This is a genomic window from Clostridium sp. DFI.5.61 (genome assembly GCF_024462915.1).
Classification (GTDB): Bacteria; Bacillota; Clostridia; order Oscillospirales; family Oscillospiraceae; genus Lawsonibacter; species Lawsonibacter asaccharolyticus.
In genome coordinates this window covers 53870-111540 of the sequence record NZ_JANGBZ010000003.1, presented here as the reverse complement: position 1 = coordinate 111540, position 57671 = coordinate 53870, and the positions used below count along the sequence as shown (strand labels likewise).

60 protein-coding genes, 1 tRNA gene and 2 pseudogenes (2 of these 63 running past the window's edge) are annotated in these 57671 nt (G+C 48.8%); 47 read left to right on the top strand and 16 right to left on the bottom strand.

The genetic code is table 11. From position 1 onward, the window contains the following. From NE584_RS03110 to NE584_RS02930, 37 genes are all read left to right on the top strand, one after another. Positions 1–335, top strand: the 3' portion of a protein-coding gene (locus NE584_RS03110; RefSeq protein WP_226907838.1) for a hypothetical protein. The gene continues 121 nt to the left of window position 1, outside the view; the window shows 335 of its 456 coding nt (coding positions 122–456); its start codon lies beyond the left edge, outside the window; its stop codon occupies positions 333–335. A gap of 252 nt (positions 336–587) precedes the next feature. Continuing rightward, on the top strand, positions 588–1019 hold the full coding sequence (locus NE584_RS03105) for a single-stranded DNA-binding protein (RefSeq protein WP_256181738.1): 432 nt from the start codon (positions 588–590) through the stop codon (positions 1017–1019). Between the two features lie 97 nt (positions 1020–1116). Beyond that, the gene (locus tag NE584_RS03100) at positions 1117–1935 is read left to right on the top strand and encodes a hypothetical protein (protein ID WP_253098683.1); all 819 of its coding nucleotides are present in this window, start codon (positions 1117–1119) and stop codon (positions 1933–1935) included. A 22-nt stretch (positions 1936–1957) separates the two neighbouring features. After that, the gene (locus tag NE584_RS03095) at positions 1958–3766 is read left to right on the top strand and encodes an AAA family ATPase (protein ID WP_186878262.1); all 1809 of its coding nucleotides are present in this window, start codon (positions 1958–1960) and stop codon (positions 3764–3766) included. Positions 3767–3784: 18 nt separating this feature from the next. Then, positions 3785–4120: a hypothetical protein gene (locus tag NE584_RS03090; protein WP_256181733.1), complete on the top strand. Its 336-nt coding sequence runs from the start codon at positions 3785–3787 to the stop codon at positions 4118–4120. 15 nt (positions 4121–4135) lie between these two features. Continuing rightward, the gene (locus NE584_RS03085) at positions 4136–6310 is read left to right on the top strand and encodes a nitric oxide reductase activation protein NorD (protein ID WP_256181731.1); all 2175 of its coding nucleotides are present in this window, start codon (positions 4136–4138) and stop codon (positions 6308–6310) included. 20 nt (positions 6311–6330) lie between these two features. Next, positions 6331–6636, top strand: coding sequence for a hypothetical protein (locus tag NE584_RS03080; protein WP_119347349.1), 306 nt, complete (start codon positions 6331–6333; stop codon positions 6634–6636). Beyond that, positions 6633–6998, top strand: coding sequence for a hypothetical protein (locus NE584_RS03075; protein ID WP_256181730.1), 366 nt, complete (start codon positions 6633–6635; stop codon positions 6996–6998). The genes NE584_RS03080 and NE584_RS03075 overlap by 4 nt, the downstream gene beginning before the upstream one ends. Continuing rightward, the gene (locus tag NE584_RS03070) at positions 6991–7389 is read left to right on the top strand and encodes a hypothetical protein (RefSeq protein WP_186878258.1); all 399 of its coding nucleotides are present in this window, start codon (positions 6991–6993) and stop codon (positions 7387–7389) included. Before NE584_RS03075 ends, NE584_RS03070 begins: the two co-directional genes overlap by 8 nt. Before the next feature lie 10 nt (positions 7390–7399). Continuing rightward, positions 7400–7876: a hypothetical protein gene (locus NE584_RS03065; RefSeq protein ID WP_238073891.1), complete on the top strand. Its 477-nt coding sequence runs from the start codon at positions 7400–7402 to the stop codon at positions 7874–7876. Between the two features lie 18 nt (positions 7877–7894). Next, the gene (locus NE584_RS03060) at positions 7895–8500 is read left to right on the top strand and encodes a hypothetical protein (RefSeq protein WP_238073890.1); all 606 of its coding nucleotides are present in this window, start codon (positions 7895–7897) and stop codon (positions 8498–8500) included. Between the two features lie 2 nt (positions 8501–8502). Further along, positions 8503–9150, top strand: a complete 648-nt coding sequence (locus tag NE584_RS03055) for a hypothetical protein (RefSeq protein ID WP_118625536.1) — start codon at positions 8503–8505, stop codon at positions 9148–9150. Positions 9151–9165: 15 nt separating this feature from the next. After that, positions 9166–9726 (top strand): DUF4241 domain-containing protein, encoded by a 561-nt coding sequence (locus tag NE584_RS03050; RefSeq protein WP_238073888.1) that lies wholly within the window; start codon positions 9166–9168, stop codon positions 9724–9726. Positions 9727–9871: 145 nt separating this feature from the next. Beyond that, the gene (locus NE584_RS03045; protein ID WP_256181729.1) at positions 9872–10267 is read left to right on the top strand and encodes a hypothetical protein; all 396 of its coding nucleotides are present in this window, start codon (positions 9872–9874) and stop codon (positions 10265–10267) included. Positions 10268–10310: 43 nt separating this feature from the next. Beyond that, entirely contained in the window at positions 10311–10541 is a 231-nt protein-coding gene (locus NE584_RS03040) for a hypothetical protein (RefSeq protein WP_256181728.1), read from the top strand. A 13-nt stretch (positions 10542–10554) separates the two neighbouring features. After that, positions 10555–11037 carry a hypothetical protein gene (locus NE584_RS03035; RefSeq protein ID WP_256181727.1) on the top strand — a complete coding sequence of 161 codons (483 nt, stop codon included), beginning with the start codon at positions 10555–10557 and terminating at the stop codon, positions 11035–11037. Between the two features lie 3 nt (positions 11038–11040). Further along, complete coding sequence (locus NE584_RS03030) at positions 11041–12057, top strand: hypothetical protein (protein WP_238073884.1); 1017 nt, start codon at positions 11041–11043, stop codon at positions 12055–12057. Between the two features lie 84 nt (positions 12058–12141). Beyond that, positions 12142–12774: a hypothetical protein gene (locus NE584_RS03025; protein WP_238073883.1), complete on the top strand. Its 633-nt coding sequence runs from the start codon at positions 12142–12144 to the stop codon at positions 12772–12774. 22 nt (positions 12775–12796) lie between these two features. Next, complete coding sequence (locus NE584_RS03020; protein ID WP_256181725.1) at positions 12797–13288, top strand: type II toxin-antitoxin system PemK/MazF family toxin; 492 nt, start codon at positions 12797–12799, stop codon at positions 13286–13288. A gap of 205 nt (positions 13289–13493) precedes the next feature. Then, positions 13494–13757: a hypothetical protein gene (locus NE584_RS03015; protein ID WP_256181724.1), complete on the top strand. Its 264-nt coding sequence runs from the start codon at positions 13494–13496 to the stop codon at positions 13755–13757. Positions 13758–13773: 16 nt separating this feature from the next. Continuing rightward, positions 13774–14325 (top strand): hypothetical protein, encoded by a 552-nt coding sequence (locus tag NE584_RS03010; RefSeq protein WP_256181723.1) that lies wholly within the window; start codon positions 13774–13776, stop codon positions 14323–14325. 3 nt (positions 14326–14328) lie between these two features. Then, positions 14329–14643, top strand: a complete 315-nt coding sequence (locus NE584_RS03005; RefSeq protein ID WP_118625560.1) for a hypothetical protein — start codon at positions 14329–14331, stop codon at positions 14641–14643. Between the two features lie 234 nt (positions 14644–14877). Next, entirely contained in the window at positions 14878–15186 is a 309-nt protein-coding gene (locus NE584_RS03000) for a hypothetical protein (RefSeq protein WP_256181722.1), read from the top strand. 246 nt (positions 15187–15432) lie between these two features. Continuing rightward, positions 15433–15657 (top strand): hypothetical protein, encoded by a 225-nt coding sequence (locus tag NE584_RS02995; protein ID WP_215688752.1) that lies wholly within the window; start codon positions 15433–15435, stop codon positions 15655–15657. Positions 15658–15677: 20 nt separating this feature from the next. After that, positions 15678–16091 (top strand): ribonuclease Z, encoded by a 414-nt coding sequence (locus NE584_RS02990; protein WP_256181721.1) that lies wholly within the window; start codon positions 15678–15680, stop codon positions 16089–16091. Beyond that, complete coding sequence (locus NE584_RS02985) at positions 16088–17224, top strand: DNA/RNA non-specific endonuclease (protein WP_256181720.1); 1137 nt, start codon at positions 16088–16090, stop codon at positions 17222–17224. Before NE584_RS02990 ends, NE584_RS02985 begins: the two co-directional genes overlap by 4 nt. 362 nt (positions 17225–17586) lie before the next feature. After that, positions 17587–18723: a DUF4317 domain-containing protein gene (locus NE584_RS02980; protein WP_256181719.1), complete on the top strand. Its 1137-nt coding sequence runs from the start codon at positions 17587–17589 to the stop codon at positions 18721–18723. A gap of 27 nt (positions 18724–18750) precedes the next feature. Continuing rightward, positions 18751–19710 carry a 3'-5' exoribonuclease YhaM family protein gene (locus tag NE584_RS02975; RefSeq protein ID WP_256181718.1) on the top strand — a complete coding sequence of 320 codons (960 nt, stop codon included), beginning with the start codon at positions 18751–18753 and terminating at the stop codon, positions 19708–19710. Between the two features lie 5 nt (positions 19711–19715). Then, entirely contained in the window at positions 19716–20684 is a 969-nt protein-coding gene (locus NE584_RS02970) for a hypothetical protein (RefSeq protein ID WP_256181717.1), read from the top strand. 24 nt (positions 20685–20708) lie between these two features. Next, positions 20709–21662 (top strand): competence protein CoiA, encoded by a 954-nt coding sequence (locus tag NE584_RS02965; protein WP_256181716.1) that lies wholly within the window; start codon positions 20709–20711, stop codon positions 21660–21662. A 13-nt stretch (positions 21663–21675) separates the two neighbouring features. Further along, positions 21676–22050, top strand: coding sequence for a hypothetical protein (locus tag NE584_RS02960; protein ID WP_118625572.1), 375 nt, complete (start codon positions 21676–21678; stop codon positions 22048–22050). Positions 22051–22547: 497 nt separating this feature from the next. Further along, entirely contained in the window at positions 22548–23279 is a 732-nt protein-coding gene (locus tag NE584_RS02955) for a hypothetical protein (RefSeq protein ID WP_256181715.1), read from the top strand. Between the two features lie 139 nt (positions 23280–23418). Beyond that, positions 23419–23664 (top strand): helix-turn-helix domain-containing protein, encoded by a 246-nt coding sequence (locus tag NE584_RS02950; RefSeq protein WP_256181714.1) that lies wholly within the window; start codon positions 23419–23421, stop codon positions 23662–23664. Continuing rightward, positions 23661–26204: a DUF4268 domain-containing protein gene (locus tag NE584_RS02945; protein WP_256181713.1), complete on the top strand. Its 2544-nt coding sequence runs from the start codon at positions 23661–23663 to the stop codon at positions 26202–26204. Before NE584_RS02950 ends, NE584_RS02945 begins: the two co-directional genes overlap by 4 nt. A gap of 59 nt (positions 26205–26263) precedes the next feature. Next, a complete protein-coding gene (gene hsdR / locus NE584_RS02940) occupies positions 26264–28639 on the top strand; it encodes an EcoAI/FtnUII family type I restriction enzme subunit R (protein WP_256181712.1) in 2376 nt (791 codons plus the stop codon). A gap of 2 nt (positions 28640–28641) precedes the next feature. After that, positions 28642–30132 carry a class I SAM-dependent DNA methyltransferase gene (locus tag NE584_RS02935; RefSeq protein ID WP_256181711.1) on the top strand — a complete coding sequence of 497 codons (1491 nt, stop codon included), beginning with the start codon at positions 28642–28644 and terminating at the stop codon, positions 30130–30132. Next, positions 30129–31694 (top strand): restriction endonuclease subunit S, encoded by a 1566-nt coding sequence (locus tag NE584_RS02930; RefSeq protein ID WP_256181710.1) that lies wholly within the window; start codon positions 30129–30131, stop codon positions 31692–31694. The genes NE584_RS02935 and NE584_RS02930 overlap by 4 nt, the downstream gene beginning before the upstream one ends. 43 nt (positions 31695–31737) lie before the next feature. Here NE584_RS02930 and NE584_RS02925 read toward each other — a convergent pair whose 3' ends face one another. Genes NE584_RS02925 through NE584_RS02915 form a run of 3 tightly spaced genes read right to left on the bottom strand, consistent with a single transcriptional unit; the run spans position 31738 to position 34588 of the window. Beyond that, positions 31738–32541: a tyrosine-type recombinase/integrase gene (locus NE584_RS02925; RefSeq protein ID WP_138308469.1), complete on the bottom strand. Its 804-nt coding sequence runs from the start codon at positions 32539–32541 to the stop codon at positions 31738–31740. A 43-nt stretch (positions 32542–32584) separates the two neighbouring features. Further along, positions 32585–33136, bottom strand: a complete 552-nt coding sequence (locus tag NE584_RS02920; RefSeq protein ID WP_256181709.1) for a restriction endonuclease subunit S — start codon at positions 33134–33136, stop codon at positions 32585–32587. 24 nt (positions 33137–33160) lie between these two features. Further along, the gene (locus NE584_RS02915) at positions 33161–34588 is read right to left on the bottom strand and encodes a restriction endonuclease subunit S (protein ID WP_256181708.1); all 1428 of its coding nucleotides are present in this window, start codon (positions 34586–34588) and stop codon (positions 33161–33163) included. Positions 34589–34641: 53 nt separating this feature from the next. Here NE584_RS02915 and NE584_RS02910 point away from each other — a divergent pair, with 53 nt between their 5' ends. Next, positions 34642–34881: a hypothetical protein gene (locus tag NE584_RS02910; protein WP_118624278.1), complete on the top strand. Its 240-nt coding sequence runs from the start codon at positions 34642–34644 to the stop codon at positions 34879–34881. A gap of 495 nt (positions 34882–35376) precedes the next feature. On the opposite strand, the gene NE584_RS02905 is transcribed toward NE584_RS02910, so the two are convergent. The 5 genes from NE584_RS02905 to NE584_RS02885 form a co-directional block, all read right to left on the bottom strand. Continuing rightward, positions 35377–36921 (bottom strand): tetratricopeptide repeat protein, encoded by a 1545-nt coding sequence (locus NE584_RS02905; RefSeq protein WP_108979741.1) that lies wholly within the window; start codon positions 36919–36921, stop codon positions 35377–35379. A gap of 113 nt (positions 36922–37034) precedes the next feature. Next, positions 37035–38402, bottom strand: coding sequence for a VWA-like domain-containing protein (locus NE584_RS02900; protein WP_108979740.1), 1368 nt, complete (start codon positions 38400–38402; stop codon positions 37035–37037). Next, on the bottom strand, positions 38399–39487 hold the full coding sequence (locus NE584_RS02895) for an ATP-binding protein (RefSeq protein ID WP_119347312.1): 1089 nt from the start codon (positions 39485–39487) through the stop codon (positions 38399–38401). Before NE584_RS02895 ends, NE584_RS02900 begins: the two co-directional genes overlap by 4 nt. A gap of 51 nt (positions 39488–39538) precedes the next feature. After that, entirely contained in the window at positions 39539–40450 is a 912-nt protein-coding gene (locus NE584_RS02890; RefSeq protein ID WP_256181707.1) for a WYL domain-containing protein, read from the bottom strand. Next, on the bottom strand, positions 40437–41684 hold the full coding sequence (locus NE584_RS02885) for a WYL domain-containing protein (protein ID WP_108979737.1): 1248 nt from the start codon (positions 41682–41684) through the stop codon (positions 40437–40439). Before NE584_RS02885 ends, NE584_RS02890 begins: the two co-directional genes overlap by 14 nt. Positions 41685–42094: 410 nt before the next feature. Between NE584_RS02885 and NE584_RS02880 the strand changes: the two genes are divergently transcribed. From NE584_RS02880 to NE584_RS02850, 7 genes are all read left to right on the top strand, one after another. Continuing rightward, a tRNA-OTHER gene (locus tag NE584_RS02880) sits at positions 42095–42167 on the top strand. A 346-nt stretch (positions 42168–42513) separates the two neighbouring features. After that, positions 42514–43974 carry a DUF2828 family protein gene (locus NE584_RS02875; protein WP_195324785.1) on the top strand — a complete coding sequence of 487 codons (1461 nt, stop codon included), beginning with the start codon at positions 42514–42516 and terminating at the stop codon, positions 43972–43974. A 125-nt stretch (positions 43975–44099) separates the two neighbouring features. Continuing rightward, positions 44100–45302 carry an RtcB family protein gene (locus tag NE584_RS02870; protein WP_119347309.1) on the top strand — a complete coding sequence of 401 codons (1203 nt, stop codon included), beginning with the start codon at positions 44100–44102 and terminating at the stop codon, positions 45300–45302. Between the two features lie 28 nt (positions 45303–45330). Further along, positions 45331–46086, top strand: coding sequence for a nucleotidyltransferase domain-containing protein (locus NE584_RS02865; protein ID WP_119347830.1), 756 nt, complete (start codon positions 45331–45333; stop codon positions 46084–46086). A gap of 4 nt (positions 46087–46090) precedes the next feature. Next, positions 46091–47425 carry a CCA tRNA nucleotidyltransferase gene (locus NE584_RS02860; protein WP_226907817.1) on the top strand — a complete coding sequence of 445 codons (1335 nt, stop codon included), beginning with the start codon at positions 46091–46093 and terminating at the stop codon, positions 47423–47425. Positions 47426–47679: 254 nt separating this feature from the next. Then, entirely contained in the window at positions 47680–49371 is a 1692-nt protein-coding gene (locus tag NE584_RS02855) for an immunoglobulin-like domain-containing protein (RefSeq protein ID WP_108979734.1), read from the top strand. Positions 49372–49385: 14 nt separating this feature from the next. Further along, on the top strand, positions 49386–50774 hold the full coding sequence (locus NE584_RS02850; protein WP_108979733.1) for a serpin family protein: 1389 nt from the start codon (positions 49386–49388) through the stop codon (positions 50772–50774). An 80-nt stretch (positions 50775–50854) separates the two neighbouring features. On the opposite strand, the gene NE584_RS02845 is transcribed toward NE584_RS02850, so the two are convergent. Further along, positions 50855–51268 (bottom strand): hypothetical protein, encoded by a 414-nt coding sequence (locus tag NE584_RS02845; protein WP_148341862.1) that lies wholly within the window; start codon positions 51266–51268, stop codon positions 50855–50857. Positions 51269–51506: 238 nt separating this feature from the next. Between NE584_RS02845 and NE584_RS02840 the strand changes: the two genes are divergently transcribed. Both NE584_RS02840 and NE584_RS02835 read left to right on the top strand, forming a co-directional pair. After that, the gene (locus NE584_RS02840; protein WP_108979731.1) at positions 51507–51758 is read left to right on the top strand and encodes a type II toxin-antitoxin system RelB/DinJ family antitoxin; all 252 of its coding nucleotides are present in this window, start codon (positions 51507–51509) and stop codon (positions 51756–51758) included. Continuing rightward, a complete protein-coding gene (locus tag NE584_RS02835) occupies positions 51755–52132 on the top strand; it encodes a type II toxin-antitoxin system death-on-curing family toxin (RefSeq protein WP_108979730.1) in 378 nt (125 codons plus the stop codon). Before NE584_RS02840 ends, NE584_RS02835 begins: the two co-directional genes overlap by 4 nt. 494 nt (positions 52133–52626) lie before the next feature. On the opposite strand, the gene bsh is transcribed toward NE584_RS02835, so the two are convergent. The 7 genes and pseudogenes from bsh to NE584_RS02800 all read right to left on the bottom strand — a co-directional run. Continuing rightward, positions 52627–53616, bottom strand: a complete 990-nt coding sequence (bsh, locus tag NE584_RS02830) for a choloylglycine hydrolase (RefSeq protein ID WP_009295645.1) — start codon at positions 53614–53616, stop codon at positions 52627–52629. Positions 53617–53732: 116 nt separating this feature from the next. After that, a pseudogene (locus NE584_RS02825) lies at positions 53733–53863 on the bottom strand (CDP-alcohol phosphatidyltransferase family protein); the annotation flags it as partial. Next, on the bottom strand, positions 53853–54917 hold the full coding sequence (locus NE584_RS02820) for an FUSC family protein (RefSeq protein ID WP_005946426.1): 1065 nt from the start codon (positions 54915–54917) through the stop codon (positions 53853–53855). The gene NE584_RS02820 and the pseudogene NE584_RS02825, both read right to left, overlap by 11 nt. Before the next feature lie 33 nt (positions 54918–54950). Next, positions 54951–55400: pseudogene (locus NE584_RS02815) on the bottom strand (sensor histidine kinase); the annotation flags it as partial. A gap of 43 nt (positions 55401–55443) precedes the next feature. Then, the gene (locus NE584_RS02810) at positions 55444–56598 is read right to left on the bottom strand and encodes an AI-2E family transporter (RefSeq protein WP_071430986.1); all 1155 of its coding nucleotides are present in this window, start codon (positions 56596–56598) and stop codon (positions 55444–55446) included. Positions 56599–56600: 2 nt separating this feature from the next. Continuing rightward, positions 56601–57302, bottom strand: coding sequence for a phosphatase PAP2 family protein (locus NE584_RS02805; protein WP_008978052.1), 702 nt, complete (start codon positions 57300–57302; stop codon positions 56601–56603). Then, positions 57292–57671: the 3' portion of a glycosyltransferase gene (locus NE584_RS02800; protein WP_256181706.1), read on the bottom strand. The gene runs 739 nt beyond the window's last position; the window shows 380 of its 1119 coding nt (coding positions 740–1119); its start codon lies off the right edge, out of view; it ends in the stop codon at positions 57292–57294. Before NE584_RS02800 ends, NE584_RS02805 begins: the two co-directional genes overlap by 11 nt.

The following is a 57671-nucleotide window of genomic DNA, read 5'->3' as shown; positions in this document are numbered from 1 at the left end:
CAGCTGGTGTAGCTGTTGCTGGAGGCGTGAAGATCATCGACTACTATCGAACGATCAAGGGAGAGCACTATGAGTGCATTGAAGGGACGCTTGTCCGGGAACAGGCCGGCTATGCAAGGAAGCGGCACATGATCGTGCTGGCTTTGGAAGACGGCTCGTTGGAGCAGAGAATCCTGGAAGGCCGATACAAGCTCAAGATTGGAACCGACTATCGCTTCTATCTCAAGCGGGAACCGATCGCCGAGATCCAGATTGAACTCCCAGAAATCCTCCAGCCGGCCATCATCGTCCTTGGTCATGAAGAGCTGCCTTTTTCGTCAGGAAAGCAGATTTAGGTATTCTGGAAGGGTGCCGAAGCGGATGATATGCTTACTGTGTTCTTTATTAGATTGATCCTCCAACTGGAGCTTTTTAAGATGTGAGCCTGTGACCAACCACGCAGGCATATCAGGCAGAATCGTGGATTGTGACTCTATTGCCATCCGCCTCTGTCTTTTTCTTTGTCCGGCTTCGGCTGGATGACTTTGTACCATGCGTCGTAAGGCGTTTGGAATATTTTAAGCCGTAAGGCAGAAAGGAAAAGGATTATGCACGCAACCATCATTATGGAGGGCCGTCTGGTCACCGATCCGGAGATCAAGAGCGGAAAGAATGGAGACTACTGCACATTCCGATTTGTGGTCAACACAAAATATGGAAATCAGGACAACGCCTCTTTCTTCAACTGCACCGCAAGCGAGTACATCGCCAATCGGATGCAGAAGGCCGGCATCAAGAAGGGCCGTCTGATCGAGATCATCGGTAATCTGAATCTGCGTCCCTACGAGACGGATGAGGGCATCCGTCAGATCTCTGCGGATGTCAGTGTCCTCGAGTGGCACTTTACTGGTTCAAAGCCGAAAGGCGATGAGGCGGACTCTTCGCAGGGTACGGCAAAAACCGCACAGAAGAGCACCGGTAAGGTGCGCCCGGAGCAGACGATTCCAAGTGGCGATGACGATGACGACCTCCCCCTCTGATCTGGACATACATATATGGGCTGTAAGTGTTGTGAATGCCTGCAGCCCATTTTGTTTTGTCCATTCCAAAATCTACATACGAAAGGACTGACTATTTGTGGCTGTCAAAAGCCGAATTGACGCATGGACCCTGCTGAGGGTTCTTGTTGTACCCTGTCTGTTTCTCTGCGCGATCTTCAAGCGCCCCATATTCCAATGGATCGCTTGCGCTGCGCTTTTTGTCTGGGTGTGTTTCGTGATCTCGAAGCTATTTCGCGCGCATAGAAAACACTGCAAAAAGATGCCCGCAGAGCAAAAGGCCTTTCCTGCGAAGCAGGAGACCAAACCGCTTACGGAGACTCTGCAAGAAGCAGATGATGACACCCGACTGAGCTTGCTCAGACAGGTCAATTATCGAATCATGGAGCAACTGAAGCAGAGCTATCCCACAGTATCATGGCTTTGGGATACGCGTCCTTCATCGGAAGATATCAACAGAGGCTGTACGAAACGTATCAAACTCTATCACTGTGACCCCTTCAATTTTGGAGAGGTGACACTGAGCGCATCTGGGAAGCTGGAAATCGCGCTCATTCAGCTCGTGCCTCTTGCTGAAGCAGAGGTGCAGCCGAAGAGTGATGAAGATTTGGAGGAAAAGGACATTCTCTCTCGTAACGATGTGAAGCAATGGTACACGGAAACAGGTATTGCTCTACTCAGCGTATTGATCGATGAGCTGAATGTGCAAGGCCACAAGCAGCTTGCCATTCATGAAAATGGTGATGTCCTCGTTACCGTCGAGGGAAAGGAACAGACGGTAGATACCATCCCTGACTTTCCCCCTCGCCCCGCTTGGGACGATCTTTGTGTACTCGCTCGCGAAGACGATATCTCTGCAGAAGTGCGTGGCCAGGAACTTGCTGTGTCCTGGCCTTAATTGATCATGATGAGGTGTAATTATGGCAAAGACGAAGCTTTTCGAATCTTGGACTTTCCGACTCCAGCTCCCACCGCCTTTTGATGACCCAAAATACTCCGGAGCAAAACCGATGGGCTTTTCGCAGTACAACACTTCCAGTACCGCTCAGAAGGCTACACTCCACGCACCTACTCTTCGCGCCCTGCTGGCCTATGCAAAGCTGGTGAGCGCAACGGAGAATGGGCAGAGTGTGGATGACCTCGGTGCCATCGGTCATCAAGGCAATACCTACCGGATCAGCGAGTACCGATCTGCCAACAAGACCGATTGTGTCGTATTCAATCCAGTTACCGGCAAGTTCAGCGCGGTGCAGATTGAGGACGGCTCGCAGGTTCTGAAGCCCTATTCTTTGGGCGCTGGTAATGGTTCTGGATCTGCCCTGCTATTCTGCCTGATGCCCGTTCTCAATGAAGATGATGAGTTCCGCCAGAAATTTCAGGAGTTCACCTCACATTACGAGAACGGTTGGGCTGATATGGACGCTGCGTTCGAATGTGCGCTTGTCCTCTGCGACAATGTCTATCGTCGAATTGAGAACAGCAAGCAGTTGGGTACGGATGGCGTCAAGATCTCCATTCCCACTACTGGCAATATCTCAGTCATCACACAGATGGCAATGGATAGCGGGAACTACGCGCCGACTGGTGCCTCTTATGGCAACTTCACCATCATGCAGCTGTCAGGTAACGCTACGGCAAAAGCCACCTCGTTTCAGAAGGAAGACTTTGTCGGAAAGTACGCCCTCTCTAATCGGATCCTCACTGATCGGGAGAAGGCAATGGTACCCACGCTGCCCGACTGGTACATCATTCCCAAAGAGGTCGTTCGCGTGTGCGAGCATGCCAAAGCGACGACGGCATCCAACCAGCCAATGCGAAACTTCCTGTTTCGCGGTGAGGCGGGTACCGGCAAGACTATGGGCGCACAGGCTATCGCTGCTGGCTTAAATCTGCCTTATACCCTGATGACCTGTAGTGCCAATACGGAGATTACCGACTTGGTTGGACAGTTTATTCCTGATACCAACGGCTTTCATGGCAGTACTCCTATCGAGGATCTCCCGAAGATCTCCGACATCACCATGCATCCGCCCAGTGTCTATATGATGCTGACCGGCGAATACGATGAGTCCAAGACGGAAGATGATGTGCTGCAGAAACTCATTGAGATCGCCGTTGGCAATCTCATGGAGAAAGAGGATCCTGCTGGCCAGCGCATCCGTTATGTGGATACGCCTCTCGTCGAGGCGATTAGGCATGGGTATGTCTGTGAGCTGCAGGAACCTTCCTGTATCGCGAATCCAGGTGTCTTAGTCGGCTTGAATTCCTTGCTGGACAACTGCCAGGTAATTACTCTGCCGACTGGTGAGCGTGTGCGACGCCATCCGGATACAGTCATTGTCGTTACGACAAACTCTGACTACTCCGGCTGCCGCGACATGAACCAGAGCGTGATCTCCCGAATGGATCTGATCTACGACATGGAAGCGCCTGATTTGAACACGATGGTCAAGCGCGTGATGAATGTCACCGGATTTACCGATGAGCAGGAAGCGACAAAGATGGCCATTGTCGTGCGCGATATTGCAGAGCGTTGCCGTCAAACGATGATCACAGACGGCAGCTGCGGTATGCGTGAATTCAAGAGTTGGGTGCTCTCCACGATGGTGACGAATGATCCTTATGAGTCAGCCTTATCTACGATCATCTCTTCCGCTTCAGCGGATCCGGATAATCGTGCTGAGCTGATCTCCGCTTGCCTTGAACCCCAGTATTCCAAAACGATTTGATGAAAGAGGTGTGATTTGATGAGAATTGATCGAGAGTCCTTTATCCGTTTTGCTGTCGCTGTCGCGCTGGCATGCTACGACCTGCCTACTGACCGAGCAATGACCTCTGAGGAGGCGGCGCAGCTCGTGAAGTGGGTCATTGACATGGCACTCGGGCCTGACGCATCGAATGTCCAGGTGGAGCCTATGGAGAACTATCCTGCTTCCAGCAAGATGCCGCTTATTATCAGCATGGCTGGTGTGCAGCAGCATCTCTTTTGGTTCTACCCGCAGCAGTCCTTTGAGGAAATGTGCGATGCACTCTCCGCGATGCTCGGCGAGATCCCTATCAGCTGCGATAGTATCCCGGCATGATGGGAGGCTGTGCATATGAGAACATCCCACCGCCAGATCCGAAAGAGAATCCTCGACGCCAAGAGCAAGATCACCGACGAGGAGTTCTTCTCCTCCAGGGCCTATAACGGGTATTTGACGGATCTTGCGGAAGCAGCGACAAAACGCTATAAGCGTCCGCTGCGTGTGCGAGTCGTTGCAGATCATGATGATGAGACCGTTGCCTTTACGGATTACCACGGAATCTACATCAATGCCTGTAACCACATCACCTGGAGCTTTCCTTCAAGGCTCCTTCGTTCCATGAGTCTAGAAGGCCTGAATGCGCATGAGTGCGGGCATAACCTGTTCACCGACGAGCGCATTTGGCACAGCTACTTCGCTGGACTCGCTAAAGGCAAATTCTATCCGAAGATGCCTGATGGTCTGGACAGTATGCAAAAGCTCTATGCAAAAGACATCCTTGCGGCGCTTACAGACGATACAGACACAGTCCCCATGCAGGTCATCATGAGCACAGCGCATGCGTTGAGCAACATCTTAGAAGACGGATATGTGGATGCCAGGTACTCGTATGAGTTTCCTGGCTCCCCCGCCAAAGGGATCGCGCTCAATAACCTGCGCTATGCGGATACCATGCCGGAGATCACGGAGATGATCAATCGCAAGTACTATGACCATTCGATCGTAGTCAATCTCCTAATCCAGTATGTCAGGGCGCATGAGGTCAACAACCTATCCGGTTACACCGGCGAGTTCATCGACAAGCTGTATGAGTATATCCCCTGGATCGATGAGTCTGTCTATGATGACGATGCCAGATCCCGCTGTGAGGCTGCCAATAGGATCCTTGTGGATCTTTGGCCCATGATGCAGCGCTGCTTCGACGCTCTGCGCGATAAACAGAAGCAAGCCCAGCAGCAGGCGCAGCAATCCTCCCAGCAAACCGGCGAAGGCGGTTCCGGGAGTGGTTCTGGCCAGCCCGGCAGCGGCGATGATGACAATGATGGCAGCCAGCAGGGACAACAGGCGGTTGAGGAAGACCTCTCCAGCCAACTCCCGAAAGCGGCAGCTAACTTCACCATCAAAACCAAGCCGGTTCCCAGTAATGGCACCTTTACTCCCAATCCCGGTCAGATGAACGCGATCCGGGCACAGGTCGAGCGTGTGATTGCTGAGGAGACAAGCCGTATTGCCGCCCATCTGACGAATGGCATCACAAGTAGTGGAAATGGTGGCGTTGACCAGAACAGCGAGTATGAAGGCAACGATTATGAGCATGCAGCTGATGACATTGAGCGTCTCTTATCCTCCATGGCGGAGGAAAAGGTGACAGAGGAATTGGAAGAAGAACTATCTGAGGAACTACAGCGAGAGGCGAATGCCATCCGATATGGTAACGCGCATCGCAACATCCATGTGACCGTCAATCGTATGGCGCATGTGGATCAGAACCTCATCGACAGCTATAACCGTGTGGCGCCGGAGCTTTTAATGCTCTCCAAGCGATTGCAGCGTAGTGTCAGTTCCGCTCTCCGCGATCGGCGGCAGGGTGGGAAACAGACAGGACTCCTGATTGGGAAACGACTCAATCAGCACGCGCTCTATCGGAACGATGGCCGTATCTTCTATAATTCCCGACTCCCGACGGAGCCGATCAACCTTTCCGTTGGCCTGCTCATCGACGAGAGTGGCTCCATGTGTTCAAATGACCGCATTACCAGAGCCAGAGCAACTGCCATTGTGATCCAGGACTTCTGCGAGTCGCTTGGTATCCCGCTGCTGGTCGTTGGTCATACCGCCTGGAGCTCACATGTTGAACTGTTTTCCTACTCGGATTTCGATACCTACGATAAGAATAACCGCTATCGGCTGATGGACATGAGTGCCAGAGACTGTAACCGCGACGGCGCTGCGTTGCGCTTTGTGGCGGAAAAACTCTCTAAGCAGACATCTGAGGTGAAAATCCTCATGATCATCTGCGATGGACAGCCAAATGATGACGGTTACTCCGGATCTGCAGCAGAAGCTGATCTGCGTGGGATCAAACTGGAGTATGCGCGAAAAGGTGTCAAAATCTACGCGGCAGCCATTGGTGAAGACCGCCCGCGAATTGAGCGGATCTATGGTGATGGCTATTTGGACATCACCAATCTCCAAGAACTGCCGGTGATGCTGACGAACCTGATCGTGCGTAGCCTCCCACACTAAATAGAAAGGGGAAACTACGAATGATATCTTTTGAAGACTATTTGTGTAACCGAAATGATGCGATTGACAACGCTGCGTATCAGTTAATCTGCGCCATGACCGCGCAAGATCACAACGAGCCGAAAGAAGATGATCCTGCCGTTCCGGATTGGAACATGGAAATCATCGGCGAATTGGTCGATGCAGCGGAGGAGATCATCCAAGAGAAGGCTGGACACACCTGTCACCCATTCTACTGCGACAGTATTCCTTGTTATCAGACTGGAGATTGCAAAAATCAGTATTGCGCTTTCCTACAGACTGACTCAAAGGAGGGAGACATGTGAAGAACCCCGTGGATTTCGACTGGTATTGCAAGACCAAGAAAGACGTGATCAATAATGCCGCCTACGAACTCATCGTAGCCCTGACAGCCAAATCGGCGCCGCCGAGGAAGTTCGAGTTATCCATTCCTCAACGGGACGATGAGATGATTGCCAATGTTGTAGAGGGCGCTATCAACGCGGTAGAAGCTCAGATCGGCTATTACTGCCATCCATTCTATCAGGAAGCAGACATGCTCCCGTGCTACCTCGGCAATCGTTGTGATAATCCACACTGTATCTTCAAGGATGCCTCCGGGCGGCCTAAGGTGCAGCCTTCCGAACGGGAAGAAGATCCTGAGGAAGGGGGTGATGACGATGGCTGATGAGAAGCGCTACTTTTCTGTCAAGGACATGTTTGAGCAGGCGGTCACGCGGGCAAAGACGGATCCTCGATATGAAGAGTACAGCAAGATCTGTGAGCTGGACTATGACCTGCTCTGCAGCACATGCAAGTACGACAAGCTCTACAGGTGCGAGTTCGATGTGGTAGGCGAAGTGACCTACGGCAGCAGCGAGGGTATCTACGGAGATATCTTCCTGTATGGCAACTGGTCCAAAGAGCGGGATGACCCGTTCAAAAGCCGCGCCCGCGTCTATGTGCTCAAGACCTTGAAGCAGGACAAGGAGTCGTACTTGGCAGTGGGAATGCTGGTCAACCTCATTTGCTACTACGCAAATGAATTCGTAGCCACACATCTCGACCGATTTGATTGAGGAGGAACAAATGCATAGTAGAATTATTGAACTGGGCAATGCGCCCATTTTACCTGATGACCGTATGGGAGAGTGCAGTGTGCCGGAATGGTTCTACCACTCGATTGCGGACTACACGAATGCGGAAACGGACCGGGATGAAGACCTGAAATGGTTCCTGGAAATCGTTGCCCACATCGTGGATGTCGCTGAGGATGGAGAGAGCTTTACGTTCAAGCCGAATGCCAAGAAGAAGTACTTCCACAGACAGTACTACGCCTTCCTGGATAAAGCGAGAGAGCTGACAGGCATCTCAATCGAAGCCTTCTGTGCTGAGACCCCTTACGACATTGGCATGGCCATGTATAAGCTGAATGAAGCCTACCAGGATAAGTTCAGTTTCTACATCTACTACCAAGATAAATTGAAAACACTGGATGAATGGATTCGCGAGACTGATCTCAGCGAGTCTTTTTATTTTGGTGGGACACTCGACTATCACTTTTAAGAAGAGGAGCAGCGCATTATGGGAACCTATACCGATTTTACAGGTGCCATCCGCATTACCCCTTGTCTGAAAGAACCGTTGGCGGGAAGATTTCGTCAGTTTCTCGGCATCCGGCATATGAAGCGGGATGTCAAAATACTGGAAGCCCTTTTCCCAACATTGGAAGAGCGCAAAGCTGTCACGCTGTTTGGCGATGGAGATTTTGGAGAGGATGGTGCATTCTTCCTGCCCATCCATACGAGGGATCTCACGCGCCGCATCTGTTTGCACGAACGCTATGCGGAAGGGCTCACAGATGAGCGTGACATGAATATGACGCCCGGCCCCTGCCCGAGCCTTTATTGTGATCTGGAGCTTCGGAACGATCCTGACAACGGACACTCCTATCTTGGGTGGAATGAGGCTGAAAAAGCCTACTACATCACGGATTGGATCGGATACATTGCCGAGTGGCTCTCGAAGCTTGGCTATCACCTCGATGGCAAGATGTTCGCTGTGGTCGAGGGCGGCATGTCCTACTACACGATCACGGTGGATGGCGACAAAGTGACTTCTGAGGAATTCATTCCGGACGCAACCTATGTGGATGAATTCTACGCATGTGAAGAAAGTGAGGATACCTGAAAATGGAAGATAATCGCATTCAAAACCAGATCGCGATCTACATGACCAACAAGAAGCTCTGCGAGTTTACGGACAAGCTCAAGCCGGCACCGATCGAGTACTATGCTCATATGCATGCCCAGGGCGAGGAGCAGGCGGATGGTATCCGTGCCTACTCTTGCATTGGTGTTGTGCTGCAGGATTACTCCAACGGTACTGGCGACAAGACCGTTCGTGTCACAGCGAATCTCTCCCCTGGATTTTTCCCCTTCGTTCTCAGCAGAATGCAGAACGATCTGGATCGCTTCGACTTCACGGAAGATAAGATCTTCGGTGAGCCGGACGAGCATGGGCTGAGTACGGTGACAAAGCTCTCGGTCAAGCGTGCGTCGGTTGGAAACGATGGAAAGCCCAGAAATTATCCTTGGTGCGTCATCGTGGAAAATGGACGCGCTGTCAAAGAGAAAACCGCAACAGGCGGCACCCATATCAAGTCGGGCACCTACAAAAAGCAGCGCTCTGTGTATGTCAACATCAACGATCTGGACTTCTTCAATCTTGTCTACCGCACGACACGATTCATTGAGTCGTGGGAGTTGACTTACGGCCCGAAGCTGATTCGCGACGCCAGAAAGCTGCTGAGTGAGCAGCGCGCGGCGGCGCAGCAGTAAGGAGGTGCAGTAGGCATGAAGAGAAATTGCGAGTTTATCGACCTTGGCGAGTTTGAGATGACTTCTCCAGTCATGCGTGTCAGCGATCCCTGTTACGAGCGTGATGTATGGTGCTGTGGCACCGTTGACCATTGCAAGCTCGGAACTTGGGAGGCAGGCGTCCTGAAGACGGATGAAGGCGAATGGGGCACGCGCTGCGCTGTTCTCGCCGTCCGCCATAAGGATACCGGCCCTGATTTCAATGTGATCCGCTCGGGCAACGTGCGCAAAATGACGTGCAAATGTGTTGAGCAGCCATTTGAAGTCGGCGTTGATTCCGGACAGGCGGGGTTCTTTGATGATGCGTTCTATCAGAACGATACCATCTTTGAGGAGCAGCCCGCACCGAATTTCGCTACTGGGGATCTCTGGTATCGTCATGTGTGCGACATCACGCTTGGCAAGATGTTGGCCGGTGTGTTGCCTTATGGTGTGGTTTCGTCGTCCGGTTTCGGCGATGGCGGCTATGCCTGCTACACACATGCTGACAAAAGCGGCGAGATTGACTTCGCGTGCATTGTGTTTATCGAAGAATAACTGTTTTTTGCAAGGGAGTGCTTCGGCACTCCCTTGCGCCATGAAGGAGGTGCATAGTTTATGAATTCAGATTGGAATTTGTCTCTCGTCTTTCAACCAGGTGGATTCCCGCTACTATTGGCTCTTCAAAGAGCTCGAGTGTCGTGTGACAACGCTCCGAAAGCTCCTGGTCATGATATCCGCTTTGCCGGGTTTCATGTGCCGGCAGACGGAAGAGCAGGTCTTTGCGATGATAGTCAATTCTACAGCCTCTTGGTTTTCTGATGATGTGCTTGGAGATCAGCCAAAGGACTCCGCAGGCAACTGCACCTATTACCAGGAGAGTAATCCATACTGGGTCGATTATCAGCTTGCTATGGATCGCTTTACTCCGGATTACGACTACACGAATTTGGCGGCATTCTACGTCGATCTCGTGGAGTATCTCGTGATGGCGGTACGCCTGTACTTCTTCATTCGCGAGCAACAGTTTCGGTCGATCGACCGTGGCAAGTATGACGAGTTGGTCGGGATCCAGGCTGTTCTTCAGAAGCCAGCCTGAGAGGAAGCGTGAATCTGATGATGAATAGGAGGGCAAATGGCACATGACGGCCCAAGAGTATAATCATGTCTTTCTCCCGCGAATCAATAGAGCTGAGGAGTTCGTAGAGCTTTTTGAAAGCAGCATCGAGCACATGAGCGATACGCGGGTTGATAAGGATGAGGTCCGTAAACAATTCCGGATCCGAGGTTGGTCGGAAGAAACGAGGCAGGTGATCCTGACTGCACTTGAATACTACAAGTGCGCAGAAGGGCTTGCGAAGATAAGCGGTTAGGTGGTGAAAGGATATGAAGCCACTCACCCCCGAGCAGCAGGCTTTTGCTGAGGAGCATCATGGACTCCTTCTTGACTTCATGGCAAAGCACAGCCTTGGGGATGACTACTACGACCTCTTGGCTAATCGGTACCTGAAAGTGGTGGTACGATACCTGTCGGAGAAAGCGCTGCGTAAGTACAGCTTCTCCACGGTGGTTTGGTACCATCTGCGTTCAGAGCTATCGAACTATGCACGAGATCAAGTCGGAAAACCGCAGGAGATCCCAATCGAATTCTATTGTAAGATCCCTGCACCTGAAATTGCTCCGATTGATGATGGCCTCTGGCGCGTGGTCGAAGATAACCTCACCTATAAGCAATTTGAGGCGATCCAGTTCCGCAACCAGGGCTACACCAATCGTGAAATTGCAGACCTATGCGGAGTCGGTCGCAAAGCGATTGAAAAGCGCTTTGCCCGGATCCGCAAAATACTATCTGATTATAAGGAGAATTGAATTATGAGTCACTTTTCTGTTTGTGTTATTGTTCCTGACGATGGCGTTGTCAACAACATCCATGCCAATAATCTGGAAGACCACCTGATTCCTGTTCTGGCACCCTTCGATGAACAGACAGAGGAAGAGAAGTATCGCGAATTCGAAGATCGCACGGAAGAGGCAAAAGCCGACTTTGAGAATGACACCATGCGTGTCGTCCGGTTCCCGGATGGCAGCATCCACTCCATTTACGATGATGCCTTCAACAAGTTCTTCTTCGTTGAGGAAGACAAGATCTATGCGTTCGGCCCGAACCGGGACCGAAAGAGCAAACTCCAGACGGAGGAGTCCAAAGCGCTGGAGTTGGTGACAGATTACCCCGTCAAATCGTGGTATCCCTCATTCGAGGCTTATTGTGATGAACATCGCGGCTTTGTGAAGGCTTCAGATGGACGATGGGGCTACACTTGCAACCCCAACGCGAAATGGGACTGGTGGCAGATCGGCGGTAGATTCCCAAATCGATTCTTAGTTCCGGAAGGACTTCAAGACTGCATTCCTTCTGCGAAAGACGATGATGGCGAATCTGCTATCCCTCCTGATGGGTATCAGTATGCCGATGCCGCACGCAAGAAGGATATCTGTTGGGATGTCATGCGCAAGATCGCTGTCGATACGGTCGAGAAACGGTATCAGAAGTGTGTAAAAGCATTCGAGACCAAAGACCTTAGCGATTTCGGCCCTCTGTGCAGGATCCTTGATGAGGGCATTTCAGCCTGGGGCGAAATGCTGTATCTGAAAGGCGAAACTCTGGATGAGTATAAGGCACGGAAAGGCGCTACTGATTTGGATCGATACATGTTCCATACCTATGCATTTGTTGATCGCAATGGAGATTGGACCGGCTCCGGTGATATGGGCTGGTTTGGGATCTCCAGCAACGATAAGGACGAGCGAGCCTGGAACGATGAGATCCAGAAGCTCATGAATGAGGCGAAAGATGATGACTTCCTTGCCATCGTCGATTGCCATATCTGATTTTTGAAGAAGACCCGGAGACGAGAGTTGCAATAGCACCTCGCCTTCGGGCCTTCGCATTATGAATGAAGGAGGCTATTTAGAATGGCACTTACCTATGTGTGCTCGCCCCTCTCTGCCCCTACGCGGGCTGAGATCATGGTGAATGCCCAAAGAGCACGCACGTATATGACAATGTGTGAGCGGGAGTTCGGCTGCCGCGCAGTTGCCCCGCACGCTTATTTACCTTATCTGCTTGACGATTCCAATCCGGAAGAACGAGCACTTGCCCTATCTTTTGGCGCAAGCCTGCTTGCCCTGTGTGATCGCTTGGTCATCTATGGCGACCGCATCAGTAGTGGCATGAAGGAGGAAATCCGAAGATCGCGGGAATTGGGGATACCCATTCTCAATCGGCAAACGCAGTTGTCAGATGGTTCATCCGATCCTGTCATTGTTGGCCGGTACATCAACGGGATATCCCTGAATGGACTCGAGTACCTGAAGAATGACGCGGATGAAGTGATCTACTTTGCAGGTGTTGAAGCGGCAAAGGTGTACCTGCGTGAGCATGGTGTAACCGAAGACGAGATGGAAGATATGGTCTTCCGAAAGAGTGTCGGTACCTGCTTTCGCTGCGGAGATCCACTCTTCTTGAGTGACATTCCAGAATACACTTGTCAGTGCTTCCGCTGTGATGAAGACTTCTACTCCATCGAGCAAGATGTTGATTTATGATCAAAGAAAGGACGATACGTTTATGAGTATCAATCGTGGCGATATTTTCTATGTCAATCCGAGCGAAACGGTCGGATCCGAGCAGCGATCTGGTCGGCCGGCCATCATCGTCTCTAATCCGCTGTGTAATGAGCACAGCCCTGTTGTAGAAGTCGTGTACCTGACCTGCCAGTACAAAAAGCCTATGCCGACGCATGTGCGGATTGAAAGTGCCGGCAAGCGCTCGACCGCACTTTGCGAGCAGATCTCTTCCGTCGATGTCAGCCGTCTTGGTGACTTCAAAGGCCACCTGACAGACCGTGAGATGGCGCAGGTAGATGTAGCCCTCATGGCTTCTCTTGACCTGCACCCGATTCCGCGTCAGGCGAAAGTAAGACCTGTCGTGCCGGATGTGGATGATGCCGCATTGGCTCTCATTGCGCTGCGTTTTTTAGAGGGTTTCCTCCAGAAGCGCTGCGGTGTGACGGTTCAAGACAGGCTTTCGATTGACCTACTTGGTCAGAAGAATGACTGATGGAGGTGTACCGTGAAAGGCTTCTATGAGAAATTGCTGGACGGTAGGATCGTTGATCGACCGCCATGCAGTCGCTGCCTCCATCGCAACAAAATGACCGTGGAGGAACCTTGCTACAGCTGCATTGACCTCATGGATTTGAGCCTCCATCGACCGAACGTGGAAACGGAGTTCGCGAGCTTCACCCCTGCAACGGAGGTGGACCATGAAGAATGACGAATTGACTGTACGCACCCCATTGGGGGAGCTGGTAGTCAAGATCAAAGCGGATCCCGACTACCCTGGCATTTCTGTTGCTTTTTGTGGCAACGGTATGAACGATTGCTTCAATGAAGGATCGATCCGTCTTGCATGGATCGAATACTCTCCGGAGAAGCGTCGCCTTCAGGCCATCGTTTATGGTGACGGGGATGCAGATGACTACACACAGCTCATCGAGTTCAAGAACATTTTAGATCAGGACAAATGAAATATGGAGGTAAATGATGGGTACAGCAAAGCTGATGACGCCATTATTCTATGATGGCAACTATAATGTGGAAAAGAAGCGGATGAGAGCAGTTTTGGAGCGTGAGGTTTCCAACGGCACCGAGTCGTACCGCCTTTGGCGTAGCGATGGCAAGCCAGATCTTGAGTATCCGAGAGCCGCAAACGATTCCTACATTCTTCAGGTGGAGGTCAATGACCATCTGGTTCCCCTCTGCATGACGGACTATGCCCTGGTACATCACTGTGGGTTACTTCCCGCAACGATTGCCTTGTATGGTTCCGAAGAAGGCAGAGAGGAATATTTCAAACACCTGAGGGATTCCGGTGCCGCAGGCACAGGAGCTTTCACGGAAGCGATGGCACGCGAGACGGAAAAGATCATAGAGCTTGGTAATGATTCTGCTCGTCAGGCGGACTACATTAAGAGTGTTTTAGATCAGCATGTCGCCGCATTCCTTGATTCGAAAGAATGCGACGGCAAGAGTTTCCCCGACTTCGTTGGAGCACTCATTCTGATTCTAAAGGTCTGCTCGGAAACGGAGGAATGAGAGATGGAATACCATTGGTATGAGGATTATTGGGCGATGCCACGCAATCTGCCGAGAGGTCATGAATTCTTCATTGGTTATTATCAGACGCAGCGCGCGATCCATCATCATGTGGCATTCATCCACACGGATCAGTCCTGCTTCCTTTCAACACATCTCTTTGATCAGGGATATCGTATTTTTCTGCACTTCAAAAGTGGTACTGTAACAGAAGTTGGGCGCGGTGAAAACCCTGCGTTACCGGTGAGGATTATCCGCGAGAATATGAATTTGGAAGCACCACTCTTAGCTGGATTGCTCGGGAAACTGACCGAATGATTAGCGGAAGTATTTAGCCAACAAGGGTATTTTCCTTGTTTTGAAAGAGAAGCAAATTAACGAAATTGTCTTTATCTATTTCTACAAATTTAACACAAAGCAAAGGAAGTGGAGTACCTGGGGTGCTCCACTTCTTTTGTTGTTCAGAAGGAGCCTTGTCCGTATTATTGGACAAGGCTCCTGTTATGATGCGTACTGTAACAAAGGAACGTACTTTATAGGGGGAGAAAACATATGGATCTATTCGATTTTAACCACGATGGCGAAGTGAGCGACCTCGAGCGCATCATGGGACTTGCTGCAGTTCTCTCTGAAACCAATCCGGATGTAGAGATCTCTGTGACTGTGGACGAAGACGAGAACTATGAAAGCATGACTCACGATGAGCTGGAAGATCGTCTGGATGAACTTCGCACCCAGCGAGACACTTTGGAGTGCGAGGAACCAGATGATCTTGATAGTGAGGCATACGAAGAGTGGGAAGAACAATGCGAACAACTCGACGAGAAAATTGAGGAAATTGAAGACCTATTAGAAGGTTGAGGTGGTCATAGTGGCTGGTAGATATCGAAGGAATGGTGAGGCTGAAACACTTGGCTGTTTGGTTCAGTTACTGCTGCTACTCGTTGCCATGCCTTTTGTTGGTCTCTATCTTCTGATAAACCCCTATTCAATGTCAAAGGGTCTGGGACTTCTTCTGACTGTTTTTGGGGTTGCCATTTGGATCATTGTTTTTACGATGAAATGAAACCTATTCCAACAAATTTGAAAATACCGGAGGAAATAGAAATGAGAGCTTTGCTTAGAGATGCGCAGGATCAGACCCGCATCGCCCTTGAAGTGGAGGAAGTCGTGTACGACCCGAAGGACAACAAGCTTTTCCTTTACACCACCAGCGAGACCTGTTATGCGGTTTCAAAGGTAGTGAGAGCCAATGCAGATTCGATTATTGAAGAGCTTGTCATGAAAGGTTACAGCGACCTCACGCAGTTTGAGTCGGAACAGGACGAATAACTGGAAGGAGGTCTCTTCCCATGATCGTAATAACCTGTTTAGACCAGAAGAATGGCATGATGTTCAACCAGCGCAGGCAGAGCCAAGACAGCGTTCTCCGAGAGCATGTTGCTAAGTTGGTTGCCAATGTCCCTCTCTGGATGAATCACTACTCCGCAAGCCAGTTTGATACCGAGAGCATTCCGAACCTAAACATAGACGACGCCTTCCTTCAGGAAGCTGCTCAAGGTGAATACTGCTTCGTGGAAGATGCTCCGCTTGCATCATTTGAGAAGTGGATCGAGAGAATCGTCATTTTTAGATGGAATCGCACCTATCCCGCTGATCGGTATTTCGATTTGCAGCTGGGATCTGGCCAATGGCATTTGGTTGGCACGTCTGAGTTTGCGGGGCATTCTCACGACCTGATCACAATGGAGGTTTATGAAAGATGAGAAGACGAACGATCTCCGTCTTCCTATCGCTCATGCTCTGCCTATCGTTGTTGTCTGCCTGCGGAACCACGACAGATGTGCCGATAAACGGTTCGAACCGTGATATCGCATTTGAGGAAACGCAGCAAGAAGAGTCGGCCGAGGGCTCGGATTCTACCACAAGTGAGAATGGAGAATCCGCCTCAGATCCGGAGTCAGGAAAGGATGACTCGGTATCTGACAAAGCGCAGCCGTCTCAGCCAGAGCAGAACGCAAATGAAAATAGTCTGAGTGCTGAAGCACCCGCCTTCTCGCTCAGCTCAATCGCTGAATACACGGATAAGCCCTATGTTGCGGTAAATGGAAATGTGCCGTATTTCACCGAGAGTGAGTTGACGGATCAATCCTATGAGTACTACAGCGATCTCGACGCACTTGGACGTTGCGGCACCGCATGCGCAAGTATTGGACAAGATCTGATGCCAACAGAGTCGCGAGGTTCCATCGGCATGGTTAAGCCCTCTGGATGGCATACCGTGCGCTATGATGATCTGGTCGATGGGAAGTATCTCTACAACCGTTGCCACCTCATTGGCTACCAGCTGACTGGCGAAAACGCCAATACAAAGAACCTGATTACCGGCACCAGATACCTGAACATTGAGGGCATGCTGCCATTCGAAAATATGGTTGCGGACTATGTGAAGGAAAACGGCAACCATGTCATGTACCGTGTAACGCCTATTTTTGAGGGAGATAATCTTCTGGCCAACGGCGTTCTGATGGAAGGATATTCTGTGGAAGACAAGGGTGCCGGGGTTTCCTACTGCGTCTTTGCCTACAATGTCCAGCCGGGCATTGAGATTGACTATGCCACAGGCGAGAGCAAGCTGGCAGATGGTGCTCAGCAGGAGGAGCAGAAGACGGCTACGGTAACTCCCGCACCTTCCCCAGAGCCTGAAAAGCAGGAGCCAGTGACCGGAAGTGAGGCGTCGCAGGCAGATTATATCCTTAATACCAACACGAAGAAGTTCCACTATCCCACCTGTTCCAGCGTGAACGATATGAAGGAAAAGAACAAGCAGGAGTTCTTCGGCACCCGCGATGAGACCATTGCACTGGGGTATTCTCCCTGTGGCCGTTGCAAGCCTTGACTGGTCGGCCAAGTAGGAAATCTTATTTCTTGTTAAGTGTGGTGAAACGATTGTGGAACACTTGAGGGACTATTCGATTGATTACATCAGAACACGCTGTTTGGATGTAATCAACAATCAATGCAAAACCGTGAGTCAGCAAGCCAGAGAGAGAATGGCCTGTCAGTGTCCTTGTTCTGAGCAGAAACACTGCTGCGTTTTCTCCGATACTGCGATAATGATTGCTCAAGAAACAGGCTGTGAGGATGATTGGCAGGAATAATTAAACGAGTTCTCGGAATGTGACAGAATCGGCAGACTGTGATATGATGAGGTTGCTGCTTCAAGCAGCTAGACCAATTTGATAAGCGAGGTAACCTAAATTGAATTTGAAAGAAGTAAGCGAACTGCGTCGCCGTTTTCGTATGGATCGGAATGCTATCAGCCGTATCTATGGCTGTTTTGTCAATAGCAGCCGGGAAATCGTTTCATACATCGATGAATCCATGGGGATTCTCCCGCAGGACGAAGCTGAGAAGTACTTGAACCTGCTGAAGAAGGCTCTTTCCGGCAAAATTGGGAAGAACCTGATCGATATTATCTTCTCCACGGAGCAGGTAGCTGACAGTGATGAGCATCGCCTTCTCATGGCACTGCGCGACTCGGAACTGAAAGATGGTGAGATCCGTGAGGAGTTCTATCAGAAAATCATCAACTCTCTTGACCTTGGGGACAGCAACTACCTGATCCTCCTGGCATATGACACATACGATGTCCCCCATAAGAATAAAAACGACGAGATGGATGCAGATGCATCCGATGCCGTATTCTCCTATGTTGTTTGCTGCGCCTGTCCTGTGAAGGAGCGCAAAGCGGAGTTGGGCTTCTTCCCTGGAGACAATGAGTTCCACAGCTGTGCCGGTCAGATCGTTGCCGCACCGGAACTGGGATTCTTGTTCCCCGCCTTTGATGATCGTGCGGCAAATATCTACAATGCCTTGTTCTATTCCAGAAAGGCAGATGAGATCCACCAGGAAGTCATCGACAGCGTATTTCATACCACAGCTCCCATGTCTGCCGCTGAGCAAAAGGAAGCATTCCAGAATGCTCTCAGCGAAGCTTTGGGTGATGCCTGTAATATGGAACTGGTCCAGTCTATCCATGACAGACTCCGCGACCAGATTGAACAGCATAAGGAGAGCCATGATCCCGAACCGCTGGAACTCTCCGTCAGTGATGCGGCAGAAATCCTGCGCGATAACGGTGTGGAAGAGGAACAGATCCTTGCGTTCCGTGATAGTTGCGTCACCCAGTTCGGTGATGGAGCAACACTGAACCCGGCCAATCTGATTGATAGCAGCCGCTTTGAAGTTAAGACCGCCGATGCGACAATTTCGGTCGATCCGGAGCATAGCTACTTGGTTGAGGCAAGGATCATTGATGGCCGGAAGTACTTGCTCATTCCCGCAGACGAGGATATTGAAGTCAATGGGTTTGGGGTTCGTGTCAAAGGCGAGTAAACGAAGACAGACTACGGAGGAATAAAGATGGAGTATAACAAACTGATCGCAGAGATGTCCCTTTCGGATGAGGTGGAGGGCTTCTATGTTTTGAAAGCTGCATATCCCAAGACAACCGCAACCGGCAAGCCGTTTTTGAGCGCCTCTCTGTCGGACCGATCCGGCTCCATCGAAATAAAAGTATGGGACTATTCTGGCCCCATCTCCTCTGCAGATGAAGGCAATGTTGTGAAGATCCGTGGCACTGTCTCCGAGTTCAGAGGCACCCCGCAGATTACTGTCGATCGGATCCGTTTGGCTGACGACAATGATACTTACGACCTGTCCGCCTTGGTCCCGGTGGCTCCCATTGATGTGGACACTACGATGGCAGAAGTGGAGAGACTGATCAGTTCGATTACGGATGCTGATTACAGGAAGATCTGCAGCACGATGATGGCCCGCCATAAGGAGTCTCTGAAGACGATCCCGGCTGCTAAAAGCGTCCACCACGGCTTTGTCTCCGGACTTCTGATGCATACTGCGACCATGATGAAAACGGCTGATTTCCTGTCGGGCGTTCACGGGGATATCATCGATCGCAGCCTGCTACTTGCCGGCACGTTCTTGCATGACTTCGCCAAAGAGAGCGAGTTTACCTTCTCTCAGCTCGGTCTGGTCACGGAATACTCGGTGAAGGGACAACTCCTTGGGCACCTTGTGATGGGCGCACAGGAAGTTTCCAACGTAGCTGCAGAACTTGGTATCCCTGAGGACAAGTCCGTTTTGCTGCAGCACATGATTCTTTCCCATCACGGAGAGCCAGAATTCGGCGCTGCAGTGAAGCCCATCTGTGCGGAGAGCGAGCTGCTCTCCCAGATCGATATGCTTGACAGCCGGATGGAAATCTACCGCGAGACCTTGGCCGGTCTCCAGGTGGGAGAGGTGAGCAGTCGCATCTTCGCGCTGGACAAAAGAGTGTTCAAGCCTCATGAACTGAATGGGTGACGGATATGGCTATTGGAGAGAAATATGCTCCACTTGGAAATTGGCTGAAGGAACACGGAGGAGACTCTGTTAAGCTTACTTTCGATGAGTTGAACCAGATCATCCCAATCCCTAACCACGCATATAAGAACAGACCATCCTGGGCAAATCTCTCAAACCCTGCATCCTTTTGCTCCAGCTGGATCAGTGCGGGATATGTCGTGGATTCCATTAGTTTAGAGGAACAATGGGTCGTATTCAGGAAAGGCGAAGTACAGGGCCACACGCACCATAGTAAGCCGCCCTATCGTGTTGTGGATCAGAAAAAACTTGCTGAAGCCATTCAAGCCGGATACGAGTGCTATGACAGTATGAAGGATGATCCACATCACCGGTATCTCTCTTGGGAGTACTGCCATGAAGCGTTTCGGCTGAATAGGCGCCCGCAGATTGACGCCACGATCGACTATCTCTGCCTGCACTTGGCTTGGTATTTGGCCAGTTGGGGTATGCTTCGAAACTCTTTCCTCATGCAGAGGGATTACAAGATCCATGCGGATGTTGTCCGTTTGATTTATCAGCCGGAGTGGGATGATCTCTGGGACCTTTCTCCCGAGAAACTCTCGCAGGAGTATTATGCTGACCGCATCATGAAACTTAGCGAGAGCATTACAGAAGCTTATGTGGCGTCCGGTGCCGGCATCCCAACGGATACCTTGCTTACCAAGATCTTGCTGGGTACTGTGGGCTGCGTACCCGCCTATGATCGGTATTTCAAAAAGGCTCTTGCTGATACCGGTGCAGCACCCCAAGTATTCAGTGCGAAATCCATCCGAACCCTTGGCAACCTGTATCTTGACCATGAGGATGAGTTTGAAAAGCTCCGGAAACATTGCGGCAGCCGAATTGAGTATCCGGCAGCCAAAATCCTGGACATGTGCTTTTTTGAGTATGGCTTCCAGAGAGACGCGAGCAGCCAAGAAGACAGCGATTAGATTATTCTGTGAGGAGGGATCACTTTGGAATATGCTTTGACAGCGGATCATCACCGCGTTCATGCATTCGATGCGGAGAAGGGGCAAGAGTATTACTGTCCTGTGTGCGGCAACCAGGTGATTCCTCGCCAGGGCGAAGTCAATTCGTGGCACTTCGCTCATGTGACCTCGTGTATGGATGACTGGAAATACGATATGTCTGAATGGCACCGAGGATGGCAATCGCGTTTTCCCGAAAATGATCGTGAGATTGTCGTGGAACACAGGGGCGAATGCCATCGTGCAGACATCTTGATGGGCGGCTATGTCATTGAGTTTCAGCACAGTCCGATTTCTGCCGGTGAATTTGAACTGCGCAATAAGTTCTACACGAGGGCCGGCTATAAGGCGATTTGGGTGTTCGATGAGACCTACGCCTTTGGGAATGAGTATATCTCCAGCAGCCTGGATGATGAGAACAAGTTTGTGTGGAAGTGGCCGAATCGCGCGCTCGCTTCAGTTGTTCCTCAGCGATCCACAGATATAGCAGTCGTTCTGCAGCTCACCGAAGACCATGATGACGACGGTTGCGAATGGCTCGTGAAGGTGGAGTGGGCGATCGTAGACGATGACGGGTATGCCGACTATCGCCGATTCTTCATTGATGATGGTTTTGCGCCAGATCTTTTTACTGAAGACGGCCTACAAAACATTCTGTTGAGCAAGCGGAAGCGGTTTGATGCCTTCCTCCGTGATAACCAACCCTATGCGCCGAAGTGCAGCCGAATCAAGGGTAATCCACGGGACTGGTACATATGCCCGAAAACGCACGATTGGCATAACAACCAATGCCGGGAATGTCAGAACAATTTAATCAACGAGTTCCGGACAGGAACGGATTATAGGCAAGGAGGTTTGTTCTTCTACTGTGCTTATCCTCGCATTATCCATGAAGCGGATAAGTATGGAGAGGTGCATCTCCCATCCATTCGATTTTAAGGAGGACTCCGACATGAAAAAGGAATATGACACCAGCGTGAAAGAGGCCATTGAACGAGTCATGAGCGTATTCTCCGAGTACATCAAAACAACTCCATACTTCGATATTGTATGGTCTGGTAAGGTCGGGTATATCTACATCAGCATCGATAGTTGCCGTGGTACTGTCGGCGACATGGACTGCCTTGTAATTGATAGCCCCGAAGAGCTTCTGGATAAGCTGCTGTATGAAATGGCAGTGGATATCATGGAGGAAGGTGGGCACGACCTAAACCCGGTAGAAGCGTCAGCATTGGAGCGTGCTGAGGTAGCACGGCGCCTTAATGTCTATCTGGAGCAGTTGCCTGAATACCAAGACCGTATCAGTTTTGTATTCGAACGCAAGTGATCTTCAAAGATAATCTCGGTAGAATATAGCGAGGTGCATATGGCAAAGAACATCAAAAAGCGTTCAGCGAGTCATATCTATTTCGGCGTCAATTAGCTAACCGGCGAGTTGAAACATATCTCCGAAGTGCCCAGCGGTCAAAAGTGCAACTGCATCTGTGCAGCTTGTCTGCAACCATTTGAGGCACGAAAAGGAACGCGGCGGCGCCACCACTTTGCTCATGTTTCAAATTACGAGTGTATGTATGCAAGCGAGGTGGCCATCTATAAGGCGTTTGCCGAAGCGTTGAAGCAGAGTGGCTTTTTGACGTTGCCCCCAGTGATGTTGCGGTTCCCAGCATGGCATGATCCAGAACTTTTGCAGGAAGCACGAAGATTGACTCTGTCGCTTTCGAGTGCGAACCCCTGTCTTATCCACCGCTGCTGCGCGTGACCATGCAAGGGACACCGTTAAGAATCCTGTTGGATTTTGACCGCTATTATGATGACGATGATAGGGTGGAACTGGCAGAAGAAGCAAAAGCGGAGGACTACTCGCTTTTGTTAATCTCCATGCCGAAGATTGAACAAGATACGGAGTTTACCCCGGATAGGCTTCAAAGCGCACTTCAAGATAACGACCGTACCGAATGGGTCTTCAGCCGTCTGGAAGAACAGTGGAAGCAAAAGTACTACGCTGTAGCGGTTTCGCCCCCGGAGCATGGAACCGGCAACCTGTGCCCGATTTCATTTGGAAAATATAAGGGCAAGTATTCTGCTCGGTGGATCGATTGTGCCCATTGTCATTTCAATGTAGCGCAGCCACCTTGCTGCCTCTGCGTTGCAGGTGCGGGAATTCAAAAGAAAGAAGACTTCAAGAGAGATTTGCAAGATCGGCTATTCGACATCGATAAGATTAGGAGAACGAATGAAGAAGAGATCCGGCTGCGTGAAGAACGAGAAAGATCTTTCGAGCGAAGATCTGTCTATCCTCGTCCAACACCGTATGCTGCTAGGCCTGTGGTCCCAGCCGGTCCTACGCAAGAGGAGCTGGATGCGGAATATATCCGGATCTGCCAGAGCTATGACCCGACCTCTGACGAATGGACAGTGGATCGCTACAATCGGCGATGGATCATGTGTACGGTTTGCGGCCGAATTAAGCAGGATGCGCAGATGTCCTATTACGGTGGCAAGGGAGGTGCAAACCGGGGAGTCTGTGCCGATTGTTCACGAAATGGTCGTAGCTAATCCACATAGCTGGCTTGATATTATTCGCATGATGGTGTATTATTAACTTGATACTTGATAGTTTTACAGCTGCGTACTTTGGCAGCCATTTAGAGGTTCTGCCACGACAGGACCTCTTTGTTATGTGTGAGGTGTCGAGATGGATTATATGACCATAAGCGAAGCAGCAACTAAATGGAACCTATCTAACAGGCGTATTCAAACGCTTTGCTCTCAAGGGCGGATACCGGGCGCAGAGCGTGCTGGTTATTGTTGGCTCCTTCCGAAAGACGCAGAAAAGCCAGTGGATGCCAGAATAAAGAGCGGAAAGTATATCGGTTATTCCGAGAAATATAAGAAACCCGGAAAGAAGAACGCCGCTGATGGGCTGGAGGGTAAATCATGAACGGCCAAGGAAAACTTCTTACTCATTATTTGAAAAACGCGGACAAGCTGATCATTCCTGTCTATCAGCGAAACTATGATTGGCGCGAGGAACACTGCAGGAAACTGTACCAGGATCTTGTTCGTACCATTCGTGATAGAAAACGTTGGCATTTCTTTGGAGGAATTGTCTCTGTTAGCGATCCTATGGGGAGCAGCTCTGACTACCTTGTGATTGACGGTCAACAGCGAATTACGACCGTTTCACTACTCCTTCTGGCTATGGCCAACCTGATTAAGGAAGGAAAAGTAATCCCCGAAGATGACGATCTATACGCACAGATCACAAAAAAGTACCTGGTGGATGAGATCAATCCTCGCAAGCGCAAAGTCAAGCTCAAGCCTATCAAGGGCGACCAGGACGCATACGATCGCCTCTGGGGTGATCCGGCCGATTTTGATCGTTCATCAAATATCACTCAGAACTATCTCTTTTTCTACAATGAGATTCAGAAACAAGCCATTACTATCGATCAGCTTTATAAGGCGGTAGAGAAACTCCAAATAATTGACATCACACTCACACCACCAGATGATGATCCTCAACTGGTTTTTGAAAGTCTTAACTCAACCGGTCTCGAGTTAAATGAGGGCGATAAGATCCGCAACTTTGTTCTGATGGGACTTGACATCGAAGAACAAGAGCGGTTCTATGACAGCTACTGGAACCCCATTGAGAAAAACGCCGGCTATAATAAACAGAACAATTCGTATGATGTAAGTCCATTTATTCGCGACTACCTGAGCGTCAAACAGAAGAAGATCACCGGGATGAAGGATATCTACACCGAGTTTAAGGCATATGCCGAAAAGATGCCCGGTGAAATGGAATCCATTATGAAAGATCTCCTAGGCTATGCTAAGTGGTATAACAAGCTCCTGTTTGGCCATCCAAGTTTTCCTGCGAAGCTGAAGTCGTCTCTTTTCCGCTTGAATCGTTTTGAAAGCAGCGTCACAAGACCGTTTCTGATGGAAGTAATGAGGCTACAGGAAAGCAGCCTCTTAACCTTGGATGAGGTTGCCGAAATTTGCAGAATCGTAGAATCCTACCTTTTGCGCCGTATCATTTGTGACCTACCCTCCAATACACTTGCAAAGGTATTCCTTACAATGAGTTCCGATATCAAGCGATTTGACGGTACCTACAGCAATTTCATTGAAAAAATGAAATATGTACTGACCTCCAAAAAGGAAAAGGCCGCATTCCCTGATAACGAGACTTTTGCAGATTGCCTGCGGACCAAGAATATCTACGCCATGCTCCCGCGTTACAAAGCGTATCTGTTTGAACGCCTGGAAAATGGTGACAGCAATGAATACAAGGATGTCTATGGGCGTCTTGATAGCGGCGAGTACACAATTGAACATATTATGCCTCAGAAATTGACTCCCGCTTGGACTAGTGAGCTTGGAACAGAAGCAGAGACTGTTCATGGAGAGTGGCTGCACTCCTTGGCGAATCTGACTCTTACCGCCTATAACTCAAAATATAGCAATGCTCCTTTCAGCGAGAAAAAAACGATGGAGGATGGGTATCTACAGAGCGGTATCAGAATGACTCAATGGGTTGCGCAGAAAGAACACTGGGGCCTACCTGAACTTGAAGAGCGCTGCAAATACCTTACACAGCAAGCTATGTCTCTGTGGCCCTATGCTGATAGCAGCTATACTCCGCCACAGAAGCAGTATGAGGAAGTGTCGCTGGATGATGATATCACGCTTACCGGTCATAGCATCGTGAAGTACCGCTTCCGTGGTATTGAGCATGAAACAACTTCGTGGGTAGAAATGTACACCGAGGTTCTAAAAGAACTTCATAATGGTAATAAGGCATATCTCAATTACCTCGCCGACGCTGATGATAGCGTAGATCTGTCGATTCAGGTTACCAGATCGCCAGACGAATTCTCCAGCAGTGTAAAAATTGATGATAATATTTATATCTGGACTGGTACCGCGACTCAGTATAAAGTTAATCTGCTGCGGAAGTTCTTCGAGCAATATAAGCAGGATCCGTCCGATCTCGTATTCTTCCTCGATGATAGCAAAGGCATTGGTTCAGATGAAGAAATCGAACGTTACAAGATCCGGCGGAAATACTGGGAGAGTGTCCTTCCATCACTTCAAGAGGCAACGGGTACTTTCCTGAATATCAGCCCATCTAAGAATAACTCTATCATGGGAGCCACAGCTCGCAGTGGAGTTTACCTTTGCTGTGTGGCGAACTATGACTCTGCTCGTGTCGAAATCTATATTGATCAGGGTGATTATCAAAAGAACCGGGCAATCTATAAACGCCTCGAGCAAAACCGGGATGCAATTGAGGCAGCATACGGAAAAAGCCTGAATTGGGTCTGCCAAGATGATGTTAGAGCGTGCAAAGTTTATGATGAGATCAAAGAGGTCAGCATCAAAAATGAGGAAGACAGGCCAGTAATGAGCGCTTTCCATATTCAGCGAGCAAAAGCCTTGCTCGTTGCGACAAAGCAGTTTCTGGCATAATTCTTATATGCATCAAGTTCTGATAATCAGCAACTATCGGAAGTTTGGAGGATAATCGCATGGCAGCAGTCTTATCGAAAAGGCAGATGACTGAAGAGGATATCAAGCTTCAGTTTATTACGCCTGCCATAACAAAAAAGTGGGCGCTTAGTCTCATTACAATGGAGACAAGAATTACAGATGGACAAATCAACTTGAGAGGAAATATGGTCTCCCGCAAGGAAGCCAAGAAAGCAGACTATATTCTTTATTTGAACGAAAGCACTCCAATTGCAATCGTTGAGGCGAAAGATAACAAGCATGCTGTCGGAGATGGGCTGCAGCAGGCAATGCAATACGCCATAATGATGGACATTCCATTTGCCTACAGTTCTAATGGTGATGGTTTTATTGAGCATGATTTCCTCACCGGAGAAGAGCGCAGCATTTCTATGGAGGATTTTCCAGCTCCTGATGCTCTCTATGCGAGATTCAAGGCTGGAGCCAACCATGGAGAAGGGCTCACGCAGCAAGAGGAATCCGTCATTCGGCAGCCGTTCTATTCAGGGCAGAATACATATCCCCCTCGCTATTATCAGCGTAACGCTGTCAATAGGACTCTTGATGCGATTGCCAGAGGTCAAGATCGCATCTTGCTGGTGATGGCCACAGGTACAGGCAAAACCTATACTGCATTCCAAATTGTATATCGCCTTCTAAAGAGCGGAATGAAGAAAAAAATATTGTATTTGGCTGATCGTAACATCTTGGTCGATCAATCAATCCAACAGGATTTTGCTCCGCTCGAAAAAACGATTCATAAAGTCAATTTTGTGAAGGACGATCCTCTTACGATTACCTCGCACGAGATATTCTTTTCACTCTACCAACAACTTGCGGGAAAAGACGATGACGATACAGAAGATGGGGATGAGACTGTCGAACGTCTTGCTCAGCTATTCAGCAAAGACTTTTTCGATCTCGTAATCGTTGATGAGTGTCATCGCGGCTCAGCCAAGAAGGAAAGCAATTGGCGGAAGATCTTGGAGTATTTCTCCTCGGCAACCCAGATTGGCATGACCGCAACCCCGAAAGAGACTAAGTATGTTTCCAACATAGATTATTTTGGCGAGCCGGTATATGTCTATAGCCTGAAAGATGGCATCGAGGATGGTTTTCTGGCGCCTTTCAAAGTCATCAATATAACGACCGACATTGGCGATGGTTGGCGCCCACGGAAAGGTCAACTTGATGTTTACGGGCATGAGATCCCTGACCGAATTTATAATAACAGGGATTATGACTATAACATCATAATTGAAGACCGCATTGTCCAAGTCGCAAAAGAAATAACAGACTACCTCAAAGCGACTGATCGGATGTCCAAAACCATTGTGTTCTGCGCAACAGAAGATGCTGCACTTCGTATGAGAAATGAGCTCGCAAGGCAGAATCCTGATATGATGCAAAAGTATCCCGACTATGTTGTACGCATTACCGGCAACGATACTTTTGGCAAGGATAAACTCGACTACTTCATTTCGGTCGGGTCGAAAACGCCGGTCATTGCAACGACATCTAAGCTGTTGTCAACTGGAGCCGACTGCAAGATGACAAAGCTCATCGTTTTAGACGAGTGGATCAACTCAATGACTGAGTTTAAGCAGATTATCGGAAGAGGCACAAGAATACGCGAAAAAGATGGAAAGACCCATTTTATAGTTATGGACATTCGCGGTGTTACAGCCCTTTTTGCTGATCCTGATTGGGATGGCCCGATTGAAATTGATGAAGATTATGGGAGAGAAAAGCGTGGTCCCTGTCCTCCTGGACCTAAACCAAATCCCGACCCTGACCCAGTTGATCCACCGTATCCACCAGAAGAAAAGCCCATTGTTGATGAAAATGGGTGTCGTGTCCGCATAATCAATAAAACGGTCTCTGTGTATGATACGAATGGGAAACTCCTGCGGCAGGAGAGCATCGTCGATTACACCAAAACGAATATTATTGGTACATACGCTTCCCTCGACAACTTTATTCGGCAGTGGACATCCGAGGAAAAGAAAAAGAAGATTCAAGAATTGTTGGCCAGCAAGGGGATTGACCTTGAAGCACTGAAAGCGGATCAGCATATGAGCGATGTAGATGACTTCGATTTCATCTGCCATGTTGCCTTTGACAAAAAGCCACTTACCAGAAAAGAGCGAGCCAACAATGTGAAGAAGCGGGATTTCCTCAGCAAGTATAGCGGGGTGGCAAGAGAAGTCTTGGAAGCGCTTCTGGATCAGTATATGAATGTCGGAATCTACGAGTTAGAGCATGAAGCTATTCTGACAACTCCACAATTCGCAAAATTTGGGAAGATCCAGAGGATATTCAAGTTCTTCGGCGGCGAGGATAAGTATAACGAAGCTGTCCATGAACTTGAGAATGAATTATATGAGGCGGGTTAATCATGAGTAGTTTAACAGGTTTTGTAAAGCGCATTCGGGACATCATGTGGAATGATGCGGGAGTGAATGGTGACGCTCAGCGCATTGAGCAGATGGCCTGGATCCTTTTCTTGAAAGTCTACAATACAAAGGAAGAGGAATGGCGATATACAGATCGGCCCTATACATCAATTATTCCAGAAGAATGCCGCTGGAATAACTGGGCCGCTGATGATAAGTCGGGTAAGGCGATGACGGGCGACACGCTTCTTGATTTTGTGAATAATAAACTCTTCCCAACTCTGAAGGGGCTTAATGTGACTGCAGCAACACCCATCAAAAAAGCTATTGTCAAGACAACCTTTGAGGATGCGAACAATTACATGAAGGACGGCGTTTTGCTGCGCCAAGTGATCAATATCATCGATGACCTGGATTTGGATGATTACGAGGAGAGCCATGCGTTTGGGGAAATATATGAGTCCATTTTACGGGAACTCCAGAGCGCCGGATCCTCTGGTGAATTCTATACGCCTCGTGCTGTGACTGATTTTATGGCGAAGACAATTAAACCGAAGCTCGGCGAAAAGGTCGCAGACTTTGCGTGCGGCACAGGGGGCTTTCTGACTAGTTGGTTGAATGAACTGAGTAAGCAGGTCGTAACGGCAGAAGACCAGCAGGAGTATGCAACCTCTATTTTTGGGATTGAGAAGAAGCCTTTCCCGTATACTCTGTGCATCACGAACATGCTGCTACACGGTATTGATGTTCCGATGGTGTATCATGACAACTCACTTCTACGGGATGTGCTTGATTATACCGAGGAAGATCAGTTCGATGTAATTCTTATGAATCCCCCTTACGGCGGACATGAAAAAACAGAGGTCAAGAATCACTTTCCTGCAGATCTTGCAAGTAGTGAAACTGCCGACCTCTTCATGTCCGTGATTATGTATCGGCTCAAACAGAATGGCCGTGCCGCTGTCATTCTCCCCGATGGTTTCCTGTTCGGCACTGATAATGCAAAGATTGCAATTAAGGAAAAACTGCTATCTGAATTTAACCTTCACACTATTATACGCATGCCGCATAGCGTTTTTGCACCGTACACCTCTATCACGACAAATATTCTGTTCTTCGATCGGACGCATCCCACGACGGAAACTTGGTTCTACCGCTTGGATATGCCGGAAGGATATAAGAACTTCTCCAAGACGAAGCCCATGAAGCTGGAGCATTTTGCTCCGGCCGTTGAGTGGTGGGACAATCGTGAGGAGATCACTATTGGCGGCTTTGACAAGGCGAAGAAATACTCTGTTGAAGAGCTGAAGGCGCGGAATTACAATATTGATCTCTGCGGCTATCCTCATGAAGAGGAGGAGATCCTTCCGCCGAAGGAACTGATTCTGCAGTATCAGGAAAAACGGGCCAGCCTGAATGCTGACATTGACCGCATCCTTGCCCAGATCACCGATATCCTTGGCATTGACATTACGGAGGAGGCCGCCGAATGACTGCGCAGCAACTGAAAAACTCCATTCTCCTGATGGCTGTTCAGGGCAAGCTTGTGCCGCAGGACCCAAATGACGAACCCGCTAGCGTTTTGCTGGAACGCATCCATGCAGAGAAAGAGCGGCTCATCAAAGAGAAGAAAATCAAGCGCGAAAAGAACCCCTCCGTCATCTTCAAAGGTGCCGATAATACTACTTATGAGAAAATCGGCGATGAAGTGGTCCCCGTGGATACTCCCTTTGATATTCCTGATAGCTGGGAGTGGGTTCAATTTAAAGATTTAGTCGACTATTCGATGGGAAAAACGCCTCCGCGGAAAGAGACGGAATACTGGAGCAACGGTACGCTCCCTTGGGTTTCTATTGCGGATTTGGTTGCGGATGGGACTGTGACTGCAACTAAAGAATGTGTCAATAGCTTTGCGGCTAAAAACACATTCAAAGGAAAAATCAGCAAGGCTGGTACTTTGTTGATGAGTTTCAAATTGACGGTCGGAAAGGTGTCAATATTGGGAATCGATGCATTTCATAACGAAGCCATCATTTCAATATACCCGTTTGTTGATCCCGATAAGATAACCACGATGTTTCTGTTCGCTACGCTGCCGCTCCTCTCGCAAAGTGGCGACACCAAATCGGCAATCAAGGGTAACACACTCAACTCGGATAGTTTGGATGCCCTACTGATTCCGTTACCGCCAATAATGGAGCAGAAGCGCATTTTTGATAAGCTACATGAATTGACCACACCGTTGCTCGATTATGGTGCGGCGGAGCAGAAGGTAACTGAGCTTAATGTGAATTTCCCAGAAGCCCTCAAGAAGTCGATACTGCAAGAAGCAGTCCAGGGTAAGCTGGTACCGCAGGACCCGAATGACGAGCCTGCAGAGGCTCTGCTGGAGCGTATCCGGGCAGAAAAACAGCGGCTTGTCAAGGAAGGCAAAATCAAAAAAGACAAGCATGAATCCGTCATTTTCAGACGGGATAATTCTCATTATGAGAAGTTGGACGGTGTGGAGCGGTGTATCGATGATGAACTGCCGTTTGAAATACCGGAATCGTGGACATGGGTGCGATGGGGATCAATCGCAGAATCCATCCAATACGGGTACAATGCACCAGCAAAGCAGGAAGGGCGCATCAGAATGGTTCGTATAAGCGATATCCACGAAAATACTGTTGCATGGAGTTCTGTCCCGTTTTGTGATATCGAAGATTCTGATATTCCTACATATCTGCTTCAACCCAATGATATTCTGTTTGCACGAACCGGCGGAACGGTAGGAAAATCGTTTCTTGTTAGCGAAGTGCCGTGTAAAGCCATTTATGCTGGATACTTGATTCGTACTCGTTATAGTTCGCTTCTTTGCCCGCAATACTTGAAGTATTTTATGGAGTCCCCGCTATATTGGCTACAGTTAAAAAGCGGGACAACCGCAACTGCACAGCCGAACTGTAATGGACAGACACTGGCAAAGATACTGCTTCCGCTTCCTCCGGCAAATGAGCAATTGCGGATTGTTGAAAATCTTGCCCGCACATTTGCCATAATAGAGAGAATGTAACAACCAGGCATACGCCATAGCCGTGCGTATGCCTGGTTTCCTTTTACCAATCTATGACCTCATCAACGATAGCCCGTTGCTCGGTCGAAGTTTTGCGGAGATAAATGCGGGTGGTTTCGATGCTTTCGTGGCCCATAAGATCAGCGAGGAATGCGATGTCATTGCAACGCTCCAAGAAGCTCTTTGCAAAGCGGTGACGGAAGGAGTGCGGATATACCACCACCGGATCGATACCATACCGTACTGCCAGCTTTTTTAACTGCCCGGAGATTCCTCTTGTGGTGATCCGATCTCCATATTTGTTCAAAAAAATGAAGCCGCTTTCTTGGTGCTTATCGTTCAGCCAAGAAAGGGCTTCATTCTGCAGAGCTTTGGGTATGTATATTCGCCGGAGTTTTCCACCCTTCGAATACAGATCCAAATGCCCCAGCTTGATGTGTTCCACCTTGATCTGTATGAGCTCGCTGACCCGTGCGCCGGTTGCAGCCAGAAAGCGTATTACAAAATACCAAAACAGCTCGTCATCTCGTTTGAGACAGGTTTTGAAATACTCGTAGTCGGCCTCGCTGATGACATTTTCCAGAAAGGCTTTCTGCTGCACTCGTACAAACGGCATTTTCCAGCTCTCTTTGCCGATACTCTCCAGGTAGCAGTTGATTGCCCTCAGACGCAGATTGACAGTCTTGGGCTTGTAATTTTCAATCAACCACACCTTGTATGCCCGCAGGTTCTTTTTTGTGATACCGTCGTACTGCGAGCTGTATTGCCGAAGGGCAAAAAGGTACGAGGATATCGTGTTTTCTGAGAGGTTTGTGCCTCTCAAGTGTCTTTCGAATTCTTCTATCATAGTGAAAGACCTCCTTTCACCATGATATTATACCGTGTTCCTTTTACAGCCCTTTGACCAGCGGGAGCAACTCTTCAATACGCTGGACAATGCGGTTCTGTTCAGCTAAAGGGGGCACCGGTATATACATTTTGTCCCATAAGCTACGATTCAGAATAGGGGTTGCGGTTCCACCCGCACTTTCTTTCATAGCGGACAGAAACGCAAATGAGGTGAGGACAGCAAATACATACTTGCTGGATGCGAAAATCGGAGTTATGGCGTTGATTTGCTGATTGAAAGTAACCTCGGATATCGATAAGGCTGCTTTTCCAATAGAGCCACCTATGCATACCTGAAGAATACTGTCAGCAGGGCATACTCTTGCAACATTCTTGCCTACTTCGGAAAGTCCTTGGTTTGTATAGTCGATGCTTCCATCAGCTATGTCACCCGGTGTTATGAAAGGTATATAGTCGCCCCGGTACTCTGGGTGGGCAGTCGATGGCGTGTTTCCGGTTTGTGTATATCCAAGAGTATTCAATCTTGTCCATATCCATGTATCGGGTATCTCGAAAGGCAGTTTATCATCAATGCAACGCTCTGTACCGTCCAACTTCTCATAATGAGAATAATGAGTTTATGAACATAGCGAATTGCAGAGACTTTCGAGTTCACGCACTTTCTCGACTATGCGTTTTTGCTCCTCTAATGGCGGGAGCGGCAGAATCAGTTTCTTGAATATTTCGAATGGCGGTATGTTCTTTATGGCGGAACCCTTACTGCTCTCTTTTGCCGTCTGTTTTAGGACATAGTCGAAATACAGGAGAAAGTAATCCAAGTCTATCGGCGCAAAAATTGTCATTCGCATAAGAGCCTGATTTATAATGCCAAGCTCAATCTGCTCTGGTAGGACATAAGTTTCCCCGATGGTTCCTGCACAGCTAACAAGAATATCACCCGGCTCGACTGTGAAACTTCTCATTTTTGATTCGTAATATTGGCGGGTAATATAATATGTTCCGAGAGTGTGGTCCTTCTGAATAGCGTTCTTTTGCTCATACACTTTTACTGTATCAGCACCCTTTGGTACGAACATACTCTTGGTTAAGCTGCTGCCGAAGGGTCCCTTTCTATAGATGCCTATGTCGTCCAACCTTATTAAAGCCCAAGAGGGCGGCACTTCAAATGGTATCTCATCGTCGATGCAAACCTCTTCTGAGCCACGCTTTTCATAATGAGAATTATCCCGTCTGAAAATGACGGATTCGTGTTTGTCCTTTTTAATTTTTCCTTCCTTGATGAGCCGCTGTTTCTCCGCCCGAATACGCTCCAGCAGAGCCTCTGCAGGCTCGTCAGACGAGTCTTGCGGTACCAGCTTGCCCTGGACGGCTTCTTGTAGTATCGACTTTTTGAGGGCTTCTGGGAAGGTTGAATTTAGGGCCTCGCTTTTTTGGTACGCCACGTCGTATGCAGAAACAGCAGAAGCAACCTCATCAATCTTCTCAACGATACGCCGCTGCTCCTCAAGTGGGGGTATTGGTACTAATAGAGAGGTCATTGTTTCTGTGCCGACTCTGGGCATCTTCACTCCATAGGTGATGCTGTTAATGAGATTATCGACATAAGGGGATTTCAGATAATTGACGATGTAGCTCGGATCGATTCCACCGTATACACGGAATGGTACGATTTCCGGCGTACAAATGCCGTCATCTGGGGCGACAAGAATTTTCAATAGATATGGGCGTAGCTTGCTGTAGAGAATGTCACCCTTTGTAAATACGGTCTTATCACCAACTGCTTTGCGTTCACCGACTGTTTTATACTCTAAAAGTCTGCCGCCCTTTTCGATGTCCTCTAAATCCAGTCCCCAAATCGAAGGATCGGCACTTGTTGCATTTACTTTTTGCTTTGTTTCTGCATAGGACGAAATATTGCCTAACCGCACCCACTCCCACGAATCGGGGATGTCGAACGGCACCTCATCTGCCAGCGACCGCACTTCATCACCGATTTTCTCATAAGTAGTATTATAAGAAACTGGACATTGCTTGAAGAAAAGCATATTATTTGATATTATAAAGAAAATAGGAGTCTTGTAATAGAAAGGAGCACAGCATGGCAAAGCAGGAACTCTCTCTTAAACAACAATACCAGCGGCTCACGCAGGCCAAGGCGCAGGCAACCCGGAATGGACAACCTACCCCTAAGCTCGATAAGAAGATTGAAAAGATGAAGGCAATGATGGGCAGCACCGTACAGAAAGTGCCGGCTGCAAAACCATCTGCCAACAAGTTCGTGGACTACAAGGGTGTCAACAAGCTGCCCATGCAGGGTGGTGCCTTCACTCCAAAATAAGATTTGCCATAAATTGTTCATCGCACGGAAAGAACAGGATAATCTTTACAAAAGTCGAGGACTAATGGTGAAGTGATGTTGCAATGCTGCAGCACGGCACAGAGCCACACAGCTTGGGATTGCGGTTATCGATCTGTAGGAGCTGAAGAGTGGTCAGTTGGCGAACAGATTAAAGGTCATCATGATAGCGCAGTAGTAGACGGGTCTCATCTCCCTCGATGACCCAGAACATATCAAATAAAAATGACACGCCCCAAAAGTGAACGCCGATGTTTTGGCGCACTCTTGGGGCGTGTTTTTCATGTTCAGTTCAGTCCGTCAAAAGGTATGCCTTTTGACATTACTTTTTCTGGCGTTTAAGCTGCTTTTTGAAAAGATTCTTCATCACTTCTTTGCCTTTATCCGTACCGATTAGAGGAATAAAACATATTTCATTCAAGGAAACGAGGATTGTCTAGTTGATCGGACGGTCTTGCTGGATACATGCCTTCTTCGTTAGATAATCTCTGAATAGGAAATGGAGTACTCAAATAGCCGCATCTGATCGTCAGCCTTGACTTTTTCAATGAGATCTTTTGTCGGATCATTCAAACATATTATGCCAAATACACGCTGTCCTTTGACTGCAACATCTTCCTCAATCCAATCGATATACTCTCGCGTTTGTGCATAAGCGTCATCATAGCCAGAGTCCTTTTTCAACTCGATAACATACAGGTCTCCAGCGGTATCAATCCCAAGGATATCAAGCCTGCCATTCCTCAAAACAAATTGCCTGCCATAGACACCTCGCTTCTGATATATACGGAGCGGCATCCCAAATACAGGAATGCCAATTTCCATCCGCTGCACCAGTTCATCTTCGAGAAGCTTTTCGCTGGAGAATTGCTGTTTTTTTACGCCGATGTCTACGATCGTTTCCGCCTCAACATCAGTAACGGCAGGCTCTGGGACAGCGATTTTTACTTTGCCAACTGGCTTTTCAGCCCTCTTCTTCAAATCCTTTGAGACAAAACGCTCATGCTCTTGGATGACTCTCTGAGCCTCTCCATTCTTGCCTTGGGCGAGAAGGGTTCGCACGAGATTATTTGCGGCATAGCGCACATCTCGATTCTGCCGCAGGCAGTCTTCAAATACGCTTTGGGCTTCTTTGAATTTCCTCTGTTTATACAGCGAGTACCCTAGATTATTTAGGGTATTTTCGCCGACAGGAAGAGCCTCAAGTGACTTCCGATAGTATTCTTCTTCCTTGAGACAGTCCTTTTTCTTTCCGTAGCACCATGCCATCCAGAAGTAGACGGTGCCCTCAAGGAAAATGCGAGATGTGGGTTTTCCATCTTCAAATTGCTCAAAATATGAGAGTGCATTTCCCAACATCTGCATATTGTAGTAGGTATATCCGAGGAGTTCTTTTGCTAACAGGATCTTCGGATTACACTGTAAGACCTGGGTAAGTGACTCGATGATGCTCTCATTCTTAGAGTCATAATACAGGTGATCCAGAGCAGCACACATTTCAGGGATTCCTGCTTCAACATCGTCTCTATCCAGCATTCTTCCTATGGCGCTCCACATACCGGGAAAGCCCTCTTTCAGTGGAACCACCAGAATGTATGTGAAATCCTCAGCTGTGAATATCCCAGACTCTGTTTTGAGGCTTTTGATTTTTTCATCTAGGTAAGCCGACAAGTACTGAAGAACATTCTCTTTCTTTCCGGATACCAAATCAATAATGGCGTAGTACAGCAAATTGTATGGATCCGATCTATCGAGTCCATATACCATTTTCTTGAATTTTGTATATAGTGGGTCATCGACCAACTGCTTGGTGTCCATCTCGGAATACCTGTAGTAACCCGAAATAAGTGCGTCCAAAAGTAGATCACAGTAAAGGGACTCCAACCCACCTTTGTGTTCAGAGGGAGCTGCGTTCAATATTTGGTCGCAAGAAGAAAAATCTGTTGAATTATCAAGTAGAGTCTTGTCGAATTGCGCGAGAAGATTATCGGCTATTTTTTGAAGGGTGCTATCCGTTGCCATTGCAATACCTCCATGGTGATGATTCTGTGCTCATATTGTACCGTTAATGGCCGGAATTGGCAAGTCAATGCATTTTGACTAATACGTTGTTCCTGTGTATGCACAAATACCTCCTATTTTCGGAAGTACGCCGCCTGCCCCCAGGGGATCCTAACACGGTTATTGGTGAGCAGCCAGAGCACAGGTATGCCGGATGAGGCCTCATATTCCGGGAAATCGCTTTTCCCATCTGTCATGATGACGATTTCTGAAGGAACATTGTCAGACATATGTTCCCGAACATAATCAAAAATGCACTGGAAACTTGTCCCGCCTCCGCTATATGGCTTCAGTTGCAGCAGGTTTTCCGCACTGGTAATGGGAACTACCCGTCGGACTTCCGAATCAAAGAAACCGATGGAGCCGCTAAGCATCCCGCCGAATTGCTCAATAGCTGCGCAGATCTCGGCGGCGGCCATGGCCACTTCCTGATCTTTCAAAGAGGCAGAGATATCAACCATGAACAAAACATTGAGCCTGGGCGTTTCAGACTCGTTGTAATCCGGCAGAAAGAAGTCCAGGTCCTGCAGCCTGCGATCGGGAGGGGTAAAGCTGTAGTCCCTTGTTTCGTCCATGATAAAGTGGTTCAAGAGAGATTGCCAATCGTGAGTCGTGATTTTCGATCGGTGAAGGACGCGCTCACAAAGGGTGCTACTGTCATAGTTTTCTGCATCGCGGTCCTTTGAACCCCGGATTTCCCGAATTGCCTCTTTGAGATTCGCACTCGGGCGTGTTGTATACTCGAAGATGAGATCGTCCAGTTCGTCATCATCATCTGCTTCCGGGCGATATACTTCAGGCATCTCCTGCTTGCGGAACCCTTTGCACACTCGCTCGATGATTCCTCGAATGCGCTCAGATGGAATTAGGTCATCGGGATCAGGGTCATCCGGGCTGAGAATCAGGACCCCATCCTCGGTGCGGGCGTTCGGCCTATCCCACCACTCATCTGAATCCAGCAGGAGATTGCGGCGCTGCGCATCACTCAACGTGGAAGGATCCAAAGGTGTCATCTGAAATGCCTCGTAAGGCGTCAACTCGCAGCCTTCAACTTTGGGATAAAAAGTCTCATGGTGGATCTCGCCGATTCCAGGGAGCTTGTCATCCGTGAAGTCATACCGGATAAGCGAGGAGTTGACAACGATATTGCAGGCAAAGTGAAAACGGTCACCTTTATAAAACTGCGGGCGTGAGAGATGCCCTAACCGGATATGCATGAGCTGGTGGCAGAGCGCAAAATCCAAGCTGTTGTCGTCGAGCTTTTCCAACCAGCTCGCGTCAAAGTAGATGCAACTCCCGTTTGTTGACATCCGGCGCACATCCACATTGGTGACAAACAACATCTCTACCAGCGGCGCCGCCAACTCCGGCTCCCGTGTCAGAAGCCGATACCGGGCCTCCTGGAGTTTTCTTTTGAGCTTATTGATTCGCTTATCAGTCATTTCATGCCTGCCTTAACCGCATCCAGGTATATTGCGTTTTCTGCAAGAATGGGGCGGAGCTTAGGGATGAGCTGATAATCATGGAGGAGGTTGGTGCGGAAAGTCCAAGGAAGATCACAAGCGAATACTATAGAGTTGTTGATGAGCTCCTTTCCCGGATGCTGACGCGCATAGGCGACCATCTCAGCCCTAAGGGCCTCCTGCATTTCCGGAGACTTCTCAACAGCAGTCTTTTTCCCGGCGAAGATGTCTTCGATTGAAGGCAGGTTTGAAAACAGAGTGCACCATTTCGCAAAATTGTAAGTTACGCTTGCCCCGATACAGCCGGATATCAAAGGCTGAATTGCGTCCATGTTTTCTGAGATATTGGTAAGGATGTTGCTGACCATCTCCCAGGAACGAGGTGTTGGAAAAGCCAAGGTGGATTCAGGGCTATCGGAGCGCATGAGAGCGGTTGGGTTATACTCCAGAAAACTGGTGACAAAGCGGTGAATGCCTGATTTGACAGCCCAGTCGTGCCAGGAGTCAGGATCGCCCTTCACAGTAATGTGCAAGAGACGGTTGGCTAATGCGCGTGGCATATTATAGGCAACGGATTTATCGGTAACGCGGTTGCCAGCGGCAATGACGATACAGTTCTCCGGCAGCTTATGCTCACCAATAACGCGATCCAGCGTGATCTGATAGGCAGCGGCCTGCACCGACTGCGGTGCGGCGGTGATCTCGTCTAGGAAGAGGATGTTGATCACATCTTCACTTTCATCCATCTGGAAAATCTGAGGCTTCAGCCACACCGATAGGGTTTTATCCGCGTTGGTCGTCGGGATGCCTCTGAGATCTACCGGGTTGAATAGCAACAGGCGTACATCTGTGATGGAAACCTTTTTTCCGGTCTTAGCCTGGATGTTGCACGCTATCTCACGAACACCCTGGGATTTGCCGATACCCGGAGGCCCCCACAGCATCACGGAGGGAAAAGATTTTAGTGGGGTACCGTTTTTGATGAGCTTGATATAGGCCCGGGACAATAGGCTCACAATCTGATTCACATTCAGTAAGGTCAAATTGGTTTCGTTATCAGTCATTTCTCGTGCAGCCTTTCTGACGAATGATGGTTTTTTCTGTGCTTAGGAGAATTATTGGCAGAAGCGCTGTTTCTGAACGGCAATCCGCTTTCTCATCAGCGTGACAAAAGCGCTTGGTTCAATGACTTCCAGCACCGGGCCGAAGGACAGCACCCTAATAAGCAGCTCGGTCTCATCGTCCTTGTCGTAACGGAGCCTGATCTGATAGAGCCGATCGGCCAACTTCTGAGTCTCTTTTTCAAAATGGGAGAAGTGTAGCAGCACACGTTCCAGCCCGTTGCGCTCGTCATGAAGCAGCATTACAAGCTCTTCGGAATTTTCCTGAGGCAGCGTGATGGATTTGGGATCATAGGCATCCAGCAACTCGCATGAACGCACACGAGCCATATTGATCGTGTTGAGCCGTCGCTTGCCGGTTGCCAGTAACCTGAACTTATCGTCCTTGGCGGAATATTCCAGGCGGTAAGGTATACACTCGATCGAATGGCGGGCGCCGGTATGGCCACGGAACCGGATACGCAGTTTTCTCTTCTTTCGAATTGCCTTCAGTGCTGTTTGGAAGCAAGCTATGTAGGCGGGATCCCCATACGGATCTCCGTCCGCGTACTGGTCAAAGAGAATGAAGGTGTCCTGAGCATACAGCGGATCAATATCTTCCAGCCCGGTCGTGTCCGGATCAAACAGAGCGATTCTGGGATCAGACAGCAGCGCTTTGAGCCATCTCTTTTGGAGCATTGTCAAAGGCATGGTTGGCTTGTGGTGAAGTATGGAATGATACTCCTGATCGAGTAAAGGCCAGGTTCCGGATTTCAGCGCTGCCGGAATTGCAAGCGCGCTTTCCGCGAAAGCCTTTTCCCGGACAAGCTCGGTCATTCTTCGATCTGTCAACTTCCCATCGGATGCTTCGGAAAGGACAGCTGCGACGACATTGAAATAGCTTCCGTAGATCTCACTGAATAACATCGTTGCCACCTCCGTACAGAGCGTCCATCCGAGCCAAATCTTCTTGGAACATATCCAAAACATACTGGCTGGAGCATTTGAGATCTACAATGCGGCCGATGAAGGTGCGCAGCCAGGGCAGTATCTCTGAGGCATCATAGACATCGGCTGAAAACCTGCAAGTCTGTGAGTCCAATAGTTCGACTGTACCATGGCGCTTCTCGCGCTCCAGGCGGTGCAGCACGAATTCCTCGCCCGGGTCAAAATGGACCGTCATTTCAATATGATCCAAATTATGGTCGGGACCCGTTGAGACACCCCAAAGGTGCTGGTCAAACTTCTCCTGGTACCCTAAGTACTTGCTGTAGTGTTTCTCGACATTCCCAATCGTGACCTTTTTGATGGCATCCAACCGGAAGAAAGATAAGTGCCGCCCCCGGTAATGGTAGCCGAGCAGATACTGGCGCCCGGACTGGGTGCTGACATAGATCTTCAGAGGACAAACCGTCCTTTGATAGTCGCGGCCACTCCGCAGGCTCCTGACGGTCAGTTCCGCAGCTCTTTTTTCATCGATTGCCGCCAACAGATCACAGAGGACATCACTGTCCAGGGCGTGGAGCATGTAGTGATGTTTGAATCGGAAGCTATCAGAAGGTTTTTCCAATTTATCGATCAAGAAGGAGCCAATCACCCCGAGTGGATCCTCCTCGGAGAAAAAGGATAGGGCGTCTGCCCAGGTATTCAAATCAACGGTGTTATCATCCGTTCTCCGGTAGAGTACCTCACGACCGCATTTCTCGGAGCTTAGCAGACCAAGCGCCTCATATTCCTTGAGCTTTTTCCGCACGGTGGATTCGTCTGGAGAGAAGGCGCCGCTGAAATGAGAGAGATAGTCATCATTGATGCAATCGACAATCTCTCTGGAAGAAAGCGCGCTGCCATCGGCCAGCAGGTCCATCACATAGAAGTGGAGGGTGATGTCCTTATCGGTAAAGCTTTTGGCTTTAAAAGCCTTGTGGAGCGGGTTGTGTGGGATCCGCCTGCTGTCAACCGAGAGGAATACATTCTTGCCGGATGTGTCCTGATGGAAGGACATAAAGTCGCCGATCCAACTCTCAATTCTTCGCCGCTCATTATCGTAGCTGCGGGCACTCTTGATGCTGTACTCTTCCCGACTCTTAAACCCATAGACATAGAATTCGCGCATGTAGCTCCGGATACGCTCAAAACTCTTGACCAACTCACTATATGCCACGAAATCCACCTCCTGCAGTTTATGGCCTCATTTTACCACAGGAGGTGTCCAAATGAAAGAACAGCTCCTTGCCAACTGCGGTCTGGAATGGGTTTGAACCAATTTTTCGCAGACTTTTAGGTAGTTGCTCTTGAGTTCGCAACTTTTTTTCCGTGTTTTTCCTCTGAACAGGCAGTATTCTTAAATCACGAAAAGCGCATACAGCAAACCCATGCATATGACTTTTAATCATAGACGCTGTTCTGGTCTGGCGTAGTAACCTCTCCGAAATAAAGAATGCGCTTTGTAAAAGACGCTAACAGCATTATCTATTAACATTAGCTCAACGAAGGAGCACCTGCTTTCGGGGCAGGCCGACAAAGGGTGAGACCCCCTTTATGATGATAAAGGACAGCGTCTTGTCGAATACATCTCCGGTAGTTCAGATGGTAGAACGGGAGACCCCAATCTCTGTGTCGTGGGTTCGAGCCCCACCCGGATGATGTATTCACTCCTTAGACAAAAAGGCACCAACAGCAAAGATTGAATAGCTAAGATGGTTATAGCAGGCGGTTCATACCCGTCGTTCGTGGGTTCGATTCCCACTTCACATGGTGCCTTGTTTTATCAATAAAGATGCCCACAGCAACACCCAACGGTCTTGAATCCGATCCGATGCAGAGGTCAGGGCGCCGGTCAACTGGCGGCTTAGGACTTGCGATATGTCAGGCATCTTGTGAAAGGCACCAACAGCAATTCTTGGTAACAACTACGACTAGAAATCGTACTTTCGGGTTCAAATCCCTGATGGTGCCTTGTATAACCAATTCATCACGGAGGAGTGATTTCCATGCTGAAGTTTCTAAAGAAAGAAGCAAATATGACCCATACGGAAAATGGCGCAGTTACATATCGTTCCACCCAGTCTGAATGTCTGGATCTGTTCGCTACGATCGGCGCCCTGCGCAGAGAGCGTGACGAGGAGATCACGAATCGCTTCCTCCGCGCCTATGCCGAAGACGCTGATCTGGCCATGAAGACCCTGTTCTTTGCGAGAGATATTCGTGGCGGTATCGGCGAGCGCCGTGTCTTCCGTACCATTCTGAAGTGGCTGGCCGACAACGAGCCGCAATCCCTGGAGAAGAACATCCAGTACATTGCAGAGTATGGACGCTACGATGACCTGCTGGTCCTGATGGGCACCACATGCGAAGGCAAGGTGCTGCATCTGATCAAAAAACAGCTGGCAGCTGACTTTGCCGCTCTGGAGGCCGGCGAGTCCGTGTCCCTGCTGGCCAAGTGGCTCCCCTCCGTCAATGCCTCCAACGAAGATGTGATCCGGCAGGCGAAGCGAATTGCCCGTGCGATGGGTATGAACGACGCCCAGTACCGCAAAACGCTGAGCGCCCTGCGCACCAAGATCAGCATCATCGAGAACAACCTGCGCGAAAAAGACTACACCTTCGATTACTCCAAGCAGCCCTCCAAGGCCATGTTCAAGTATCGTAAGGCCTTCATGCGAAATGATGGAGACCGCTATGATGAATTCATGAGCCGTGTCGCCGAGGGTACGGAGCAGCTCCACACTGGCACCCTGACGCCCTATGAGATGATCAAGCCCTTCTTCGGTCGCGGCGATATCTCCGATCAGGAGCGCAAGGCCATTGACGCAACATGGAAGACACAGGAGGATTTCACTGGCGGTGAGAACGCTCTGGTCGTCATTGATGGCTCCGGCTCCATGTACGGTGGTGCTGATCCCATCCCCGCTACTGTGGCGCTGTCTCTTGGTATCTACTATGCCGAGCTCAACACCGGCGCATTCCAAAACCACTTCATCACATTCTCTGAGAATCCCAAGCTGGTGGAGATTAAGGGCAAGGATATCTACGAAAAGGTGCGGTACTGTCACCAGTTCAACGAGGTCGCCAACACCAATATCCAGCGTGTGTTTGAGTTGATCCTCAAGACTGCCGTGAAGAACCGTGTGCCCCAGAAGGATATGCCTGCCAAGATCTTCATTATCTCCGATATGGAGTTCGACTACTGTACTGAAGATTGCTCCTTGACCAACTTCGAGTATGCGCAGCGGCTCTTCGAGGAACATGGCTACCAGCTGCCCGAGGTGATGTTCTGGAATGTGGCAAGCCGTAATCAGCAGCAGCCCGTCAAGATCAACGACCAGGGCGTTGCGCTGGTATCCGGCTGTAATCCCCGAATCTTCTCCATGCTGAAAGCCGGCATTCTTTCCCCCTATGCCTTCATGATGGATGTTCTGGGTTCCGAGCGTTACGCGGCGATCGTGGCATAATAGAGCTGACGCAGGAGGTGATAGCAGGTATGTTATCGCCTCCTGCTTTTTCTTTCCCAACAAAAGTGTTGCTGTTGGCAGAGATGAACCGTAAAATAAAGAGTATGAAGGAAAGGGAGATCGTTGTGATTACGATTCAAGGTTTATATAATACTGCGGTCTGTTACACCCCCGAGTTGGAGGAGGCAGCCCGCAAGCAGATCCAGACCGTTTGCGATCAGGCCGAGTTTGCCGGCTGCAAGATCCGGATCATGCCCGATGTCCACGCTGGCAAGGGCTGTACCATCGGTACCACCATGACCATCCAGGACAAGATCGTGCCCGGTATGGTTGGCGTCGATATCGGCTGCGGTATGGAGACTGTTGAGCTTCGTGAGCGGGAGGTCGACTTTGAGAAGCTGGACGCCCTAATCCGCAGGGAGATCCCCTATGGCCGTGAGGTTCGAGACATTCCTCATGCACTGAACGCTGAGATCGATCTGACTCACCTCCGCTGCACAGATCAAGTCAATCTCAACCGGGCCATGCGCAGCATCGGCTCTTTGGGTGGCGGCAACCACTTCATTGAGGTGGATCGCGCGGAGGATGGCCGGTTGTTCCTGGTGGTCCACTCTGGCAGCCGTCATCTGGGCACCGAGGTGGCTGAGCACTACCAGAATGAGGGTCGGCGTGCCCTTTGGGGCGGCGCCCAGCATCAAGTTCAAGCCGCCATTGACCAGCTGAAGGCCGAGGGCCGGTTCCAGGAGATCCAGAAGACCATCAAGGCGCTCAAGAAGGAGCACGAGCTGAATATCCCAAAAGATCTGGCCTATGTGGAGGGTAAGCTGTTCGAGGACTATATCCACGATATGAAGCTGACACAGCAGTTCGCCATGCTCAACCGCAAGGCCATGGTGGATGTTATCATGACTGGCATGGGCTTCACGGCGGTGGAGACCTTCACCACCATCCACAACTATATTGATACGGACGCCATGATCCTGCGTAAGGGCTCTGTCTCCGCCAAGGCCGGCGAGAAGCTGCTGATCCCCATCAACATGCGTGACGGTAGCCTGATCTGCAGCGGCAAGGGCAACGAGGATTGGAATTGCTCCGCACCTCATGGCGCCGGCCGGCTGATGAGCCGCAAGGCGGCCTTCAATGCTCTGTCCATGGAGGAGTTCCAGAAGGAAATGGAGGGTATCTACACCACCTGTGTTGTGCCCGACACGCTGGACGAGTCTCCCATGGCCTATAAGAGCATGGAGGAGATCGTCGCTCAAATCGGCCCTACTGCGGAGATTATTGAGCGGATCCGTCCTGTCTATAACTTTAAGGCAGCAGACTGAAATACAATGATGAAAGGCGGTGTTGACCGTGGAAGCATTGATCAAAGAAAAGCTTCATGAAATCGAGCAGCGGGAGAACTGCCGCATCCTTTTGGCCGTGGAGTCCGGTAGCCGTGCTTGGGGCTTTGCTTCTCCGGACAGCGACTATGATGTGCGCTTCATTTATGTGCGCCCCAGAGAGAGCTATCTCAGGCTCAACCGGGTCCGTGATGTGATCGAGCTGCCCATCAATGGTGTTCTGGACATCAACGGTTGGGATGTGGACAAGACACTGAAGTTGCTCCATAAATCCAACCCCACCGTATTTGAGTGGTTTTCCTCTCCCATCGTGTATCAGACCACTGACTTCACTGAGGCGTTTAAGCCCGTCATGCGGCGCTACTTCTCGTCCAAGAGTGGCCTTTGGCACTATCTGCAGATGGCGGAAGGAAACTATCGAGAATACCTGCGCGGCGACATGGTGAAGGCCAAGAAGTACTTCTATGTACTGCGGCCAATCCTTGCTTGCCGGTGGATCCTTGAAAAAGGTACTCCGCCCCCAATGCTCTTTTCTGAACTGGCGGCGAGCCAGCTTCCGGACTACCTGGAGAAAACCGTTGCGAAGCTGCTTGATCTGAAGATGAACTCCCCTGAGGTGAAGATGATCCCGAGAATCGATATCCTCAACGCTTACATGGATCGGAGCATTGCAGAGGTGCGTGCTCTGGTGGAGCAGTATCCGAGAGAAATCACGAAGGACTGGGAGGAACTCAATGCGCTGTTCCTCGCCGCACTGGAGATGTGATCTTATGATGAAATTGCCACCACAAGTGAATACAGCATTTGAGATGCTTGAAGCGGCCGGCTATGAGGCGTACCTTGTTGGTGGCGCAGTGCGTGATTATGTGCGTGACAACAGTCCTGCGAAGGATTGGGACATCACCACCAACGCGCTCCCAGAGCAGGTGGAGGAGATCTTTACAGGCTACCACCTGATTGAGACTGGCTTGAAGCATGGGACTGTAACTGTTGTGATCGACCAAGAGCCTCTAGAAATCACGACCTATCGCGTTGACGGGGACTACTCCGACCATCGGCATCCGGACTCAGTCAGCTTTACCCGCAGCCTGAAGGACGATCTTGAGCGCCGGGACTTCACCATGAACGCTCTGGCCTACAACCCCAGGACAGGTGTTGTTGACTTCGTAGGAGGCAAGGCGGACATTGCCGGCGACCTTGTCCGCTGCGTGGGAGATCCAGATCGGAGATTCCAGGAAGATGGCCTGAGAATGCTCAGAGCCCTTCGCTTCGCCTCCGTGTATGGCATGACGATCGAAGCTGCCACGGCAGCGGCCATCCACAGGAACAAGCACTTGCTCAAAGGTATCGCTGCGGAGCGCATTCTGGTTGAGCTTACCAAAATGCTCTGCGCTCAGGGCGCGGCAGGTGTTCTGCGGGACTTCGCCGATGTGCTGGCCGTCCCGATCCCGGAGCTCACACCCATGTTTGGCTTTCCGCAGCATAATCCACATCATGACAAGGATGTCTGGGACCATACCATCGCGGTCATTGAAAGTATCACCCCTGAACCGGTGCTTCGTTGGGCAGCCCTGCTGCATGACATTGGGAAGCCTTCCTGTTTCTCGCTCGCCGAGGATGGCATTGGCCACTTCTTCGGGCACTCGGATCAGAGTACTTCAATGGCGGAGAGTATCCTCAGTAGACTTCGCTTCGATAACGCCAGCAAAGAACAAATTGTAAGACTCGTTCGCTATCATGACATGCCCATCACGGCCGACAGGAAGCCAATCAAACGGCTTTTGAGCAAGCACGGTGAGGATGCTACCCGGCAACTGATCGAGCTGCACAAGGCAGATACGCTTGGTCAATCGGCCATCTGCAGACACCGGATCGCAATCTTTGAGGAAGTATCGCAAATGATCAATGAGATCCTGCAGGAAGAGAGCTGCTTCACACTCAAGGACTTGGCAGTTAATGGACATGATATGATGACATTGGGCTTTCAGGGACCGACCATTGGCCGTGTGCTGCAGGAATGCCTGGATGCAGTCTTGGATGAGCAGATCCCCAACGAGCATGAGGCGCTGATGGCCTTTGCAAAGGATAGACAGCTGAAGAGTTAATACCAAAACGGCAATACCAAGCAGGTATTGCCGTTTTGGTATGCACAGGAACTTAGGTGGGTTGTAGGGTTTTGTCGATGGTCGTATAATGAGTGATGAAGCAAAGTGACGATCGTGAGGTTGCCTTTGACTTCGATTATGCTACTCACTTGTTCCGGCAACTCTCTAAATCGCATCACAAGGGAACATTTTCCCTATTTTTGCGTCTATATCAATAAGGGATTCATGGCTGATATGAAAAGGAGGCTGCTGATATGAAACAGAAAAAGAAATGGGTTATTCCCCTCTGTGTGATAGGAGTCATACTGCTACTTTGTGCGGGTGGCCTTTGGTATATGATAAATCACTCCATGAGTTTCTCTGTCGGACGCTGCTTAGTAGCGGACAACGGATCGTATATGTTCATCGACGGAAACTCACCCATTATCATGAGCAACCGAAAGGATAAGGAAGGTCTGTTCTCTGGCTTGGGGACCGGCGATAAGATTTTGATCTTCCACGATGGGATTGCGGATACCTATCCAGGCAGGACCGGTGCGTATTGGTGTGTGAAATTGGAAGACGGTACGCAGGCCGATATTCCGGAACAGGTCATAGAAGAGCTTACGGAACTCGGATGGACCATTGTAGGAAATGAAGCTGATCCAGATTCCGTGACGCCTGAACCGGGAGCATACGCTTTTGAGGCGCAGTACATCCGGACCAATGGCGGACCTGAAGATGGCTATCCTTACCACACCGTGATCAGTTCCAGAGCGGAATTGGAAGCCTATTACGAGGCATACAAGGACATTTATAGTCTGGAACGAAGAGAGACAGTCTACTCCGACAGCACAATCGGCTTTTTGGATGCCTGCGACAAATACGATAACGCCTATTTTGAACGGCAGAATCTTGTTCTGATCGTACTGCAGGAAGGCAGCGGATCAATTCGGCATGAGATTACAGATGTGCGTCGTCACCGTATTGAGAACGGTGCATTGGATGGGTGGGACATTACGATTGACCGTAAGGTCCCTGAGGCAGGAACAGAGGATATGGCTCAGTGGCATCTATTCCTTGAAGTGCAGATGGGCGATGTGATCAAGGCCACCGACAAGGTTTGGATCAATGGAAAACAGAGCGAACGCACTCCGGCAATATCCGGTCTTGTTGGTATCAGTCGTACTCCGTCGATAAGCGCCTATCAGGATCCCTGGGGAGTGAAGCTTACTGCAAAGAATATTACCCCGTCTGGATTGACCATTGTTTGTACGCAGCAAGATGGAGAACCAACCGGTGAGCTGCAGACCGGCAGTTACTACGGACTCGAAATGCTGCAGGATGGCGAGTGGGTTGCGGTCGAGCTGCTTCCTATGGAGTATGAGCTTGCCTGGACGTCAGAAGCATGGATGATCCCTAACAATGCGGAAACAGAATGGGAAGTGAATTGGAGCCGCCTGTACGGAGAGCTTCCCGCAGGTTCCTACCGGATCAGCAAATCGGTTATGGATTTCCGGGGTACCGGTGATTATGACACCAAAACCTATTATGCAGGCTTTGATCTCGTGGACGCCGCTGACACAAGTAATGTTTCCTACGAACACGGCGGATTTGGCGTCAGTGTGCCGCTTCTTTCTGGTTGGGAATACAAGGTTGAGGAATACAGTGCCGATGGCATGAGCTATGGCGTCAGTTTCCGACCCGCTGGTGAAGATGGATGGATCGATTTCCAATATTGGCCTACATTCGGCGTCTGTGGCACCGGATTGTCAATGAAGGAATTTGGAAATGGTTCCATGGGCACCTACGATGGCGGTGCTATCTGGAACTTTATCAGTTACCCTGCCAGCAAAGGCAACTTTGTGGCAACGACCCAGGGTGTAAATAGCTGGTGGTCACGCTACGGCGAGACTGCTATGGAAATCATAACGCAGGTAATCTGCACAGACACCATCGTAGACTAAGGAGGGTACGCAGTATGAAACGAATTGTAGCGCTATGCCTCGCAGCGGCTTGCCTGATTTCTATGGTAGGCTGCGCAGGAGATACCAATATGGACGAAAAGAAACCAAACAACTCCGCATCGGCCTATGCTCTGGCACTGGCTAGCTATCCGGAGATGGCTCCCTACCCAAACGAGATGGAGTATTTTGATGAAAAGACCGGTGAGTTTGACAGCGATGGCTTTGATGTGGTCTATGACGCCTGGCAGTCGGACAGAAAGGCCCAACGCAGTCAGCCGGAAGGCTATGCAGACGGTCTGGAACCGTTCTTCGCCAGTTCAATCCGAGAGTTTCTCAGCAATTCCAACGGGGAGAACAAGGTATACTCTCCTCTGAGTGTTTACATGGCCCTCGCCATGCTGGCAGAGGTGACGGACAGTGAAAGCCGCCAGCAGATCCTTGACCTTCTAGGAAGTGAAAGCATTGAGGCTCTGCGCTCCCAGGCAGCCAGTGTTTGGAACGCCAATTACAGCAATGACGGCGCCGTGACAAGCATTCTGGCAAACTCCCTGTGGCTGAATGAGTCCGTAAATTTCAACCAGTCCACAATGGACAGTCTGGCAAAGAATTACTATGCGTCCTCCTTCCGTGGTGAGATGGGCAGCGAGGAATTTAATCAGGCCTTGCGGGACTGGATCAATGAGCAGACCGGAGGACTGCTGGAAGCGCAGGCCGATGGTCTGTCGATGGACCCCGAGACCGTTATGGCTTTGGCCTCTACCATCTACTACCGAGCCAAGTGGCACAGTGAGTTCAATGAGGCCGGAACGGAAAAGGGCCTGTTCCATCTGTTCAGTGCTGATGGAGAGACCGTGGAGTGCGACTTCATGCACAAGGGCGGCAGCAACACCTATTACTGGGCAGATCAGTTCGGCGCTGTTGCTCTGAGCCTGGAGGGCAGCGGCAAAATGTGGTTCCTCCTGCCTGATGATGGCGTGGCTATGGATGATCTGCTTGCCGATGAGCAAACGATGGAGTTCCTAAACAGCAATGGAAACTGGGAGAACAGCAAGCACCTGATCGTGAATATGTCCGTTCCCAAATTTGATGTTGTCTCTGATCTTGACCTGCGTGATGGCCTGAATGCGCTGGGTATTACCGGTGTATTCGATGCCACGGTGGCCGATTTCAGTCCCATGACTTCGAAAGTTGCAGAGATATTCCTTTCCAAAGCCGACCATGCAGCCCGCGTTGCCATCGATGAAGAGGGGGTTACCGCAGCGGCATATACCGTCATGATGATGGCTGGTGCTGCGGCGCCACCTGAAGAGGAAATGGACTTCGTATTGGATCGACCGTTCTTATTCGCCATTACTGGTGCAGATGGACTTCCACTCTTTGTTGGCGTAGTCAATAGACCGTGAACTGAAAAAAGGCAATAAGAAAACGGCAGTGCCACAATGTGGCATTGCCGTTTTCATGTATATCCGATGCATTGAGTTGTTTACCCCTCATAGGACTGCGGCTGGTAGCCATAGTGCTTGGCAAAAGCTTCATAGTCAACCCATTTCGGGTTGTCAAAGATCCTTGCAGCGTAGAGCTCAAGCGTGTAATGCTCCAGTTCTGCTTTCGTCTTTAACCAATAGGTGTGCTCCTTCTCCCACTCCAGGAGTTTATCGAACAAGTCTTCTTCGTGGCTCCGGACAATGAGCTCACGCACCAAATCGCGCCAGACATCGTTCCTGATGTCTCCAAGATCCGTCTGGATACCATTGCGGTACCCGTACTTCTTATCTCTCCCAGAACCAGAAAGAAGAATCGATTGACCAGTGCTGAAATGTGCGTGTAGATCTTTATGCGTGAGTTGATCTCTGTTAGGAACTGCCGGTAGTGAGTCAATAATCGTGCGCGGATACATAGACATACCTCCATTCTGGTAAGTCTTACGGATTATCGGTCGAAAATGCAACAAATCGATCATAATGAGCAAAAACGGAAAACCGCGCCACACTGTTGTCGCCGTTCTGTGATATAATCGAACTATGTCGAATAATCAATTCCCTTTGGATCAGCCGCATCCGACCATCATCAAGAAACGACCGGATTGACAATGCACATATTATGTAGTATTATTGTAGTGCAAAGGAGGCTTGAACATGGATTCCAACATGACTTTTCGCATTGATTCTGAAGTGAAAGCGCAAATGGCAGCCATCTGTGATGCACTGGGCATGTCAACTTCTACTGCCTTTAATATTTTTGCCAATGCCTTTGTTCGAGCAAAAGGCATGCCTTTTGCTGTCACGATTCAGGAGCCTGTAACAGCTGTGAGCCGCGAAAAAATGCTGGCGGACACCGATCAACTATTGAGCGAGTTCGCTTCTGACTATAAGAGGATGGCAGAATGATTTGGGTTACAGCAGAAGATGTCGTAGCGATTCATAGCCGTATCATTCAAGTTTCTGGTGGCATTGATGGTCTGCGTGATCGTGCTGGATTAGAAGCGGCTATTGCCGCACCCCTTCAATCATTTGGAGGAGAAGATCTTTTTCCAACTGACATAGAGAAAATCGCTCGTATTGGGTTTGGGTTAGCGTCCAATCACGCATTTATCGATGGCAATAAGCGAATTGGCGCCATGGTCACGCAACTGCTACTCAAATGGAATGGATATCAGTTCCAATTGGAGCAGAATGAGCTGGCCGATATGTTCATTGGTATCGCGGATGGCACAAAGGACGAAACGGAGCTTCGGTATTGGATCAACGACCATATTGAATAACGAAAAGGTTGCCTCACGCAATAATGTGAGGCAACCTTTTTGTTAAAGCCGACCTGATTTGACGAAAAAAAGCCGGGCTGTTTTGTCGGATAGCCGGAGTGTTTTGGCTGCATGGCCGAGTTGTTTTGTCATTTTATCGGCTGTTTGATGTGGCGAGCCACATTTCGTCATTTCATAGGCTCACTAAAGAAGAGAAACCATTATCTCAGCTTATCGTTTCGATTTCTCCAAGCAAATCATTTTTTCCTGAGTTGCTAATTTTATCTGCAAAATTGACTTATTTATGAGGACTATCATAATCTGCACGCGCTGGAACACAAGAGCAACTTTTTGAAATAACGTACCTTTGAGGAGTCTGGACTGGCTCCTCTTTTTTGTTGCACAAATTGTGCAGGCGGTGCTTGCACAATTATCAACCTAACATCTGCATTCCATACAATCTCGATATTGTCCTCCTGTTGTTCTGCGTTATGCTTTCTCCGTGCATTTTCGTATTATTTATTCTGCCATCTGACTTCGCCCTTGGACAGAAGCGGATAACAGATCAGCTGATCTGAATCCAGATTTTCCGCATGCATGTCAACCGCTGTGATCTGATGATTATCATAAGTCGTATAATAATAAATACCTTTTGCTGTATTACAACAGGACGTGTATATCGTGATCTCATATTTGCCTTCTGTCACCTCACAGCATCCACGCTGCTGATCTACGGATCCTAAGATATGGAAGAACTGGCTTACACTCTCATCCTCTTCTTCACCGGAGATCGAATTTAATTTTGTAAAGGCAACTTTCACAAATCTTGACTGGCTGGAAAGATCTCCAGGTATTCCCATTCCACCCATTCCTCTGCTATATGCATCAAGCTGTAATACTCCTGCAAAAGTACTCTCCGGCTGTTTTCTGGATACTCCGGCATAATTATTCAGTGCAAACATCTGACTCGGGAATGGTGGATTATTGGTAAGCACTCCTACCGGATTATCATATACATGCAGCCCATCTTTCATAGACTCAACAACGATACAGGAGTCTTTGTCTGCAATGATCCAGTGAAGCTGTGCTGTCGGCAGCTGTTCACTGAATGCTGTGCCTGTCAGTCTCATTGCTGCCAGCTTCTCTCTCGCCTCTGCTACAGTAGCACACTGTGTAAGGATCCATGGGATGAACTCGAACTGTGCCACCTGGCTGACTTCTGTTTCATCTTCCGGCAAAGCTTCTTCATATGCCGCATTGCCGACAAAATTAAGACCTGCCATTCCAAGGCCTTTTTCATTAACAGCATCATAATAAAGCGGATAACCTCCTGCAACAAATGCCATTCCGATCAAAGCATAATGGCTTTTTATCTTCCCGGCAAACCGGAAATCAAATTCGTAATTTCTTGGCGTTATCGTGATCTGTTCCCCATAGGAAAATTCATAATCAAGCGTTCTGCCCATATAAAAATCTTTTGTTTTGTAAGTTGCTGCTGTACACATATCGAACACCTCTTCTTTCTGCTATAATAGTCCTGCAAACAATCTCATAAACAACTGTCCGAGCCATAAATATGCACTCCGTCCTGTGCGGTACTTTTCGGTCACTTCCCTGCATTCATTCGAGGATTTTTCTTTACACAATAACTCCATATAATTACCGGAATCAGACAAAGCCGAAAAAAGAAAGAAGATTAGGAACCGTAATAATTCTATTCAAATTTTCTTTCTGATTCACTTCACTCTGCATGTACGGTCACCTCACTTTCCTTTTTTTTAGGCATAAACCAATAAAATATAACACAAAATGCTAAAGCAAACACAACACCAAAAACATTTTGACTCACTCTAAGACTAACCGCTCCTTGTAGTCCATATGTCTCTGCAGCAATGGCTAAAGCACCAAATGTGTTAAATACTGCCTGCCAGCCATATTGTGCTGAAAATCCTACACCGATTCCACCAAGAATTCCTATATATGCATAGATTGACGAAGGAAGCAGAAAATATAATACTGTAAAACATATAACACCTGCAATATTTCCGACAATCCTTTTACGGACTCTGTAGTGCATATCTTCCATAGACGGCAAAATCACGGACATGGCCGCAATACCAGCCCACATTGCACGTGGCATATTACAAAGTTCTGCAATGCAAAGGACAATCGGTACGCATAAAATCTGACATATCTGCCATTTTGTTCTGGAAGAAGTGATATCAAATTCTTGTATCAGATCTTTCAGATTTCTTTTATAAGTTCTGTTTTTATGATTTCGATAAAATACGAAGCAGGTAAGTGCTGCACCTAAAGCCATTCCGACTAATCGCATCTGATAGCTTTTTCCCGTAACATCATAACCATATAGCAGCAGATACCCAAGAACCAATGTAGATTGATTAAACATGGATGGATTATGGCATCCGAACAGAATCAACACAGCCAGTGCCGCAATATTTAACAGCATTCCCAATACCGGTGAAAACTGATTTGCTAAATGCGGACATACAGTCATAATTACAAAGAACAAAGCCAAAAGCATCGTAGATTGTCCGGTGTGGATCCCCAGATCCGCATTCCTAAACACCATGAGACATAATAAGACTACTACACCTACAATGCTGTTCTCATTTCCAAATAGGATGCTGAAAATACTAACAAAGAAAAAACAAAATGCCATTGTAGCAGCTATCTTCACCAGATATACCCACATATGATATAGTTTTTCTTTTAGTGTTTCACTCTTTTTCAACAGGTTTTTAGAACCTGCCTGATTTAACTGCAACTCCTGATAAAATGTCATATAAATACTCCCATCTTCTAATTTATCTTAAAACTAGATAATCTCATCTTTCTGCTTTGGCAGCTCTATAACAAATCTGCATCCACCATATTCACGGTTTTCTGCTTTGATTGTTCCTCCGGCACTATCTACAATCCGTTTTACAAGTGCAAGACCTAGGCCATTTCCTTCTGCTTTATGAGATCCATCTACCTGATAGAACTTGTCAAATATTCTGGATTTTACATCATCCTCTATTCCTGGTCCTTCATCTTCCAGAATGAACTTAACAGAATCCTGTTCTTGTTTCAGAAACATCGTAATTGTCCCCTTTGAAGGGCTGAACTTAATCGCATTATCTAAAAGATTTATCCAGATATGCATAAAAAGTCCTTCATTCGCAGTATATTTAACTTCCTCCAATTCTACCTGAAAACCAATTTCTTTTTCTGTCCATTTTGTTTCCAATGAAAGAACTGCCTGGCGGATCTGTTCATCCAGACGATTATCGTCAATAAACGCACAAACTATTCGAACGCCTGCTACATCATTGAGATATGTCTGTATTCTCGTCTGAGTTGCTTTGTACATTGGACAGCTCCGGTTTGCGGGTATGCAGCCGCCGTTCGATTGATTCGTGTAGAAGCTGAGATACAAGAGCCATTAACGGAATAAAGAAGATCATGCCAAGGACACCGAACAGTTTACCGCCCAGCAAAACCGCCAACAACGTCCAGAACGGGGATAGCCCTACACTGTTTCCCACGACGTGCGGATAGATGAACTGATTTTCAACAAACTGAGTTGCCTGATAGACGATCAAGCATAGGAGCGCCTTGTTCGGAGCCGCCAATAAAGTAAATAAAATGCCGAAAGCGCAGGAGAGAAATCCTCCAATATAAGGAACGAATGCAAAGGCGGCAGTTAAAACGGCTGTTAGCCCCGCATATGGAATCCCTGCAACAGAAAACGAAAGAAAGATCAATGTTCCAAGAATCATAACCTCGACACACTGACCAGAAAGAAACTTCGCATAGGTGTCATGTGCAAGTTTCGAAATATGGCAAATTCTATCTGCAACGGATTCCTTACAGTAGGCATACAGTGCCCGTTTGCTTTGACTGCTCAATTCACGCCATCCAATTAGCACATAGAATGTGATCACAAGTGAAATTGCAACATCAGCAATCGCAGATACCGTAGAGCCAGCAACATTGGCAACTGAGGAAATCACTGTGTTCATTTCGCTCGAAATGCTTTGCAGAATAGATTTCCAATCGAGCGCAGCAAAATGTGCCGACAGTTTCTCTGTGTCAATGCCGTATCTTTGCAATAAGCCGACCCAGTCAGGCCATTTTTCTTGAACAAGAGCAGCAATGCTTTTTACAGATGCAGTGAGCTGTGGAATCGCAATTACACACAGAAGAGCAATAATCGCAATAACACATATCAGCGTCAGTAACAGGCTTATCATGTCTATTTGCCGATCTGTAGCTTTAGTCAGCTTTCGTCGAAGCCTCTTTGCCAGTCCGCGCACGGGTACACTCAGAACAAAGGCCAGCAAAAGGCCTGATAAAATCGGAGCGAGCAAGCCAATACACGATTTTAGAAAGTTGGCAACATAGTTTAGATTGTTGAATGCCGCAAATAAGATCACCCCAAACGTGATTAGTAGAAGCGGCTTTTTGTAGGATTTATCCATGATTACATCCTCGTAAGAAATCGGTTTGTTTTATTATTGGGGAGTATCTTATAGGCAATCCACCAACCAAAGAAACAGACTGGCAATGCAGCGAGAACATCCATGATAGAATGCTGTTTCATAAAAACGGTGGAGAGACTGATACACACGGCGATTGATGTAGCAGCGATTTTCCATCCGACGCTTTGGAGCGCCTTGCAATCCCATAACCCAAACATCGCGGCAACAGAGCCTATTACATGAAGTGAGGGGCAAACATTTGTATTGGTATCGAAACTATAGAATAATTCAATAAAGCGTGTAAGTAGATTATTGCGTACAAATGCTTCTGGCCGCAAATTTTGGCAGGTTGGAAAGAACAGGTAAATCAAAACCGTGATCGTATAGGTGACTATCACAAAATACATCATACGCCGAAATGCAGGTACATCGACGAAAAAAGTATAAACCAACGTACCGATTAGAAAGACAAACCAAAATAGATACGGAATCAACGCCCATTCACAAAATGGTATTATATCATCGAGTCCACAATAGACGGGATAGTAATTTCGTTGCGGTTGCAACCGCTCAAGAAACAAAAACAGCAAGCCGAAAATTGGCCAGTAAAGCAATAGCCTGACGTGAGAAAATTCAGGTGTATTAAGTTTATGGATGCGGAACTCACGGTAATTAACTTCCGGCTTTATATGATTACTTTGCATGACTGTATATCCATTCATAGATTTTATCGGCTGCCGTACATTCCGTCTGCGACCGCATTGCCGCGCGCATTTTAGAAAGAAGCACTGGGGCATTTAGCGTTTTTATTGTGGTGTCTGCGATTGCTTTTGGCGTATTGGCTGTGACGGCCATTCCATTACGCAGAAAAAAATTCAGATTATGTGTCTCGCAGCCAGCCACTGCATCGATAAGCACCATTGGTAACTCTGCCGCCATTGCCTCAGATGTACTTAGACCTCCGGGCTTTGTCAGGAATAGGTCTGAGGCTTGCATGAGCTGCGGCACATTATTGACGGTTCCCAGAACATGAACTTGAGAATACTTTTCTGTCCTTTTTTGGAGTTTTTTGC

Bases quoted from the DNA above. Each gene is read 5' to 3' on its own strand.
- NE584_RS03105 (WP_256181738.1), top strand. From the start codon at position 588: ATGCACGCAACCATCATTATGGAGGGCCGTCTGGTCACCGATCCGGAG.
- NE584_RS03095 (WP_186878262.1), top strand. From the start codon at position 1,958: ATGGCAAAGACGAAGCTTTTCGAATCTTGGACTTTCCGACTCCAGCTC.
- NE584_RS03090 (WP_256181733.1), top strand. From the start codon at position 3,785: ATGAGAATTGATCGAGAGTCCTTTATCCGTTTTGCTGTCGCTGTCGCG.
- NE584_RS03085 (WP_256181731.1), top strand. From the start codon at position 4,136: ATGAGAACATCCCACCGCCAGATCCGAAAGAGAATCCTCGACGCCAAG.
- NE584_RS03080 (WP_119347349.1), top strand. From the start codon at position 6,331: ATGATATCTTTTGAAGACTATTTGTGTAACCGAAATGATGCGATTGAC.
- NE584_RS03070 (WP_186878258.1), top strand. From the start codon at position 6,991: ATGGCTGATGAGAAGCGCTACTTTTCTGTCAAGGACATGTTTGAGCAG.
- NE584_RS03065 (WP_238073891.1), top strand. From the start codon at position 7,400: ATGCATAGTAGAATTATTGAACTGGGCAATGCGCCCATTTTACCTGAT.
- NE584_RS03060 (WP_238073890.1), top strand. From the start codon at position 7,895: ATGGGAACCTATACCGATTTTACAGGTGCCATCCGCATTACCCCTTGT.
- NE584_RS03055 (WP_118625536.1), top strand. From the start codon at position 8,503: ATGGAAGATAATCGCATTCAAAACCAGATCGCGATCTACATGACCAAC.
- NE584_RS03050 (WP_238073888.1), top strand. From the start codon at position 9,166: ATGAAGAGAAATTGCGAGTTTATCGACCTTGGCGAGTTTGAGATGACT.
- NE584_RS03040 (WP_256181728.1), top strand. From the start codon at position 10,311: ATGACGGCCCAAGAGTATAATCATGTCTTTCTCCCGCGAATCAATAGA.
- NE584_RS03035 (WP_256181727.1), top strand. From the start codon at position 10,555: ATGAAGCCACTCACCCCCGAGCAGCAGGCTTTTGCTGAGGAGCATCAT.
- NE584_RS03030 (WP_238073884.1), top strand. From the start codon at position 11,041: ATGAGTCACTTTTCTGTTTGTGTTATTGTTCCTGACGATGGCGTTGTC.
- NE584_RS03025 (WP_238073883.1), top strand. From the start codon at position 12,142: ATGGCACTTACCTATGTGTGCTCGCCCCTCTCTGCCCCTACGCGGGCT.
- NE584_RS03020 (WP_256181725.1), top strand. From the start codon at position 12,797: ATGAGTATCAATCGTGGCGATATTTTCTATGTCAATCCGAGCGAAACG.
- NE584_RS03015 (WP_256181724.1), top strand. From the start codon at position 13,494: ATGAAGAATGACGAATTGACTGTACGCACCCCATTGGGGGAGCTGGTA.
- NE584_RS03010 (WP_256181723.1), top strand. From the start codon at position 13,774: ATGGGTACAGCAAAGCTGATGACGCCATTATTCTATGATGGCAACTAT.
- NE584_RS03005 (WP_118625560.1), top strand. From the start codon at position 14,329: ATGGAATACCATTGGTATGAGGATTATTGGGCGATGCCACGCAATCTG.
- NE584_RS03000 (WP_256181722.1), top strand. From the start codon at position 14,878: ATGGATCTATTCGATTTTAACCACGATGGCGAAGTGAGCGACCTCGAG.
- NE584_RS02995 (WP_215688752.1), top strand. From the start codon at position 15,433: ATGAGAGCTTTGCTTAGAGATGCGCAGGATCAGACCCGCATCGCCCTT.
- NE584_RS02990 (WP_256181721.1), top strand. From the start codon at position 15,678: ATGATCGTAATAACCTGTTTAGACCAGAAGAATGGCATGATGTTCAAC.
- NE584_RS02985 (WP_256181720.1), top strand. From the start codon at position 16,088: ATGAGAAGACGAACGATCTCCGTCTTCCTATCGCTCATGCTCTGCCTA.
- NE584_RS02975 (WP_256181718.1), top strand. From the start codon at position 18,751: ATGGAGTATAACAAACTGATCGCAGAGATGTCCCTTTCGGATGAGGTG.
- NE584_RS02970 (WP_256181717.1), top strand. From the start codon at position 19,716: ATGGCTATTGGAGAGAAATATGCTCCACTTGGAAATTGGCTGAAGGAA.
- NE584_RS02960 (WP_118625572.1), top strand. From the start codon at position 21,676: ATGAAAAAGGAATATGACACCAGCGTGAAAGAGGCCATTGAACGAGTC.
- NE584_RS02950 (WP_256181714.1), top strand. From the start codon at position 23,419: ATGGATTATATGACCATAAGCGAAGCAGCAACTAAATGGAACCTATCT.
- NE584_RS02945 (WP_256181713.1), top strand. From the start codon at position 23,661: ATGAACGGCCAAGGAAAACTTCTTACTCATTATTTGAAAAACGCGGAC.
- hsdR (WP_256181712.1), top strand. From the start codon at position 26,264: ATGGCAGCAGTCTTATCGAAAAGGCAGATGACTGAAGAGGATATCAAG.
- NE584_RS02935 (WP_256181711.1), top strand. From the start codon at position 28,642: ATGAGTAGTTTAACAGGTTTTGTAAAGCGCATTCGGGACATCATGTGG.
- NE584_RS02930 (WP_256181710.1), top strand. From the start codon at position 30,129: ATGACTGCGCAGCAACTGAAAAACTCCATTCTCCTGATGGCTGTTCAG.
- NE584_RS02925 (WP_138308469.1), bottom strand. From the start codon at position 32,541: ATGATAGAAGAATTCGAAAGACACTTGAGAGGCACAAACCTCTCAGAA.
- NE584_RS02915 (WP_256181708.1), bottom strand. From the start codon at position 34,588: ATGCTTTTCTTCAAGCAATGTCCAGTTTCTTATAATACTACTTATGAG.
- NE584_RS02910 (WP_118624278.1), top strand. From the start codon at position 34,642: ATGGCAAAGCAGGAACTCTCTCTTAAACAACAATACCAGCGGCTCACG.
- NE584_RS02905 (WP_108979741.1), bottom strand. From the start codon at position 36,921: ATGGCAACGGATAGCACCCTTCAAAAAATAGCCGATAATCTTCTCGCG.
- NE584_RS02900 (WP_108979740.1), bottom strand. From the start codon at position 38,402: ATGACTGATAAGCGAATCAATAAGCTCAAAAGAAAACTCCAGGAGGCC.
- NE584_RS02895 (WP_119347312.1), bottom strand. From the start codon at position 39,487: ATGACTGATAACGAAACCAATTTGACCTTACTGAATGTGAATCAGATT.
- NE584_RS02890 (WP_256181707.1), bottom strand. From the start codon at position 40,450: ATGTTATTCAGTGAGATCTACGGAAGCTATTTCAATGTCGTCGCAGCT.
- NE584_RS02875 (WP_195324785.1), top strand. From the start codon at position 42,514: ATGCTGAAGTTTCTAAAGAAAGAAGCAAATATGACCCATACGGAAAAT.
- NE584_RS02860 (WP_226907817.1), top strand. From the start codon at position 46,091: ATGATGAAATTGCCACCACAAGTGAATACAGCATTTGAGATGCTTGAA.
- NE584_RS02855 (WP_108979734.1), top strand. From the start codon at position 47,680: ATGAAACAGAAAAAGAAATGGGTTATTCCCCTCTGTGTGATAGGAGTC.
- NE584_RS02850 (WP_108979733.1), top strand. From the start codon at position 49,386: ATGAAACGAATTGTAGCGCTATGCCTCGCAGCGGCTTGCCTGATTTCT.
- NE584_RS02845 (WP_148341862.1), bottom strand. From the start codon at position 51,268: ATGTATCCGCGCACGATTATTGACTCACTACCGGCAGTTCCTAACAGA.
- NE584_RS02840 (WP_108979731.1), top strand. From the start codon at position 51,507: ATGGATTCCAACATGACTTTTCGCATTGATTCTGAAGTGAAAGCGCAA.
- NE584_RS02835 (WP_108979730.1), top strand. From the start codon at position 51,755: ATGATTTGGGTTACAGCAGAAGATGTCGTAGCGATTCATAGCCGTATC.
- bsh (WP_009295645.1), bottom strand. From the start codon at position 53,616: ATGTGTACAGCAGCAACTTACAAAACAAAAGATTTTTATATGGGCAGA.
- NE584_RS02820 (WP_005946426.1), bottom strand. From the start codon at position 54,917: ATGACATTTTATCAGGAGTTGCAGTTAAATCAGGCAGGTTCTAAAAAC.
- NE584_RS02810 (WP_071430986.1), bottom strand. From the start codon at position 56,598: ATGGATAAATCCTACAAAAAGCCGCTTCTACTAATCACGTTTGGGGTG.
- NE584_RS02805 (WP_008978052.1), bottom strand. From the start codon at position 57,302: ATGCAAAGTAATCATATAAAGCCGGAAGTTAATTACCGTGAGTTCCGC.